A 54,078-nucleotide genomic window follows, 5' to 3' on the forward strand; every position below is an offset into this window, starting at 1 on the left:
AGCGGGGTGGAGCAGTCTGGCAGCTCGTCGGGCTCATAACCCGAAGGTCGCAGGTTCAAATCCTGCCCCCGCTACCAACTTCAGATCGGCGCCAACCGGTTTGATGAATGAGGGAAGGCTTGCAGGTTTTGAAGTTATGCCTCATAATTCCGCTTCTGATGCGGGGTGGAGCAGTCTGGCAGCTCGTCGGGCTCATAACCCGAAGGTCGCAGGTTCAAATCCTGCCCCCGCTACCAAGTAAAGAGATCGCCTTCGAAGTCCTGCTTCGAAGGCGTTTTTCTTTGGGTGGCTGCGTCGTTTCTGCGTGATCGGGGTCAGCTCCCTTTTCCGCGGGAAAGGGAGCTGACCCCAGGTCCGCACCTTGCACCAGCGCGGTGCAGCCGCTATCATCAGCGGCCTAGCAGTACCCCTGAAGGCGGCCTCCCGGCGGGAGTCCGGACCCGGAAGGAGGGCCGCAACCGGCAGGCACTGCAGGTTGCAACCGGAATCCAGTCACCGGAGTCTTTCCGGAAAAGGGGCCCAGCGGGCCCTTTGTCGTTTCCGGGGCGTCATGTTTTCACGCCGGCCAAGGCCGGCACCCAACCAAGAGATCAAGGCAGGCTGTGAGCGACAAGGCAACCGACATCGCGAATCTGCTCGCCCCGACCGTTGTGTCGCTGGGCCTGGAGCTGCTGGGCGTTGAGTATCTGCCGGCCCCCGGCGGTGCGACCCTGCGCCTTTACATCGACGTGCCGCTGGCTGAACAGCCCGAGCGCATCATCAATGTCGACGACTGCGAGCGGGTCAGCCGCGAAGTGTCGGCGCAGCTGGACGTCGAAGACCCGATCAGCGGCAATTACACGCTGGAAGTGTCCTCGCCGGGCGTGGATCGCCCGCTGTTCAACCTGGAGCAGTTCGCTCGCCACCAGGGTGAATCGGCCAAGGTCACGCTGAAGCTGCCGCAGGACAACCGTCGTCGCCTGCAGGGCCGTATCGAAGCGACCGACGAGGCCGCAGGCACCATCACCTTCATCGTCGACAAGACCGAAGTGGTGGTGTCGGCCGACAACATCGACAAGGCACGGATCATGCCCGACTGGGTGGCGCTGGGGCTGGCCCCGAGCAAGCCGACCGGTCCGGCACCGAAGCGTCCGAAGCCGAACACGAATTCTTCTTCCAACGAGCCGGCGGCAAAGAAGCCGCGCGCGGAGTGAGCCAATGAGCAAGGAACTGTTGCTGGTAGTCGACGCGGTCGCCAACGAGAAGGGCGTGCCGCGTGAAGTGATCTTCGATGCCATCGAGGCCGCCCTGGCCTCGGCAGCGAAGAAGCGCTATCCCGACGAGGAAGTGCTGACCCGCGTGGTCATCGACCATAAGGATGGCAGCTACGAAACCTTCCGTCGCTGGGAAGTGGTGGCCGATGACGTGGTCATGGAATCGCCGGACCGCCAGATCCGCCTGATGGACGCCGTCGATGAAGCCGAAGGCGTGGACGTCGGCGACTACATCGAAGAGCAGATCGAGAACCCGGACTTCGGCCGCATTGCCGCCCAGGCCGCCAAGCAGGTCATCGTCCAGCGCGTGCGCGAAGCCGAGCGCCAGCAGGTCGTGGATGCATGGAAGGATCGCGTGGGTGAGCTGATCACCGGTGTGGTCAAGCGCGCCGAGCGCGGCAACATCTATGTCGACCTCGGTGGCAACGCCGAAGGCTTCATCCCGAAGGACAAGGGCATTCCGCGCGACGTGCTGCGCGCCGGTGACCGCGTGCGCGGCTACCTGGCCGAAGTCCGTTCGGAACCGCGTGGCCCGCAGCTGTTCATCAGCCGCGCCGCCCCGGAATTCATGATCGAGCTGTTCAAGCTGGAAGTGCCGGAAGTCGGCCAGGGCCTGGTGGAAATCAAGGCCTGCGCCCGCGATCCGGGCGACCGCGCCAAGATCGCCGTGCTCGCCCACGACCAGCGCACCGATCCGATCGGTGCCTGCATCGGCATGCGCGGTTCGCGCGTGCAGGCCGTGTCCAACGAGCTCAATGGCGAGCGCGTGGACATCGTGCTGTGGAACGACAACCCGGCCAACTTCGTCATCAACGCGATGGCGCCGGCCGAAGTGCAGTCGATCATCGTCGATGAAGACAAGCACTCGATGGACCTGGCCGTTGCCGAAGACCGCCTGGCCCAGGCGATCGGCAAGGGCGGCCAGAACGTGCGCCTGGCCAGCCGCCTGACCGGCTGGCAGCTCAACGTGATGACCCAGGACCAGGTCACCGCCAAGTCGGAGGCCGAGCAGGCTTCGGCCCGCCAGCTGTTCATGGACAAGCTGGAAGTGGACGAGGAAATCGCCGGCATCCTGGTGAGCGAAGGCTTCGGCACCGTCGAGGAAATCGCATATGTCCCGGTCGGCGAACTGCTGGCCGTGGAAGGTTTCGACGAAGACATCGTCGAAGAGCTGCGCGCTCGTGCCCGCGATGCGCTGCTCAATGAGGCCCTGGCAGTCGAGGAAGGCCTTGAAGACGGCCAGCCGGCGCAGGATCTGCTGTCCCTGCAGGGCATGGACGAAGCCACCGCGTATGCGCTGGCCGGCCACGGCGTGCGCACCAGTGAGGACCTGTCCGACCTGGCCGCCGACGAGGTCATGGACTTCGGCATCGAAGGGCTGGATCAGGCGCGCGCCGCTGCGCTGATCCTGGCCGCACGTGCCGAGGAGATCGCCCGACTGGAACGCGGCGAATGAGCCGGCAATGAACAGGGCCCTGAGCCGCTCAGGGCGTAGAATCCGCGCCACCTCCAGATGCGGGGGGGCGCCCACAAGATCATAGGATCCGAATGTCGCAGCAAACCACCATCCGCAAGCTTGCCGAACTGGTCAACACGCCGGTCGAAAAACTGCTGGAACAGCTGGCCGGTGCCGGCATGAAGTTCAGCGGTCCCGACCAGGTCGTGACCAGCACCGAGAAGGTGAAGCTCCTGGGCTTCCTTCGTCGTTCGCACGGCAAGCCCGAGCAGGCCCCGGAAGAAACTGATCAGTCTGCAAAGAAGATCACGCTCAACCGCCGGAAACAGCAGGAAGTGACGGTCAGTTCCGGTCGCAGCAAGACGACCGTGAATGTCGAGGTGCGCCAGAAGCGTACCTACGTCAAGGATGGTGCTCGCGCCATGACCCCGGACGAAGAGCGCGCCGACATCCTGCGCAAGCTGGAAGAGTCGCGTGCGCGCAACCTTGCCGAACAGCAGGCCCTGGCCGAGAAGGATCGTCTGCGCGACGAAGCCATCGTCCGTGCCCGTGAGGAAGAGGTTGCGGCCAAGGAACGCGCAGAGGCCGAGAAGAAGGCCGCCGAGGAAGCTGCGGCCGCCGCCAAGGCTGCCGAGGCGCTGGCTGCCAGCAAGCCCAAGCGCGCTCCGATCGATGAAACCGCGCCGCGCCCGCCGCGTGCTCCGGCCGCCGCTCCGGCTGCGCCGCGCAGCGCTCCGCCGCCGCCGCGCAACGACGACCGCAACAACCGCAGCGCGCCGCGCAACGAGCGTGGCCCGGGCGACCGTTTCGCCGGCCAGATGCACCTGTCGGCTGCCGACCGCGCGCGCCGTGGCAACAGCAACAACAGCAACACCCGTGGTCGTCCGGGCGGGCGTAACCAGGCCGGTGGCCGTCGCGACATGTCGCGCGGTGGCAACAATGCAGGTCCGCACGCCTTCGAGCGTCCGACCGCGCCGGTGGTGCGTGAAGTGGCGATCGGCGACACGATCACCGTGGCCGACCTGGCGCAGAAGCTCGCGCTGAAGGGCGGCGAGGTGGTCAAGGCGCTGTTCAAGATGGGCGTGATGGCCACCATCACCCAGTCCATCGACCATGACACCGCCGCGCTGGTGACCGAAGAACTCGGCCACAAGGCGATCCGTGCCAACGACAACGACGCCGAAGACGCACTGCTGGCCTCGACCGGTGAAAACCAGGGCGAAGCCACCCAGCGTCCGCCGGTGGTCACCATCATGGGCCACGTCGATCACGGCAAGACCTCGCTGCTGGATTACATCCGCCGCACCAAGGTCGCCACCGGCGAAGCCGGCGGCATCACCCAGCACATCGGTGCCTACCACGTGGATACGCCGAAGGGCGTGATCAGCTTCCTGGATACCCCGGGCCACGCGGCATTCACCTCGATGCGTGCGCGCGGCGCCAAGCTGACCGATATCGTGGTGCTGGTCGTGGCCGCCGATGACGGCGTCATGCCGCAGACCAAGGAAGCGATCCAGCACGCCCGTTCGGCGGGTGTGCCGCTGATCGTGGCGATCAACAAGATCGACAAGTCCGACGCCGACCCGATGCGGGTCAAGAACGAACTGCTGTCCGAGCAGGTCGTGGCCGAAGACTTCGGTGGTGATACCCAGATGGTGGAGATCTCGGCCAAGACCGGCCTGGGCATCGACGACCTGCTGGACGCCATCTCGATCCAGGCCGAACTGCTGGAACTGAAGGCCGTCGACGAAGGCCGCGCCTCGGGCGTGGTGATCGAATCGTCGCTGGACAAGGGCCGTGGCCCGGTCGCCACGGTGCTGGTGCAGCAGGGCCGCCTGAAGAAGGGCGACTACCTGGTGTGCGGCATCCAGTACGGCCGCGTGCGTGCGCTGTTCGACGAAACCGGCAAGCAGCCGGAGTTCGCCGGCCCGTCCATCCCGGTGCAGGTCCTGGGCCTGTCCGGCGTGCCGGAAGCGGGTGATGACTTCGTGGTCGTCGAGGACGAGCGCCTGGCCAAGGACGTTGCCCAGCAGCGTGAGACCAAGCGCCGTGAATCGCGCCTGGTCGCCACCGCCGGCAGCCGCATGGAAGACATCATGGCGACCCTGGGCAAGGGCGAGGGCCAGCAGGTCCTCAACCTGGTCATCAAGGCCGACGTGCAGGGTTCGGTGCAGGCGCTGAGCCAGGCACTGGTCGCGCTGTCCAACGAAGACATCCGCATCAACGTGATCCACTCCGGCGTGGGCGGCATCACCGAATCGGACGCCAACTCGGCGGCCGCTTCGAAGGCCACCGTCATCGGCTTCAACGTGCGTGCGGATGCTTCGGCCCGTCGCATCATCGAATCCAACGGCGTCGATCTGCGTTACTTCTCGATCATCTATGACGTGATCGACCAGGTGAAGCAGGTGGCTTCCGGTCTGCTGGGCGTGGAGATCCGCGAAGAGATCATCGGTATCGCCGAGGTCCGCGACGTCTTCCGCAGCTCCAAGCTGGGCGCCGTGGCCGGCTCGATGGTCATCGAGGGCGTGGTCAAGCGCAACAAGCCGATCCGCGTGCTGCGCGACAGCGTGGTGATCTTCGAGGGCGAGCTGGAATCGCTGCGTCGCTTCAAGGAGAACGTCGAGGAAGTCCGCAACGGTACCGAATGCGGTATCGCGGTGAAGGCCTACAACGACGTCAAGCCGGGTGACCAGATCGAGTGCTTCGAGCGTATCGAAGTGCCGCGCACCCTGTAATGCTGCAAGGTGGCCCGACCAACGGTCGGGCCCCACCATGGACCTGTAGCGCCCGACCGTTGGTCGGGCGACCATTGAATCAAGAGTAGTGCCCGACCGTTGGTCGGGCGACAACTGAACCAAGAGCTCCTCGTGCCCAAGACTTTCCATCGAACCGACCGTGTCTCCGCCCAGCTGCGCCGTGAACTCGGCACCCTGGTGCACAACGCCGTGCGCGAGCATGGGTTGCCCTCGGTGAGCGTGTCCGACGTGGAAATCACCCGCGACATGGCCCATGCCAAGGTGTTCGTCACCGCGCTGATGCCGGAACGTTCGGCCGAAGCCGTGGCCGGCCTGAAGGAGCTGGGCTACCGCCTGCGCATGGACCTGGCACGCGCGATGAAGCTGCGCCACGTGCCGGAGCTGCATTTCCACTACGACGACTCGGTCGACCGTGGTGAGCACATCGACAACATCCTGCGCGACCTGCCCGATACGCTGGCCGCGGAGAAGCGTCGCGAGAGCGACGAAGAATAACCGCGTGGCGCCGGGCATGCCCGGCGTTGTTGCATTCCGGCTGCGCGATGTCTGATGCAGACCGCGCTGCGGCAGTCGAGCATGGCTCGACCCTACAAAATTCTGCCATGACCCGAATTCAGTTCCGCCGCCTGGATGGCATCCTGCTGCTCGACAAGTCGACCGGCATGAGTTCCAACGCCGCTCTGCAGGTAGCCCGCCGCCTGTTCCGCGCAGAGAAAGGGGGGCACACCGGCAGCCTTGACCCGCTGGCCACCGGCCTGCTGCCGCTGTGCTTCGGCGAGGCAACCAAGATCGCCGGCCTGCTGCTCGGCTCGGCCAAGGCCTACGACGCCGAGATCGTGCTGGGCCAGACCACCGATACCGACGATGCCGAAGGCCAGGTGCTGCTGCAGCGCCCGGTGCCGGCCATCAGTGCCGAAGCGCTGCAGGCCGCACTGGCGGCGCTGACCGGCAACATCCGCCAGCGTGCCCCGATCTATTCGGCGCTGAAGCAGGGCGGTGAGCCGCTGTATGTGAAGGCCCGCCGCGGCGATGTCATCGAAGCGCCCGAACGCGAGGTGCAGGTACATGCCATCGAGGTGCTGGAGCAGCAGCCGGAACGGTTGCGGCTGCGCGTGACCTGCGGCTCCGGCACCTACATCCGCAGCCTGGCCCGCGACCTGGGCGAGGCGCTGGGCTGTGGTGCCCACATCAGCGCACTGCGTCGGCTCTGGGTCGAGCCGTTCCGTGAGCCGGTGATGGTCACCCTGGACCAGCTGCGGGCGATGGTCGAGGCGGGTGACGAGGCGGGCATGGACGCGCTGCTGCTGCCGCTGGCGGCCGGCCTGGCCGAGTACCCGCGGGTCGACCTGGATGCCGACCAGGCCCACCGCTTCTGCGTCGGCCAGCGCCAGCGCGATCTGTCCTGGCCGCGTGGCCTGGTGGCGGTGTTTGGTCCGGACGACGCTGTCCAGGGCCTGGGCCAGGTCGACGAGAGCGGCCTGCTGGCCCCGCAGCGTCGTTTCAACCTCTGACCGGGCCCGGGCGGTTCAGCCCCGGTCCTTGTCCCGGAAGCCCCCGACCGTTACAATTTCGCGGCCGTTTTCCGGCAGCCTGCCTGGCGCAGGTTTCATCCTCGTAGTCCACGGCGAGCCTGGCGGTGCGCGAAGCGCGTTCCTGCCGGCCACGCATCACAGAGAAAAAGAAATGTCGATCGACACCCAGAAGGTCATTGAAGACAACAAGCGCAGCTCGGCTGATACCGGCTCCCCGGAAGTCCAGGTTGCGCTGCTGACCGCCCGCATCGAACTGCTGACCGGCCACTTCAAGACCCACAAGAAGGACCACCACAGCCGCCGCGGCCTGCTGCAGATGGTCAACCGCCGTCGCAGCCTGCTCGACTACCTGAAGAAGAAGGACGTCGAGCGCTACAAGGCCCTGATCGAGAAGCTTGGCCTGCGTCGCTAAGCAACGAATCCCCCGCGGCGCAGCGATGCGCCGCGGTTTTGTTTTGTAGTACCGCAATCCCCGATTCAGGCCGGAACGATCCGGCCACCCGCTGGCGGCAAGGGTCGCCGACGGTCCAAATTCGCAGACAGCATCCCCAAGGACACCCTCCGTGGCAAAAATCACCAAAACCTTCCAGTACGGCAAGCACACCGTCACGCTTGAGACCGGCGAAGTCGCCCGTCAGGCCAGCGGCGCCGTCATCGTCAAGATGGACGACACCGTACTGCTGGTCACCGCCGTCGCCGCCAAGAGCGCGCGCGAAGGCCAGGACTTCTTCCCGCTGACCGTCGATTATCAGGAAAAGTTCTACGCCGGCGGCCGTATCCCGGGTGGTTTCTTCAAGCGTGAAGGCCGTGCGACCGAGAAGGAAACCCTGATCTCGCGTCTGATCGACCGTCCGATCCGTCCGCTGTTCCCGGAAGACTACAAGAACGAAGTGCAGATCATCGCCACGGTCATGTCGTTGAACCCGGACGTGGACGGCGACATCCCGGCCCTGATCGGTGCCTCCGCTGCCCTGGCCCTGGCCGGCACCCCGTTCATGGGTCCGATCGGCGCTGCCAAGGTCGGTTACAAGAACGGCGAGTACATCCTGAACCCGACCGTCAGCGAACTGGCTGACTCGCAGCTGGAACTGGTTGTCGCCGGTACCTCCAACGCCGTGCTGATGGTCGAATCCGAAGCCGCGCTGCTGTCCGAAGAAGTGATGCTGGGCGCCGTGACCTTCGGTCACCGCGAAATGCAGAAGGTCATCAACGCGATCAACGAGCTGACCGTCGAAGCCGGCACCAAGCCGTCGACCTGGGAAGCCCCGGCCAAGAACGACGCGCTGATCTCCGCCCTGAAGGAAGCCATCGGCCCGCGCCTGGGCGAAGCCTTCCAGGTGCGTGACAAGCTGCAGCGCCGTGACGCCATCTCGGCGATCAAGAAGGACGTGGTCGAAACCCTGGCTGGCCGCGTGGCCGCTGAAGGCTGGAACCCGGCTGAGCTGTCGAAGGAATTCGGCGAGCTGGAATACCGCACCATGCGTGACTCGGTGCTGGACACCAAGGTCCGTATCGACGGCCGTGCGCTGGACACCGTCCGCCCGATCGCCGTGAAGACCGGCGTGCTGCCGCGTACCCACGGTTCCTCGCTGTTCACCCGCGGCGAAACCCAGGCCATCGTGACCATCACCCTGGGCACCGCCCGTGACGGCCAGGTCATCGATGCCGTTGCCGGTGAGTACAAGGAAAACTTCCTGTTCCACTACAACTTCCCTCCGTTCTCGGTGGGTGAGTGCGGCCGCATGATGGGCCCGAAGCGCCGCGAAATCGGCCACGGTCGCCTGGCCAAGCGCGGCGTGCTGGCTGTCATGCCGTCGCTGGAAGCCTTCCCGTACACCATCCGCGTCGTCTCGGAAATCACCGAGTCGAACGGTTCCTCGTCGATGGCCTCGGTCTGCGGTTCGTCGCTGGCCCTGATGGACGCCGGCGTGCCGGTGAAGGCGCCGGTTGCCGGTATCGCCATGGGTCTGGTCAAGGAAGGCGAGCGCTTCGTCGTCCTGTCCGACATCCTGGGTGACGAAGATCATCTGGGCGACATGGACTTCAAGGTGGCCGGTACCGCTGAGGGCATCTCCGCCCTGCAGATGGACATCAAGATCGAAGGCATCACCGAAGAGATCATGAAGCAGGCCCTGCAGCAGGCCAAGGCTGGCCGTCTGCACATCCTGGGCGAAATGGCCCACGGCCTGACCGCTCCGCGTGAAGAGCTGTCGGACTACGCGCCGCGCCTGCTGACCATCAAGATCCACCCGGACAAGATCCGCGAAGTGATCGGCAAGGGTGGTTCGACCATCCAGGCCATCACCAAGGAAACCGGCACCCAGATCGACATCCAGGACGACGGCACCATCGTCATCGCTTCGGTCAATGCCATCGCTGCCCAGGCCGCCAAGGCCCGCATCGAGCAGATCACCTCGGACGTCGAGCCGGGCCGCATCTACGAAGGCAAGGTCGCCAAGATCATGGACTTCGGTGCGTTCGTCACCATCCTGCCGGGCAAGGACGGTCTGGTCCACGTGTCGCAGATCTCCAGCGATCGCGTCGAGAAGGTCGGCGACGTGCTGAAGGAAGGCGATGTGGTCAAGGTCAAGGTGCTGGAAGTCGACAAGCAGGGCCGTATCCGCCTGTCGATGAAGGCCGTGGAAGAAGGCGACGCCGTCAGCGCCGAGTAATCGACCTCCGGTCGATTACGGTAGGTGTCAACCTTGGTTGACACGCTTCTGGAATCGCTGAATTGAAAAAGCGGGCTTCGGCCCGCTTTTTCTTTGCCTGGAATCCTGTGGATGAGGACCGTTGGTCCTTGCACTTACGCGTCTTCTTCGTCCTCACCCAGCCACCAGACCTGGCCTGGCTCCGGGTCGCTCATCGGGTGCTCGCGCTGTTCGATGGCCTCCAGCACCCGGCCGGGGGCTGCAGCGACCCACACCGCCATGAGCTTTTCCACCGCAGCCCGGCCCTGTGCGGCCACGCCGAGGTCACGTTCGCGTCTCCATTGGTCTTCATCTGGCGCCTCATCACCATGCTGGTGCGGCGTGCCGTAGCTGCAGCGGCGGCACAGCCGGCGCACGGTAGCCGTCCAGTCCTCGACCATGCCGATGCCGGGCAGGGTGATTGCCTCCAGCGCAGCGATGTCATCGGCCGAATCGCACTGCACGAACACGGTGAAGGTCGCCATGTCCGATGCCTGCAGGCGCTGCATTGCATTGAACACCGGCACCTCGTGTTCGCTGTACTTACGGCGGCCGGTCGAGGCGCCGTCGTGCAGCACGATGTCGCCGAAGCGAAAGCCGCTTTCGGGCAGCGGTACGTTGTGGATGCGTGCACGCACCGGATCAATGCGGCTCATATACACCACTTCGGCATCCGACCACGGTGCCAAGCGCACGCAGGCCACGCCGAAGTGGCCCTCGATCGGGCCCTCGCCTTCGGGCAGGGTGATGCCACAGCGGGCCCACTGGCGCCGTGCTTCGGCCCAGTTGCCCATGCCGGTGGCCGCGATGCCGGCATTCCAGGCGGTGGCGACATCGAATTCCCCGCGCAGCTGCTCCGATTGCAGGTTGTCCTGCAGTGAGGCAGCCCAGTCGCGCAGGTACTTGTGCGCCAATCCGCGCATGTAATGCAGGTACGGCACTTCGGGGGCGAGTGCGATCAGCTCACCGAACAGCGCCACCGCCTGCTGCAGGTCGCCCTCTCGGAAGGCGGCGTAGGCGCGTGCCTCCAGGGCCTGGCATTCGTCGAGGGTTTCGTCGTCCAGCAGGTCGCCGTCGTCGAGGTTGTCGTGGTCGGTGCTCATGTCCATGCGCGGTTGAAGGTCCGCGGCTACCTTAGCCGATGCGCGAGCCCGCGAAGGCGGCGTCGGCGTGTGTCCTGCTGCAGTGCATGAGGGTCGTTGCATGACTGGCGCGTTGTCGTCATCCGGCGGGATGCACTTGTCCACTGGACGACATGCCACGACAACCGTCCCACAACCCCTTCCGTTTGCTAACGTGGCTGCGCCTTCGAACCGGGAGATCCCATGTTCCGCCAGACCGTGGCTGCCCTTGCCGTGCTGATTGCCGGTGCCTTGCCCATTGCCGTGCATGCGGCATCCGCGCAGCCGCCGATCTTCGGTGCCTACTACCCCGGTGGTTCGGCCGAGCGCTACCCGGTGTCGAGCATTCCGGCCGAGCGCCTCACCCATCTGTTCTACGCGTTCTCCACCATCCAGGACGGGCGCTGCACGATCGGCGCGGAAGCGCCGAAGAACTTCGCGGCGCTGGCCGAGCTGAAGAAGGCGCACCCGCATCTGCGCACGTTGATTTCGATCGGTGGCTGGGGCGCAGGTGGATTCTCCGATGCAGCGCTGACCGAGGCCAGCCGCAAGCGCCTGGTCGACTCATGCATGGCGCTGTTCTTCGATCGTCATGCTGGCAGTTTCGATGGCGTGGACATCGATTGGGAGTTCCCGGTCAGTGGCGGACCGAAGGAGCTGGCACACCGCCCGCAGGACCGCGCCAATCTGACCCGGCTCGCGCAGGCGTTCCGCGTGGCCCTTGATGCGCATGGCCGCAAGGCGGGGCAGCCGATGCTGTTGACCGCCGCACTGGCCGCCGGTCGCCTGCAGACCGATGGCCCCTATGATCCAGCCGCAAGCTATGACCTGCCGGCGCTGGCCAAGGTGTTCGATTTCATCAACCTGATGAGCTACGACATGGGCACCGGCTTCTCGGCGGTGTCGACGTTCAATGCGCCCCTGCATGAAGTGCCGACCGATCCGCTGGCGCCGGAACTGCGGCGCTGGAACAACGTTGCCGGCGCGGTGCAGTACTACCGCGAGCGCGGGGTGCCAGCCCACAAGCTGGTGCTGGGTGTGCCGTTCTACGGGCGCGGCTTCAAGGTCACCGGCGATGCGCCGGATGGGCTGTACCAGTCCTACAGTGCACCGGCCGATGCCGGCGACTGGCGCGTGATCAAGGCGCGCTATCTCGACCAGCCGGGCTGGACGAAGCACTGGCAACCACAGGCGCAGAGCCCGTGGCTGTACAACGCCGAGCAGAAGGTTTTCATCAGCTATGAAGACCCGCGCTCGATCGGCCTGCGTGCGCAGTTCGCCCGCGAGCAGGGCCTGGCCGGCGTCTTCATGTGGGAGCTGACCGGCGACGACGAACAGGCCAGCCTGCTCAACGCCATGCTGGGCCCCTGGCAGAAGGCACGCATCGGCGATTGAGCTGCATCAGGCGATGTCCGGCGCAACGCCGCAACGCCATCGGCCCGATCCCGCACAGCATGTCCATGTCCGCAGCGTTACGCTGCGGGCATGATCCATCTCGAACGCCTGGACCATCTGGTCCTCACCGTCGCCGACATCGACCGCAGCTGTGATTTCTACCAGCGCGTGCTCGGCATGCAGGTCGTGCACTTCGGCGCGGGCCGTACCGCACTGCAGTTCGGCCAGCAGAAGATCAACCTGCATCCGGCCAGCGCCCCGCTGCAACCGCATGCGCTGCGGCCCATGCCGGGCAGCGCCGATCTGTGCCTGGTCACGCGCACGGCGACGACCGATGTGCTGGCCCACCTGCAGGCGCAGTCCGTTGCAGTGGAGGAGGGGCCGGTGGCACGTACTGGCGCGCTGGGGCCGATCGAATCGGTGTACTTCCGCGACCCGGATGGCAACCTGATCGAAGTGAGTCGTTACCCCGGCGAGGCATGATCCTGCTTGGGTAGCGTCGAGCTTGCTCGACGGTGCTTGGCGCGAAATCAACAGCTGTCGAGCAAGCTCGACGCTACAGGGGGCGTTGCGCGTAACGGTCGGTAGCGCCGGGCCATGCCCGGCGAAGGCTCAGTTTGCCCAGACGCTGTTGGGATCGCCGTTGCGGGCGCGGCGTTGGCTGGCCACTGCCAGGCGGGCGAAGCCGAAGGCCATGGCCAGCGCAATGGCATCGACCCAGAACAGCGGCCAGTGGCCACGCGCGGCAGCACGCCACAGCCAGTCACCATTGAGCGCGCCATGCAGGATCGGCACCAGTGCGGTACTGATCGCCGCCGCCCACAGCAGTTCGCGTGCCGCCTGCGCCGGGCGTCGCAGCGCGGCCCACAGCGCACAGGCCGCCCAGCTGCCGAAGCAGGCCCAGCGGATGCCGTGATCGACCGCGGACGGTGCCAGCCGCTCCAGCACCAGTGCGGTGACGAACGCCACCGAAATCGCAACGCACAGCCCGATGCAGACGCCGACCGTGGCCCGTGCCATGTTCACCCCGGCACGCGGTTGCTGTGGCTGGCGACGCTTGCGCCGCGATTCGATCCACAACAGGTTGCCGGAGTAGAACAGGAAGGCACCGCCAAGGCCGAGCAGGAAGTACAGCCAGACCACCACACCGTTGCCGAACTCGCCGAAGTGCAGGGCATAGGCCGCGCTGAGCGTGGCGTGGTTGGCGTCGCGCTGGCCGGGCAGCTGCGAGGCCAGGACGTTGCCGGTGGCCACGTCCAGTGCCACCGCGCCGAGCGGGCCGAGCGTGCCGGTGGATTCGCCGGTGATCTCGATGGTGGCGTTGGCATCGCCGGCGTTGGCCAGCTTCAGGTAGGCCGGTTCGAAATTGGCCACGCCCTGTGCGCGGGCCACTTCAAGCGCGCGTGCATGCAGCAGGCGCAGGCTGCCAGGCGGTGCCGGGATGCCGCTGGCGTCGCGCACGGGCGCGGTGTCCATTGCGGTCGGCACCGCCTGCAGGGCCTTGCCGTCGTAGATCAACGGGTTGAGCAGGGCCATCTGCACGAACACCAGGCAGAGCAGGGCGCCGGTCACCGCGAACATCAGATGGAAGGGCAGGCTGAGCACGCCGATCACGTTGTGCGCGTCCTGCCACAGCTGCTTCAGGTTGCGGCCCGGACGCAGCGCGAACAGATCACCGAACAGCTTCGGCAGGTGGATCACCAGGCCGCTGAGCAGGGCCATGCCATACAGCAGGCTGACGATGCCCATCACGTAGATGCCGGCCACCGGCAGTCCGAGGCTGTAATGCAGCTCGTTGACCAGTTCGGCCAGCCCGGTCTGTGGCGGCGTCGGGCTGCCGGCGATCTGGCCCGGCCAGGCGTAGCGCCAGCTGCCGTCATCGGCCTGCCAGTAGGCCAGTGGCTGCGGGTGTTCGGTGCCGGGGAAGGTCATGCCGATGTGGCGGCGCGCTTCCGGATGCGCGGCAAGCACGTCTTCCAGCAGGTACTGCGCGTCGTCCAGGCCGGCGGGGAGTGCGGTGGCTGCACCGGGCGTCTGCCACAGCGGCAGGTCGTGGTGGAACAGGGTCAGCGCACCCGCGTAGAAGGCCACGAACAGGCCGAAGCCGGCAACCAGGCCGACCCAGGTGTGCAGGGTGGTGAACGTGCGCAGCGTCTGCGAACTGAACTTCATGGGAAAGGTCTCATTGCACCGCGCCGGTCAGGCGCAGCAGCCCGAGCACGGCAAAGCCGGCGGCGGCGCTGCCGGCCAGCACCAGCCAGGCGCGCAGCGCGCTGCGGAAACTGAACGCCCACAGGGCGGCCAGCATCCACAGCGGGATGAAGGCGATGAGGGTCGGCACCAGCGCCCGTTGCCACGGGCCGGGCGGCAGCCACGCCAGCAGGCCGGTGACGGCGGCGGCCAGGAGGAAGCCGGCCACGATGCCGGCGAAGGCGCGCGGCCACATCACGGCGACTCCGTACCGGGGCGGTGCCAGGCCGCCAGCGCCGGCAGCAGCATGGCGGCCAGCATCCAGGTGCACAGCATCGCCACCAGGCCGGCGGCAAAACCAAGCTCGGCCATCCACAGCCACAGCGCGGCGGCAGCGGCGACCAGGCCGATCTGGCGGCCAAGGCGGCCGGCACGGCGCAGGCGCGGCCAGCGGCAGTGCGGCGAGGCGGCATAGAACGCCAGCGCCGAGAACATCGCCGCCAGCATGCCCAGGCTGCAGAAGCCGAGCGTGGAAAGGCCGACGGTGATCATCGCGGGCGGCCAGCGTGGCAGCGGGCCGGCGAACGCGGGGCACGGGCGGGGCCGGCGGGAGCCGGTCGGAGCGGGTGGCGCATCACGGGGTCCTGGGGGAAAGCGGGCAGGCTGGCACAGGGCGGCCTGCGCCGACATGGTAATCATTGCAATTTCACGCCGCCAGCGAGGCACATTCAGCCGACCGTACGGTAGCCCTTGGGCTTTCCCCTGCGCTGGTTTAAGATCATCGCAGAACCCTGACTGGAACAAGGTGGCCCGCGCCCAGCGCCGGCCGAGCGTGCGACATGAGCACTACCACCGCCCACTGTTGACCTGCCCCCGAAGGCCCTGTGTTCCAGGCGCCCTCGCGGCGCTTTTTTATTGCCCGGGCGCCGCCCCGGGAACGCTTTCCAGCCCGCCCCGCGGGCCCCGCACGAAGCCACTGCGATGATCAACATTACTCTTCCCGACGGCAGCCGCCGCGAATTCGAAAACCCCGTCAGCGTCATGGAGGTCGCCCAGTCGATCGGCGCCGGCCTGGCCAAGGCCACCATCGCCGGTGCCGTGGATGGCGTGCTGGTCGATGCCAGCGACGTCATCGACCACGATGCCAGCCTGCGCATCATCACCGCCAAGGACGAGGAGGGCGTGGAGATCATCCGCCACTCCTGCGCCCACCTGGTCGGCCACGCCGTCAAGCAGCTGTACCCGGACGTGAAGATGGTGATCGGCCCAGTGATCGCCGAGGGCTTCTATTACGACATCTACTCCGAGCGCCCGTTCACCCCGGACGACATGGCCGCGATCGAGAAGCGCATGGGTGAACTGATCGCCCAGGACTACGACGTCATCAAGAAGGTGACGCCGCGCGCCGAAGTGATCGAGATCTTCAAGGCCCGTGGCGAGGACTACAAGCTGCGCCTGATCGAGGACATGTCCGACGACATCCAGGCGATGGGCATGTATTACCACCAGGAATACGTGGACATGTGCCGCGGCCCGCACGTGCCGAACACGCGCTTCCTGAAGGCCTTCAGGCTGACCCGCATCTCCGGTGCCTACTGGCGCGGTGACGCGCAGAACGAGCAGCTGCAGCGCATCTACGGCACCGCCTGGGCCGACAAGAAGCAGCTCGAGGCGTACATCAAGCGCATCGAAGAAGCCGAGATGCGCGACCACCGCCGCATCGGCAAGCAGCAGGACCTGTTCCACCTGCAGGAAGAAGCGCCGGGCCTGGTGTTCTGGCACCCGAAGGGCTGGGCACTGTGGCAGGTGGTCGAGCAGTACATGCGCAAGGTGTACCGCAAGACCGGCTACGGCGAAGTGCGCTGCCCGCAGATCCTGGACGTGAGCCTGTGGCAGAAATCCGGCCACTGGGACAACTACCAGGACGCGATGTTCTTCACCGAATCGGAGAAGCGCACCTACGCGCTCAAGCCGATGAACTGCCCGGGCCACGTGCAGGTGTTCAACCAGGGCCTGCACAGCTACCGCGACCTGCCGATCCGCTATGGTGAGTTCGGTGCCTGCCACCGCAACGAGCCGTCCGGCGCGCTGCACGGCATCCTGCGCGTGCGTGGTTTCACCCAGGACGACGGCCACGTGTTCTGCACCGAAAACCAGGTCGAGGCGGAAGTGACCGCGTTCCACCAGCAGGCGCTGGCGGTCTACCAGCACTTCGGCTTCGATGAGATCCAGGTCAAGATCGCGCTGCGTCCGGAATCGCGCCTGGGCGATGACGCCACCTGGGACAAGGCCGAGGGCGCGCTGCGCTCGGCACTGTCCAGCAATGGGGTGGAGTGGCAGGAGCTGCCGGGCGAGGGCGCCTTCTACGGCCCGAAGATCGAGTACCACCTGAAGGACGCGATCGGCCGTACCTGGCAGCTGGGCACGATGCAGGTCGACTTCATGATGCCGGGCCGTCTGGGCGCCGAGTACGTGGACGAGAACAGCCAGAAGAAGCACCCGGTCATGCTGCATCGCGCCATCGTGGGCTCGATGGAGCGCTTCCTGGGCATCCTGATCGAGCACCATGCCGGCCAGTTCCCGACCTGGCTGGCGCCGACCCAGGTGGTGGTGGCCAACATCACCGACGCCCAGGCCGAGTACGTCTCGGGCGTGACCAAAACCCTTGCGGAGCAAGGCTTCCGCGTCAGCTCGGATTTGCGTAACGAGAAGATCGGCTATAAAATCCGCGAGCATACGTTGCAGCGCGTGCCCTACCTGCTGGTCATTGGTGACCGCGAGAAGGAAAATGGGGCTGTGGCGGTGCGTACGCGTTCTGGCGAAGACCTGGGCAGCATGAGCCTGCAGGCCTTCATCGAGCGGCTCCAGGCCGAGGGCGCGTAAGCAAAGGTCCGGTCCGGGGGCACAGGCACCCGGACCGGTTCGATACCCTTGGGAGAACGTAATATCAGCACCCCTGACAACAAACAGAACCGCAAGAATCAGGAAATCCGTGTGCCGCGCGTCCGCGTGATCGGCAGTGACGGAGAAATGATCGGCGTGTTGTCGCGCGACGAAGCGCTGTCCATGGCCGAAGATGAAGGCCTGGACCTGGTCGAAATCCAGCCGCAGGCCGATCCGCCGGTCTGCAAGATCATGGACTTCGGCAAGTTCAAGTTCGAAGCGCAGAAGAAGGCCAGCGAGGCCAAGAAGAAGACCAAGCAGGTCGAGATCAAGGAAGTGAAGTTCCGTCCGGTCACGGACGAGGGCGACTACCAGATCAAGCTGCGCAAGATGCGCGGGTTCCTCGAAGATGGTGACAAGATCAAGGTCAACATCCGTTTCCGTGGCCGTGAAATGAGCCACCAGGAACTGGGCCGCGAAATGGCCAACCGGATCGAGACCGATCTGGGCGAGGACATCGTCATTGAATCCCGTCCGCGCCTGGAAGGGCGTCAGATGGTCATGATGATCGCGCCGAAGAAGAAGACCTGAGGCCTGACGGGCCGCCTTCCGGGGCGCCTGGCTGAATGGTTCAGGGTAGAGGGACGCCATGGGCGTCCCTTTGCTTTTGCAGGAAGCCGGTGAATTGCCGGCGAAAGGGTTGCAGGGGCTGGTGGCAGGGCGGTTTTGCCTGTATCATGCCCGGCTCGACCCACCCAGGACGGGTCGTACGCCGATCATGGCAGGACGGAAAGAGCGGCCCAGGCCGCCGCCAGATCAGTCAGAAACCAGGGTCATATCCCATCAAGGACATTGCAATGCCCAAGATCAAGACCAACCGGGCAGCGGCCAAGCGTTTCCGCAAGACCGCCTCGGGCAAGTACAAGTGCGGCCACGCCAACCGTAGCCACATCCTCACGAAGAAAGCGACCAAGCGTAAGCGTAATCTGCGTCAGACGGGCCATGTCCGTGCAGAAGACGCAGGCCGTCTGGACCGCATGCTCCCTTACCTCTGAGGAACTGAAAAATGGCACGAGTTAAGCGTGGCGTACAGGCGCGTCGCCGCCACAAGAAGATTCTGGATCTCGCCAAGGGCTATTACAACGCCCGTCGCAAGGTCTTCCGCGTCGCCAAGCAGGCGGTCATCAAGGCACAGCAGTACGCCTACATCGGCCGTAAGCAGAAGAAGCGCAACTTCCGTTCGCTGTGGATCACCCGTATCAATGCGGCTGCCCGCATCAACGGCCTGAGCTACAGCCGCTTCATGAACGGTCTGCTGAAGGCCGGCATCACCCTGGATCGCAAGGTCCTGGCTGACATCGCCGTGCACGACGCAGCCGGCTTTACCGCGCTGGCCGAAAAGGCCAAGGGCGCGCTGGCGGCATAAGTCCTTCCCGATGCCGTAACCGTTCACTCGGAACGGTGTCAGGTCAAGGCAATGCATGGGGAAGGGCGCAAGTCCTTCCCCATTCTTTTTTGGGTCCCGGCGAGGCCATGACGGCAGCGCGGGGACGGCGGTGGCGACAGGGGTCGGCCCTTCGCGCATCGCGATGGCAGATCGACTGGAGTTCCGGCCCCCCATGAGCGACATCCAATCCCTCACCACCCAGGCGCTGGCCGATGTGGCCGCCGCACAGAGCCCCGACGTGCTGGAACAGCTGCGCGTGGCCCTGCTTGGCAAGAGTGGCAGCATCACCTCGCAGCTCAAGCAGCTCGGCGCCTTGCCGGCCGACGAGCGCAAGGCCGCCGGTGAAGCGATCAACCAGGCCCGCGACGCGCTGACCCGCGCGCTGGGCGAGCGCAAGGCGCTGCTGGAAGACGCGGCACTGGATGCGCGCCTGGCCGCCGAAGCCATCGACATCACCCTGCCGGGCCGCAATGGCGACCGCGCCGGCCTGCATCCGATCACCCGCACCCTGGAGCGCATCACCGGCATCTTCGGCCGGCTGGGCTACGAGCTGTCGGAAGGGCCGGAGATCGAGGATGACTGGCACAACTTCGAGGCGCTGAACTTCCCGCCGCACCACCCGGCGCGCGCCATGCACGACACCTTCTACTTCGGTGACGGCCGCCTGCTGCGCACGCATACCTCCGGTGTGCAGGTGCGCTACATGGGCGACCACGCGCCGCCGCTGCGCATGATCGCCGCCGGCAAGGTGTACCGCAGCGACAGCGACCAGACCCATTCGCCGATGTTCCACCAGGTGGAAGGCCTGCTGGTGGACGAGCATTCGACCTTCGCCGACCTGAAGGGCACGCTGGCCGAGTTCGTGCGCGCCTTCTTCGAGCGCGACTTCGAGATGCGCTTCCGCCCCAGCTACTTCCCGTTCGTTGAACCGGGCGCGGAAGTGGACATCGCCTGGCAGCAGCCCGATGGCAGCACCCGCTGGCTGGAAGTGCTCGGCTGCGGCATGGTCCATCCGAACGTGCTGCGAAACGTCGGCATCGATCCGGAGCGCTACACCGGCTTCGCCTTCGGCATGGGCGTGGAGCGCTTCGCGATGCTGCGTTACGGCGTCAACGATCTGCGCGCGTTCTTCGAGAACGATGTGCGCTTCCTCAAGCAGTTCGCGTAAGCGCCGGTCCGTAGAGTCGAGCTTGCTCGACTGCTTCTAAATTCGCAGGCCCAGGCGCATGCGCCGGGCCCACCAGGGTGACACCATGAAATTCTCCGAAAACTGGCTGCGCAGCCACGTCCCGACCCGCGCTTCGCGCGATGAACTGAGTGCGGTGCTGACCGCCATCGGCCTGGAAGTGGAAGACGTGACCGCGCTGGGCGAAGGCCTCGAGCACGTGGTCGTGGCGCGCATCGTCGACGCCGTACGCCATCCGGAAGCCGACCGCCTGCAGGTGTGCAAGGTTGATGCCGGGCAGGGCGAGCTGCTGCAGATCGTGTGCGGCGCACCGAACGCACGTCCGGGCCTGGTTGCGCCGCTGGCGATGGTCGGCGCGCAGATTGGCGAGCTGAAGATCAAGCCGGCCAAGCTGCGCGGTGTCGAGTCCAATGGCATGCTGTGCTCGGCCAAGGAGCTGGGCCTGGACAACGATGCCTCCGGCCTGCTGGAACTGCCGGATGACGCACCGGTCGGCCAGGCTCTGGTCGAGTACTTGGGCCTGCCGGACGCCAGCATCGAGATCAAGCTGACCCCGAACCGCGCCGACTGCTTCAGCCTGCGCGGTATCGCCTACGACGTCGCCGCGGCCACCCGCAGCGACGTGCTGGATTTCACCGCCGAGGCGATTCCCGCCATCGGCAGCCGTGAGCTGGCCATCCAGCTCGACGCCGGCGCCGAAGCACCGCGTTACCTGGGCCGCGTGATCGAAGGTGTCAACGCCGCCGCCAGGACCCCGCTGTGGATGGCCGAGCGCCTGCGCCGCAGTGGCGTGCGCCCGGTCTCGCTGCTGGTCGACATCACCCAGTACGTGATGCTCGAGCTCGGCCAGCCGATGCATGCCTACGACCTCGACACCCTGCAGGGCAGCATCGCCGTGCGTCGTTCGCGTGCCGGCGAGAGCCTGAAGCTGTTGGATGGCCGCGATGCCGCGCTGGACGACAGCTTCCTGGTGGTCGCCGACGCTGATCGTGCGGTCGGCCTGGCCGGCCTGATGGGCGGCTTCGACACCCGTGTCACCGACGCCACCACTGCCGTGTTCCTGGAAGCTGCGCACTTCGCGCCGGCCGCGATCATGGGCCGTGGCCGCAAGCTGGGCCTGCACACCGATGCCGGCCACCGCTTCGAGCGCGGTGTCGACCCGGCACTGCCGCGTACCGCCATCGAGTACGCCACCCGCCTGGTGCTGGACCTGGCCGGCGGTACCCCGGCGCCGGTCACCGAGGCCGTGCGTGAGGCCGATCTGCCGCAGCCGGCAACCATCGTGCTGCGCCGCGCCCGCATCACCCGCGTGCTCGGCATCACCATCGACGATGCGGAAGTGGAGCGCATCCTGCGCGCGCTGGGCATGGACGTGGTTGCCACCGCCGACGGCTGGCAGGTCACGGCGCCGAGCCGCCGCTTCGACATCGCCATCGAAGAAGACCTGATCGAAGAGCTGGCGCGCATCCACGGTTACGAGCAGATCCCGACCACGCTGCCGGGCGGCGCCTCGCGCGTGGCGATGCCGAGCGAGACCCAGCTGGACGCGCTGAGCGTGCGCCGCCAGCTGATCGCCCGTGACCAGCAGGAAACCGTCAATTTCGCCTTCGTTGACGATGCGCTGCTGAGCCAGTGGCAGCTGCGCGACAACCTGGTGCCGCTGGCCAACCCGCTGTCGGCCGAACTGGCGGTGATGCGCCCGTCGCTGCTGCCGGGCCTGGTCGCCACGTTGGGCCGCAACGCCGCCCGCCAGATCGGCCGCGTGCGCCTGTTCGAGTTGGGCCGCGTGTTCGCCCAGCAGGCCGGCGACGGCCGGCCGGCGCCGCTGGAAACCCCGCGCGTGGCCGCTGCGGTCTGTGGTGATGCACAGGCACTGCAGTGGGGCCTGCCGGCCCGCAAGGTCGATTTCCATGACCTGAAGGGCGATCTGGAATCGCTGGCCGCTGCCAGTGGTGCGGTACTGGAGTTCCGCCCGTCGGCCCGCCCCTACGGCCACCCGGCCCGTTCGGCCGAGGTGTTCCGCGATGGCGTGGCGATCGGCTGGATCGGCCAGATCCACCCGCGTCTGGCCAAGGCAATGGACATCGAAGCCGACGTCTATGCCTTCGAACTGGACCTGGAGCCGCTGACCGCCCGCCGCCTGCCGCGTGCCGGCGAACTGTCGCGCTTCCCGGCAGTGCGTCGCGACCTGGCATTCCTGGTGCCTGAACAGGTGGCCTGGGCCGATCTCGCGGCCACCGTCCGCCAGGCTGCTGGCCCGCTGCTGCGCGACCTGAACCTGTTCGACCGCTACGTCGGCCAGGGCGTCGAGCCGGGATTCAAGAGTCTCGCTATGGGCTTGATTTTGCAGGACAAGTCGCGCACTCTGACGGACCGCGACGTGGATGCGGTGGTGGCCGAGGCGGTCACTGCCATCGAGCGTGAACATCACGCCCGGATCCGCGGCTGAGCGGGCAGCACTCGGGGGTAGCAGGCAATGGCATTGACCAAGGCGGAGATGGCGGAAAAGCTGTTCGACGAAGTCGGTCTGAACAAGCGGGAAGCCAAGGAATTCGTCGACGCGTTTTTCGATGTGCTGCGTGAAGCATTGGAACAGGGACGTCAGGTGAAGCTGTCGGGCTTCGGTAATTTCGATCTGCGGCGCAAGAACCAGCGCCCGGGTCGCAACCCCAAGACCGGCGAGGAAATTCCGATTTCCGCCCGTACGGTGGTCACCTTCCGTCCGGGCCAGAAGCTCAAGGAGAGGGTGGAAGCTTATGCTGGATCCGGGCAGTAACCGCGAACTACCGCCGATCCCGGCCAAGCGCTACTTCACCATCGGTGAGGTCAGCGAGCTGTGCGACGTCAAGCCGCACGTGCTGCGCTACTGGGAGACCGAGTTTCCCAGCCTTGAGCCGGCCAAGCGCCGAGGCAACCGCCGCTACTACCAGCGCCACGACGTGCTGATGGTGCGGCAGATCCGCAGCCTGCTGTACGAACAGGGCTACACCATCGGTGGTGCACGCCTGCGTCTGGACGGTCCCGATGCCCGCGAGGAATCGGCGCTGAGCAACCAGATCATCAAGCAGGTGCGCATGGAGCTGGAAGAAGTGCTGCAGTTGTTGCGCCGCTGATCCCATTTCCATCGTAATCCGCTATACTTCACGGCCCGCCGCACTGGCGGGCACATCGCAGCATCAGTCGGGGCGTAGCGCAGCCTGGTAGCGCATCTGCCTGGGGGGCAGAGGGTCGTCGGTTCGAATCCGGCCGTCCCGACCACTGTGATGAATCAAGAAGCCTGCGCAGCAATGCGTGGGCTTTTTTGTGCGCGCGGTGTATGCTGCGCGCCACTCGTACTACCGCGGCTGCTGAACCCGGTACTCACGAGAACACAGCATGGAATCTGCAAGAAACCGTGCCTGGCGTCGCAGCCAGGCGCGCAACCGTGGTGGCGACCGCGCCACGACCGCCTACAGCTACAAGCCCGGGAAGAACTGGAAGCTGTTGTACACGCGCGATGCCAAGCTTGCGCGCGCACGCCAGCTGGGCTTCACCTATCCAGTGCTCAGCGCCCGCCAACTGCAGGAACAGGAATGATCAACCTGCTGTTCGTCTGCAGCCGCAACCAGCTGCGCAGCCCAACCGCCGAAGCCATGTGGCGACGGCGGCCCGGCTTCACTGCGCTGTCGGCCGGCACCAGCCCGCATGCACGACGCCCCATCGGCCCGGCGGACATCCGCTGGGCCGATGTCATCTTCGTGATGGAGGCCAAGCATCAGCATCGACTGCAGGCCGCATACGCGCGCCTGCTGGAACACAAGCGCCTGCATTGCCTGGATATCCCGGACGACTATCGCTGCATGGATCCCGTGCTGATGGATCTGCTGGACACCAAGGTGACCGCGTATCTCGATCAGCAGCCGGCAAAGCGGTAGATCAGCTCCGGGTCGCCGTCATCCAGTCCATGCACGATGCCGCTGTCGATGAAGCCCGATGCAACGAGCAGGCGCTGCATGGCGATGTTGGAGGCATTGGTCGAGGTGAACAGCTTGCGTTGTCCACGCTGTGCAATCGCGTGCCGCAGCAGTGCGGCGCCGACGCCCTGGCTGCGCCGCTCGCGCGCGACCATCAGCATTTCGACGAAGCCTTCGCCGAAGAAGTGCTCATGGAGGGTCATGTAGCCAACGATCTCGCGCTCCTGCTCGGCAACATGCACGTTGCCCCGCGCCAACCACTCGCCAATCTGTTCCGCCCGTTGAGGGTCGCTTGCCGCCACGCTGTCGAGTGCGATCAGCGCGGAGGCATCGGCGGGCGTCGCGTCGCGGAGGCGCAGCGCAGTCGCAGCGGGCATGGTCGGGCTCCTGACAGGAGGGCTCAGTCTATCGGCTCTGCCGCAGGCGCAGCCGCACCCGCCGCAGCCAGCGCGTGCTCGGCAGTCAATACACGCGGAACTCGGCCCGGCAGCCGTCGCTGACCCACACGCCGCGGCGGTCCCAGCCCCAGTTCTGGTCCTCGATGCAGGCCGTCACCGACTTCTGCTTGATCAGGAGCACCTCGTGGCGCACACGGATGCGGCATTCCTTGTCCTTCTTTTCGTAGGACTCGCAGACCAGGCGCTCGCCATCATCGTCACGGTCCCTGCCGCGGCCCGGCCAGCGTCCTCGCCCATAGCCGTCGGCGACGAACTCGGCGCGGCAGCCGTCGGTCACCCACAACGTGCGGCGGCTCTGGCCCCAGTTCTGGTTCTCCACGCACCGGGTCACCGACAGTTGCCTGGCCAGGCGCATGGGGCCCTCGATCGGGCATTGCGCGGTCTTGTTGAACTGCGATTCGCAGCGCAGCGCCGGAATGTGATCGGTGTCGTAGTCCTGTGCGGCTACGGTGGTGGCGGCCAGCAGCAGGGCAAGGGAGGTGCCGGTGATCGTCAGCAGCAGGCGATGGGACATGTGCAGGCTCGGTGGGGATGGGGCGGCAAGAATGGCCCAGTCCGGGGCTGCCGGAACGCTTCGTTCCGAAGATGGCTCAGTGGCGGTTTAGTAGTACGCGCGGGCCCATGCAGAGGCTTACATCCCGTATCATCGCTGCACATCCGATCGCATCGGTTTACACCCTCTTACATGTCTCCCACGCCGGTCGGCACAGCCTGTGGCTGTTGTCACTGGCATGCGGCCGGCGCGTGGAGGAGGATGCGCGGACCACGACGACCACAGGGGGTTGCGTTGATCAGCAGTACCGTCATTCATCGCTCGGCCGACGCAGGCGGCGCCGAGGTGCGGGTCCTGGACACTACGTTCAAGGGCAAGCATGTGTTCATTGCCTGGGGCCTGCGCGGGCCGGAACTGACCCGTAGCGCGGACCCGGCTGCCACCGTGGCCGCACGCAAGGCGCTGCACGCGGTTGCCGGCCACAGCGAGGGGCCGCGCAGCCCGGAAGTGTTCATCGCCAACCAGTCGGCGGTGGCGATCACGGTCTATCGCCTGCTTACCGAGGCGCGCTCCGGCGATGCCATCTTTTTCCTGTGCGATTCACAGGCGGTGGTCGAGTGGCTCATCACCGCGCTGGAAGTGCAGGGCGCGGACTGATTCCGCGCTCCGGCGCGCATCGATTCACGCCAGCGCCGCGTCCACCGCAGCCCGTGCGTGCAGTGCAGTGGTATCGAACAGCGGCACTGCGCTGTCTTCCGGTCGTACCAGCAGCATGATCTCGGTACAGCCCAGGATGATGGCTTCGGCACCGCGCGCCACCAGTCTCGCGATCACGCCGGCGTAGACCTGTCGTGAGTGCTCGCTGACCACACCGGCGATCAGTTCCTGGTAGATGATGTCGTGCACGCTGCGACGATCATCGGCTTCGGGAACCAGCACCTCCAATCCGAAGCGATCCTGCAGCCGGCCGCGGTAGAAGTCCTGTTCCATGGTGAAGGCGGTACCGAGCAGGCCCACCTTGCGTGCGCCTGCCTGCACGATGGCCTGGGCGGTGGGGTCGGCGATATGCAGCAGCGGCAGTGGGCAGACCGCCTCGATGCGGTCGGCCAGCTTGTGCATGGTGTTGGTGCAGATCAACAGCAGATCGGCGCCACCGGCCTGCAGGCGCCGTGCAGCGTCGGCCATATGGTCGCCCAGCGCATTCCAGTCGCCGTCATGCTGCAGCTGCTTGATGCCGGCGAAATCCACCGACCACAGCAGCAGCTGCGCCGAGTGTGCGCCACCGAGGCGCTGCCGCACCGCCTCGTTGATGAGACGGTAGTACTGGGCCGAGCTTTCCCAGCTCATGCCGCCGATCAGGCCAAGGGTCTTCATGCACAGCTCCATGCCGGGGGAGCCGTCATTGCAGCACAGCCGATGCGGGAGTTGCACTACACATTAGTGATTGCTAATGTGTTGGTCATGATCGAGAACGCCCTCTTCAAAGCGCTGGCCGACCCCACCCGCCGCCACATCTTCGAAAAGCTGGCCGAGGGCGGGCAGCATGCCAGCGCGCTGCGCGAGGGCATGGCGATCAGCCAGTCTGCGATGTCCCAGCACCTGGCGGTGCTGCGCGATGCCGGGCTGGTGAGCGAACAGCGCCAAGGCCGTTTCGTCCACTACGAGGTCGATCCGCGCGGGCTGGCGCACATCGGCAACTGGCTGCAGCGCTACCGGGCCTACTGGCCCGCGCGGATGGATGCCTTGCAGGATCTGCTGAAGGAGATGGACTGATGGACGATGTTCTGAACGAAGCGGCTCCCGCGTTGGTGATGGAGCAGTGGCTGCCAGCGCCACCGGAACGGGTCTGGCGCGCACTGTTCGATCCGGCGCTGCGTGAGCGCTGGTTGCCTGCGGCCGATCTTGCCGATCCGCAGCCTTGCCTGTGCGAGGAGGGGCGGGAACTGGGGTTCCACCTGCGCGATGCGCAGCCTCCGCATCTGCACAGCCTGGTGTGTTTCCAGCTGCGCGCGGATGACGGTGGGGGGACGGTGCTGACCATCGTGCATCGGCTCACCGACCTGCGCGCGTTGCTGCCGTTGGCCGCCAACGACGATCATCGCACCATGATGCGCGCGGCCTGAGGCGGCGCCTGGATCAAACGCTACAGGGAGCAGGCACATGCGGGACAGAATGCAGCTGATACCGATGGTGGTGGAACGCAGCGAGCGCGGTGAGCGCTCCCATGACATCTACTCGCGGCTCCTGCGCGAGCGCATCATCTTTCTCAACGGCGAAGTCGATGACACTGTGTCGGCGCTGGTCTGCGCGCAGCTGCTGTTCCTGGAATCGGAAAACCCGGAGAAGCCGATCCATCTGTACATCAACTCGCCGGGTGGGGTGATCTCCAGCGGCCTGGCGATGTACGACACCATGCAATACATCTCGGCCCCGGTGCATACGCTGTGCATGGGCACCGCGCGGTCGATGGGTTCGTTCCTGCTGATGGCCGGCGAGCCCGGTCACCGTGCGGCGTTGGCCAATGCCAGCCTGCATGTGCATCAGCCGCTGGGCGGGGTGCAGGGCCAGGCGTCGGACATCTTCATCCATGCCGAGGAAATGCAGCGCACCAAGCAGCGCATCACCCGGCTGTATGCGCAGCATTGCGGACGCAGTGTCGAGGAGGTCGAGCAGACCCTGGACCGCGATCGTTTCATGAGTGCCGAGCAGGCATGCGAATGGGGCTTGATCGATCAGGTACTGGTACGGCGCGACGCGCTCGCGGCCTGAGCCTGCCTCTGTAACCACCGCATCCATGCTGCGCTGTGTGTGCCGCGCCAGGCCGGCGCACTCTATGCTGGTGGGATCTTCTGAAGTGGATGTCCGATATGGCCCTGCATACCTGGTGGTGGTTTCTCGCCACGGTGTTCGTTCTGTGTGGTACGCCGGGGCCGAACATGCTGCATATCCTCGGTCGCAGCGTCGGGCTCGGCTTTCGCGGTAGCGTGCCGGCGATGGCTGGCTGCCTGCTGGCGATGCTGCTGGTGCTGGCGGCCTCCGCAGCAGGCCTGAGTGCGCTGCTGCATTCCTCGCCGATGCTGTTTGAGGTGCTGCGTTATCTGGGCGTGGCCTATCTGGCCTGGCTGGGCCTGAAGGCATGGCGTGACAGTTGCCGGCCGGCATCGCCGGTGACGGTCGATGCTACGCCGCCGGTTGCGGCCTCGCTGGGCGCGTGGAAGGTGTTCCGTGGTGGTCTTCTGGTGGGCCTGAGCAATCCCAAGCTGCTGCTGTTCGCGGCGGCGTTCCTGCCGCAGTTCGTCGACCCATCACGCGGCCAGGCGCTGCAGTACAGCGTGCTGGTTGCCACCTTCGCCGGCTGCGAACTGTTCTGGTACGTGATGTATGCCGCCGGTGGCCATGGCCTGCGCCGATGGTTGGCCAAACCCTTCGCGCGGCGCTGGTTCGAGCGGCTGGTGGGTAGCGTGTTCCTGGCCTTTGCGGTGGCCCTGATGCGTTTCCGCCCGCGCTGATTCACGCCGCGCACGCGGCCTGTTCACGACTGCCGCATCGGCTACGGCCTAGCCTGATCATCCTGTACGCAGTCCCCACGGGGAAAGGTTTGACATGATCAAGTGGGCCATCATCTTCGCCATCATCGGCGTCATTGCGGGCGTGCTCGGCTTCGGCGGCATTGCCGGTGCCGCGGTCGGCATCGCCAAGTTCCTGTTCTGGGCCGGCATCATCATCGCCGTGGTGCTGTTCCTGCTCGGCATGACCGTAGCGAAGAAGGTCAGCTAGCGTTGATCGCGCAGCAGCGTACTCAGTGTGCGCTGCTGCGCGAGAACAGATTGATCACCAGTACGCCAGCACAGATCAGGCCGATGCCGATCAACGCCGGTGCATCCAGGCGCTGCTTGAACACCACCAGCCCGATCAGCGAGATCAGCACGATGCCGACGCCGGACCAGATCGCGTAGGCGATGCCGGTCGGGATCGACTTCATGGTCATCGACAGCAGGTAGAAGCACAGTCCATAGCCGACCAGTGCGCCCAGTGTCGGCGCCAGCCGGCTCATGCCGTCGGATGCCTTCAGCAGCGACGTGGCAATTACTTCCAGCACGATGGCAGCGGCAAGGTAGAGGTAGGGATTCATTGAGCGCTCCTGCTTACTGCGGGTCGCATAGTTTCAGGGCCTGTTCGGCCATCGCCAATGCGTTGGCGCGTTCTTCCTCGTCCAGTGGTCGCCCATAGGCCGTGGCCCAGTAGCCATCGGCAGCGCAGCGCGCCGCATACAGTCGGGGATCGTTGGCTTCGCCGGCGAACTCGGCCAGCATCGCACGCTTCCAGGTACGCCAATGCGCGAGCAGGGCCGGTTCCATCAGGTTGCCCAGGGTCAGGCCGATGTCGTTGTCCTGTTCCTGCTGCAGCAGATGCTCGAAATTGGCCTGCACATAGGCGCGGCTGAAACGGCCATGCCCTTCGGGGTTTTCCTGCAGCAGGGCACGTACCCGCGCTTCGAATTCGCCGATGAGCGCTCCGATGGCTTCATCCACCAGTGCCTGCTTGCTGCTGAAATGATGGAACAGCGCACCCTTGCTGACACCGGCGGCCTGTGCGACGTCCTGCACGGTCAACGCGGCGAGGCCATCTCGGCCGATCACTTCAATGGTGGCCTGCAGCAGTGACTGGCGCACGCTGTCGGGCGCCTTGCGGCGGGAACGGGAGGGGGATGCGGACATGGCGGGAAGAAACCGACTGGACGGTACGATTGTAACGCAGGCCCGTGGTGTCACCGCGCTGCCGGCCAGGGCCGGCAGCGGAACCGTCATGCGTCGATGCGGGCGAAACGCGGCTGCGGTCCGTGTTCGCCCGGTACCTGTTCGACGAACATGGCATACGGGCGCACCCACAGGCCGCCTTCGCCATAGAGCGCGCGATACAGCACCAGTGGCTCCAGCGTCTCGCTGCTGCGGACGATATCGAGCACGTCGTACTCGCCGCCCTTGAAGTGGCGGTAGCGACCCGGGGCCAGGGTGGGTAGCGGGCTCAGCTCAGCCATGGGGTGCGCGCCTCACTTGCGTGCCGGGCTGGCCGGCTTCGCGCAGTAGGCATCGATGGCCTCGGCGGTATTGGCCAGGCCCTGTGCCTGTGCCAGTTCCCACGGGCGTTCGCAACGCTGGCTGTGCTCGCACCACTGGTAGCCGGCCGAACCAATGCATCCGTGGGCATCGCGATCGCCGCCCACCTTCGGTATCGCAGACGAGGTGGTCGCCGCATCGGCACGTGCGGCGGCGTCGTGCTGGTTGGCGCACGCGGTCAGCACCAGCAGGGCTGGAATCAGAAGAAGCGCTTTCATCGGGCGGGCTCCGTGCCTAAAGCGACAGTGTCTGTCGCAAATAGCCCTCCAGCAAGCGCTCAGTGCATGGCGGCGCGGATCAGCTCTTCAATCAGCACCAGATAGCTGGCCACGAAATAGAACTTCAGCAGCGTCCAGCGCTGCTGCGAGAAGAAGGTGCGCATGTGGAAGGGGCCCCTGTTGGTGACGGTAGTGTGAAGCTCCGTCAACTCCGTGACAAGGGTCACGGAACGCCTTCACTAAACAGCCTCAGGGATGTGAGGGTTGGGAAGCGCCCGACCGAATCCTGAGGCATTTTCGTACAAATCTGATGGGCCATCTCCGACGCGATCGATAGCCTGAGGGTGTACTGGCACGTGGCCCTGCCGCCTGTCACCGCCTCTTTCTTTCCGCAGGAGCTTCTCATGGTCTTTACTGTCCAATGCACTGCCCGGCACTGGTCCGTGTTGCATCCGAAGGCGGGTGACGCCACCCGTTACGCCCGCGGTGCCGATGCCTTCGACGCGGCCGCTGCGCTGGCCCTCGAGCACCATCGTCGCACCGGCCAGCGCAGCACGGTCCGGGTCGAGGCGCTCGGCAGCACCGTGGATGCGCTCCATATCGGGGAGTGACGCCACCGGCCGAGGCGCAGTCAGCCACGGTTGAGTTGTTTGAATGGGGAAAAAACCGCCGTGGGGCGCCCCCTGTGCGCCGCGCCACGAATCCCGGATGCTTGCGCCATCGTATTCATCCGGAGATTCCGATGGGCAAGGCACTCACCTGGCGAACCCTGGCCTGCACGCTGCTGCCGATGCTGGCGGCCGCGGGCGGCGCGCAGGCGCAGAGCTATGGCTACGGTTATGACGACGATCGCTATGGCGGTCGTGATGGCGGCGGCATCGTCCGCTGCGAATCGATCAAGAACCGCAGCAATGAATGCCGCCTGGAAGGCCGTGCCCGGATGATCCGCCAGTTGTCCGGTTCGCCGTGCGTGGAAGGCGAGACCTGGGGGCAATCGCGCTACGGTGTGTGGGTCACCCAGGGCTGCCGTGCCGAGTTCGTTGGCGAGTACCGCCGTGGCGGTGGCTGGGGTGGTGGCCATGGCAACGGCTGGGGCAACGGTGGCAATGGCTGGGGCGGGGGTGAGGTGATCACCTGCCATTCCAACGGCCACCGCCAGGAGTACTGTGATGCCCGCATCCGTCGTGGTGTGCGCCTGGTGCGTCAGGATTCACGCAGCGCCTGCATCGAGGGCCAGACCTGGGGCTGGAACCGTCGTGGCATCTGGGTCAGCGACGGCTGCCGGGCGCAGTTCCAGGTGAATTGAGCTCGCCCATCGAAAATCAGAATAATCTGATACAGCTCACATTTTGAACGTCGTATCTTCTGTGATCAGGGCACCCCTGCGTGCCCCTGATCCGTCGCGATGAAGTCTGCCGTAACCGGCACGCCCGTCCCGCCACCGTCGATACGCTGCCTCAAGGAGTGAGCTGCATGTTGATCCGCCTGCAATGCGAGCAACGCCAATGGCGCGTGCTGCACCCGGACCGGCCGGAACCGATCGAGTTCCGCGATGGTGCCCGGGCCTACGATTTCGCTGAAACCCTTGCACGCCTCCACTTCGTCGACACCGGGCAGCGCGCTGCGGTGCGGGTGGAGGCCAGCGGTGCGTTCGTGGAAGCGGTCAGCTACGGCTGAGGGTTGGGGTTTCCGGCCAGATCATCGTTCCGGAGCCCGCCATCCACGCACGGCGTGGATCTACTTTGCATCTGTCTCCACGCATGGCGTGGATCGACCCCTGTTCCGCAGTAGATCCACGCCATGCGTGGATCTACTGGTGGTGACCGGCCTCAGCCTGCCGCGCTGAGCGGCGGGGTCCCGGCAGCCAGCTGCGGCCAGCGCTTGAGTACCGCCGCGCGGATGCCCGCCGCATCGATACCGGCTTCGGCCAGCAGGTCCTCACGGCTTGCGTGGTGCTGGTAACTGTCTGGCAGGCCCAGGTGCAGGATCGGGCGCAGTACGCCTTCGGCGTTGAGCAGTTCGCCGACGCCGGAGCCGGCGCCGCCGGCCACCACGTTGTCTTCGATCGTGACCAGGCCCTCGTGCTGGGCGGCCACGGCCAGCACCAGCTCGCGGTCCAGCGGCTTGATGAAGCGCATGTTGACCACGCTCAGCCCCAGTTCGCGGCCGACCTGCTCAGCGGCGGCCACGGTGCTGCCGAAGGCGAGCAGCGCGACGCGGCTGCCCTGCAGGCGAAGCTCGCCCTTGCCGATCGGCAGGGTCGACAGGTCGGTACCGGCGGCGACGCCGGTGCCGGTGCCGCGCGGATAGCGCACGGCGGCCGGGCCCGGGTGCTGCAGGCCAGTGCTGAGCATCTGCCGGCACTCGGCTTCATTGGACGGAGCCATCACCACCAGGTTCGGCACGCAGCGCAGGAAGCTCAGGTCGAGGTTGCCGGCATGGGTGGCGCCGTCCGGACCGACCACGCCGGCGCGGTCGATCGCGAACAGCACGTCCAGGTCCTGGATGGCCACGTCATGCACCAGCTGGTCGTACGCGCGCTGCAGGAAGGTGGAATAGATCGCCACCACCGGCTTGCCGCCCTGGGTGGCCATGCCGGCGGCGAGGGTGACCGCGTGCTGCTCGGCAATTGCCACGTCGAAATAGCGTTGCGGGTATTCCTTGCTGAAACGCACCAGGCCGGAGCCTTCGCGCATCGCCGGGGTGATGCCGTACAGGCGTGGCTCGGCAGCGGCGGCATCGCACAGCCAGTCGCTGAACACATCGGTGTAGGTCGGCTTCTTGGCACCGGCCTTGGCCACCAGTCCCTTGTCCGGATCGAACGGGCCGACGGCGTGGTAACCGATCTGGTCGCCTTCGGCCGGCTCGTAGCCCTTGCCCTTGGTGGTCATCACGTGCAGCAGCTTCGGGCCCTTGGAGGCGCGCAACGTCTTCAGCGTGGACAGCAGGGCCGGCATGTCGTGGCCGTCGATCGGACCGGTGTAGTGGAAGCCCATTTCCTCGAACATCGTGGACGGCACGAACATGCCCTTCCAGTGTTCTTCCCAGCGCTTCACGAAGCGCGCCGGGTTGTTCTTCTTGTCGCCGAGGATCTTCTTGCCGCCTTCGCGCAGCGCATTGAGCGTGCGGCTGCCGGTGGCACGGCCGAGCATCTTGGTCAGGCCGCCGACCGCCTCGGAGATCGACATGTTGTTGTCGTTGAGGATCACCAGCAGGTTCGGTTCCGGATCCATGCCGCCGGCGTGCATCAGCGCTTCGAAGGCCATGCCGGCGGTCATCGCACCGTCACCGATCACCGCCACGATCTTGCGGTCGTCGCCTTCGGACTGGCGGGCAATGGCCATGCCGAGTGCCGCCGAGATCGAGGTCGAGGAGTGGCCGACGCCGAAGGTGTCGTACTCGCTCTCTTCGCGCTTCGGGAACGGCGCGACGCCGTCCTTCTGCTTGACGGTGTGGATCTCGTCGCGGCGACCGGTCAGGATCTTGTGCGGGTAGGTCTGGTGACCGACGTCCCAGACCAGCTGGTCCTGCGGAGTCTGGTACAGGTAGTGCAGGGCCACGGTGAGTTCGATCACGCCCAGGCCGGCGGCGAAGTGCCCGCCGCTCTTGCCCACCGACTCGATGAGGTAGGCGCGCAGTTCGTCGGCGACCGCCCTCAATTCGGATTCGTCGAACGTGCGCAGGTCATCCGGTGTCTGGATGCGCGCGAGGCGGGGATAGCGGGCAGAGTCGATCATCATGTTCGCACTTGTTCTGAACGCCCATTTTCGCCCTCAAACGGGGGTGGGGCAAGCGAACGCCGCCGCCCGTGACAGGACGGTGAGGGTTGCATTTTCAGCGATTCAGGTGCTCAGTTTTGACCGCTTGGGCAATTGCGCCTTCAGGAAGGCCATCTGGTCGGCCAGGATGTTGCGGTTGGACAGGATCAGGTGCTCGATCCAGCTGGGCCGGTAAGGCACCGCCAGCAACGGCATTCCGGCCTGCTGCGGGGTGCGGTCGCTCTTGCGCGAGTTGCAGTGGAAGCAGGCGGTGACCACGTTTTCCCAGCAGTCCAGGCCACCCTTGGACAGCGGCATGACGTGGTCGCGGGTGAGCGTGGGGCGGTTGAACTGCTGGCCGCAGTACATGCACAGGTGCGCGTCGCGGGCGAACAGGGCCGGGTTGGTCAGGTTTGGCGTGGGGTCGATCGCGCGGGAGCGGGCGTGGCCGCGGGCGGCGATGATCGGGTGCAGGTCCATGCCGCTCTGCAGGCCGCTGAAGCGGTTGGTGCCGCCGTGGATGTGCAGGCAGGGATCGCCGAGTGTCCAGGCGACGGCTTCGCGGGCGTAGAGGCACGCCGCATCCTGCCAGGTGATCCAGTCCAGTACGCGTCCGTGGGCATCAAGCGAGAGCAGCCGGACCGAACCGGGGCGATGCAGCGTCGTGGCGTTGGGCGATGCTTCGGCGCCCGGAGCAGAAAACGGAGCTCCGGCTTCGATCAGACCCAAGCGTGTAGTGTCTGTCTCCATCGGGAGAACAGCTTATACCTGAATGTTGACGATTTGTGTATCGCCTGTCGGCGATACGCAAATCGTCAACATTCAGGTCCACGCATTCCTCCTATCCCCCCGCACCTGTCGGCGCGCCCCCTTTAGCAACCCAGCCCGCCGTTGGCGCGCTGGGTTGCCCGCGCATTCTTCCTAATCCGCGCGCCTGTCGGCGCGCCCCCTTTAACAAAAGGGGGCTTTTCTCCAGGTGGATTGTGGGGCGGGCTGTCAAGCTGGGGTCGGATCCCTTTCCGCAGGAAAGGGCTCTGACCCCTCATCCACGCATGGCGTGGATCTACCGTGTCGACCAAGGGCGACACCTACCAGCAGCAGAAATCTGTCGAGGGCGGGGTGGGTCCGGTTGCGGGGGCGTGAGCCGCATGGATGCGGCGACCGAGCTTACATGGACGTACTTGCAGCGTCCCCCGCAATTGGACCCACCTCGCCACCCCGCAGGAAGCCAGCTCTTGCCGTTGATGTTGCTGTTGCGGTGGCCGGCCAGCGGCCGGCACTACCGCGGGTGCCGGGCGCAGCCCGGCTCAGGCGCCGAAGCGCTCGTCGTCCATCGCCATCAGCGGGGCGGCGCCGGCCTGGATCGCGGCGGCGTGGGCGAGGGTGCGCGGCAGCACGCGGGCGAAGTAGAACCGTGCGGTCTCGCGCTTGCCCTGAGCGAAAGCGGCGCCGTGCGCGCTGGCATCGGCGGCGGCCACGCTGCGGGCCCACCAGTAAGCCAGCACCACGTAACCCGAATAGAACAGGTAGTCGTAGCTGGCTGCGCCGAGTTCGTCCGGGTTGGCGGCCGCGCGCTGCAGCACGTCCAGGGTCAGCTTGCCCCATTCGGCGGCCTTGGCCCGCAGCGGGCCGATGAACTCGGCCAGCGCTTCGTTGCCTTCGTTGGCCTTGGCGAAGGCTTCGATCTCGGCCAGCATCAGCTTCAGGCCAGCGCCCTGGCTGGACGCGGTCTTGCGGCCGATCAGGTCCAGCGCCTGGATGCCGGTGGTGCCTTCATACAGCGTGGTGATGCGCGCATCGCGGGCCAGCTGCTCCATGCCGTGTTCGCGGATGTAGCCGTGGCCACCGAAGCACTGCAGGGCATTGTAGGTGTTCTCGATGCCCCATTCGGTCTGGCAGGCCTTGGAGATCGGGGTCAGGAAGCTCACCAGGGTGTCGGCGCGCTCACGCTCGGCGGCATCGTCGGCGTGGTGGGCGACGTCGATCAGGGTGGCGGCGTGCAGGGCCAGCAGGCGGCTGCCCTCGACCAGTGACTTCACCGTCAGCAGCATGCGGCGCACATCCGGATGGACCAGGATCGGGTCGGCCGGCTTGTCCGGGAACTTGGCGCCGCTCAGGGCGCGCGACTGCAGGCGCTCACGGCTGTACTTCAGTGCGTTCTGGTAGGCGCGCTCGGACAGGCCGATGCCCTGCAGGCCGACGCCCAAGCGCGCGGTGTTCATCATGGTGAACATGGCCTGCAGGCCCTTGTGCGGCTGGCCGACCAGGTAGCCCTGCGCACCATCGAAGTTCATCACGCAGGTGACCGACCCCTTGATGCCCATCTTGTGCTCGATCGAGCCGCAGCGCAGTGCGTTGCGCTCGCCGACGTTGCCTTCGCGGTCGACCTTGAACTTCGGGGTGACGAACAGCGAGATGCCCTTGGCACCCGGAGGGGCGTCGGGCAGCTTGGCCAGCACCAAGTGCACGATGTTGCCGGTCAGGTCGTGCTCGCCGGCAGTGATGAAGATCTTGGTGCCGGTGATCGAGTAGCTGCCATCGGCATTCGGCTCGGCCTTGGTCTTGAGCAGGCCCAGGTCGGTGCCGCAGTGCGGTTCGGTCAGGCACATGGTGCCGGTCCAGCGGCCCTCGATCAGCGGCTTCAGGAAGGCCTCGTGCTGCCAGGCTTCGCCGTGCTGCTTCAGCGCTTCGATGGCGCCGTGCGAGAGCAGCGGGAAGTTGCCCCACGCCAGGTTGGCGGCATTGATCATTTCGTTGAGCGGCACGCCCAGGGTGTGCGGCAGGCCCTGGCCGCCCAGCTCCGGCGACGCGGTCAGGCCGGTCCAGCCGCCATCGACGAACTGGTCGTAGGCCTGCTTGAAGCCGGGCGGGGTGGTCACTTCACCGGAGGCCTGGTCGAGTACGCAGCCGATCTCGTCGCCGACGCTGTTGAGCGGGGCCAGCACGGTGGCGCTGAAGCGGCCGGCTTCTTCCAGCACGGCATCGACCACGTCGGCGGTGGCGTCGGTGAAGCCCAGGCGGGCGAACAGGGGTTCGACCTTGAGCACATCGTGCAGGGCGAAACGGAGGTCGGAAAGCGGGGCGGTGTAGCTGCTCATCGGTACGTCTCGATTTGATCAGGGACAGGGGGAGCGGCGCCGGGCGCCGCGGCGGAAAGCGGGAGTCAGCGCAGCACGCCCGGCAGGCCCGGGGCCTGGTTGAGGGTGCTGCGGCTGCTGATGTCGAAGCTGCGCTGCTTCTTTTCCTGCGGCGTGGCTGCCACCGTTCCCTTCAGGCCATAGGCCAGGGTGCGGTTGCTGGCCAGCGCATCGGCCACTACCAGGCGTGCGGCCGAGCTGGGCACCAGGTTGACCTGGATGACGTCGGCCGAGGTGCCGCCGATGGAAATGCCCGGCTTGGCCTGCAGGGTGCCGGCGTCGCTGTCGCCGACGGTCAGCGCCAGCGCGACGTCATCGAAGGTCATGGGCATGGAGCTGTAGTTCTGCAGGCGCAGGGCCACGGTCCAGTTGCCGTCGGCGCGCACGGTCAGCTGCTGCAGGCTGGCCGCCGGTTCCGAAACACGCTTGACGATGCCGTTGTTGCAGGCAACAAGGGCGAGGGTGCACAGGACGATCAAGGCGATACGGAAGCGGTGGAGCATGGGCGCAGGTCCTCTGGAGGGGTGCGTTGGATAAGCATACTACGGCGTATGGTCGTTTGGATCGCCTGTGGCGACCCGTCGCAGAGGGTAGCGCGTGAAGATGGCGGCCGGGCGTGCGCGGCGCCGGATGGCGCGCGCGTGGTGCGCCGGATGCGGCGCGGTTCAGTCGGCGGGCGTATCGCGAATCGGAGCCATCAGGCGCAGTGGGCCGAGGTCGTAGCCCATCGTCTCGGCTTTCTCTTTCAACTGTTCGAACCGGGCGCGATCCATTTCCGGCAGGCGCGAGAGGATCCACAGGTACTTACGGTCCGGCTCACCGACCAACGCCCACTGATAGTCCGGGTCCAGTGCCAGGACCCAGTAGTCCGCCCAGACCAGTGGCACCCAGCTCAGCCAGTCCGGCACGAAGCGCACCTGCAACTGGCCGGGATGGCCGGCAACCGGGCGTGCAACGCCTTCAGCAACCACGCGTTCTCCGTCGCCGTTGCGGCAGGCATTGGTGACACTGATGCGGCCATCGCGGCGCAGCCCGTAGTTGGCGGTGATTTCGCCAACGCACTGCTTCTGGAACGACACCGGAAGATGCGCGATCTCGTGCCACTGGCCTGCGTAGCGGTCGATGTCCAGCGTGTCGACTGCGCGCACCGGTTCGGCGGCGATCACCGGGGAGGCGGCCAGCAGCAGGCAGGCAAGCAGGGTGGGGCGCAGAGGCATCGGCAGGCTCCAGGCAGGAGTCCTGAGCTTAGGCGAGCGGCCACGGGCGCGTGTAAAGGTTCCATGCGCCGGCACCATTGCCGTCGTCAGTTGCGGCTACTGCTCGAACGGGCGTTGACTGCGCTCGTCGCCGTCAAAGGTAAGTGTCCGCGTATGCAACGTGCCGCTGCCCATATCCCATTTGAAGGTGTCCAGCCCTCCGCCGCCAGTTCCCTTGGAATGCAGGCGTACTGCGCCGCGGGTCAGATTGTCGGTCAGCAGCAGTTGCGCGGAGCCGTCGGCGTCCACACGGAGTCCGGCCCGGTCCCGCCACCGGTCCTCGCCCTGTCCCTTCGGGGCGTCCAGAGCAAGAGCGACGCTGTTGTCCTCGAATGTGCTCAGGCCGCCTCGCTCGGCGCCGGAAGCGTCGAAAATCAGGATGCCGGCAGCGCGGCTTCGTCGCCCTTCTTCTACGCTGTCCTGGCCAATCTCCACCCGTACCACGCCGTGCTCGTCGAGTACCTGCAGCTGCCGCGTGCTCAAATGATCGACGTGTAATGGGGCATCGCGCTGCGAAAGCAGCCAGGCCGTGACTGCGGCCAAGCCAAGCAACAATACGGACAGCCCGGCAACCAGCCATTGCAGGCGACGCAGCGATTGCCGTAGTTGGGACAGGGAAGGGGTGTCATCCATGTCATCAGTGCTCCATGCAGTGAACCAAGGACGGTACTACAGAGACGGCAGGCACGGTCGCGCAAAAAAAAAGACCTGCATTTCTGCAGGTCTCTGAAGATGGTGGCCGAAGACGGAATCGAACCGCCGACACGGGGATTTTCAATCCCCTGCTCTACCAACTGAGCTACTCGGCCAAATTGTGTGGCAACCGTGATCAAACCCGGTTTCCGGAAAAAAAAGACCCGCATTTCTGCAGGCCTTCGAAAGTGGTGGCCGAAGACGGAATCGAACCGCCGACACGGGGATTTTCAATCCCCTGCTCTACCAACTGAGCTACTCGGCCACATGTTTCGTTGCAGCGAGGTCGCTGCCAAGGACGCGTATATTACGGAGGTCGGCTGCCTTCGGCAAGCGTTTTGCCAAGATTTCTTCACATTGCCGTCTGCGCGCTCGCAAGTGCTTGATCCTCCGTCCTGGGGCGGGGCGTGGCCAGTCGATCATCGTCTGCGGTGGAAATCAGCAGATCGCGGCGATCGCCAAAGCTGCAAGGGCGAGGGCTGCGCCGGACCTGCGCCGGTCCGGGCGATGGAACGCTGTTTTCGTGGCCGCCATCGGGGATGGCTGCGGCGTAGTGTCGGCACTCCTTTCCTGATGCTGGCAACAGCAGAGACCTGGCCATGTCCGATCCCTCGACCACCTCCCGCATCGTGCTTGCGTCGCGTCCGCAGGGGGCGCCAAGTGCAGCCAACTTCCGCCTGGAACAGGTTGCGTTGCCGTCATTGGCCGATGGCGAGGTGCTGCTGCGCAACCGCTACCTGTCGCTGGACCCGTACATGCGTGGACGCATGGACGAGGGCCCCTCGTATGCCGCGCCGGTGGCGGTGGGCGCGGTGATGGAAGGGCAGACCGTGGCCGAGGTGCTGCAGTCCAACGCCGAGGGCGTAGCCGCAGGTGAGCTGGTGCTGGCGCCGGGTGGCTGGCAGACCCACGCGGTGCTGCCGGCCAGGGCACTGGGGCGCCGCCTGGACCCGGCCGGACTGCCGCTGAGTACCGCGCTGGGCGTGTATGGCATGCCCGGCTTCACCGCCTATTCCAGCCTGCATGAAATCGCCCGTTTGAAGCCGGGCGAGACGCTGGTGGTGGCTGCCGCGACCGGGCCGGTGGGCGCGACCGTGGCCCAGCTGGCCAAGCTGCAGGGCGCGCGCGTGGTCGCCATCGCCGGCGGCGAAGCCAAGCGTGCCTATCTGCAGACGCTGGGCGTGGACGTGGCGCTGGATCATCGCGCCGCTGATTTCGCCGCGCAGCTGCGTGCGGCGGTGCCCAGGGGTATCGACGTGTATTTTGAGAACGTGGGCGGACACGTGCTGGATGCAGTGCTGCCGCTGCTCAACGACTTCGCCCGCATTCCGGTGTGCGGCACCATCGCCACCTACAACGAGCGGGGCGTCGAGCAGCCCGGCCCGGACCGGTTGCCCGCGCTGTTCAGCCAGATCCTGCGCCAGCGCCTGACCGTGCGTGGTTTCATCGTGCACGACTTCAACCACCTGTGGCCGGAGTTCGAACGCGAGATGCCGCAGTGGCTGCGCGACGGCCGCCTCCAGTACCGCGAGGATGTGGTGGAAGGGTTGGAGAATGCGCCGGAGGCGTTCTTCGGGCTGTTGCAGGGGCGCAACTTCGGCAAGCTGGTGGTGAAGCTGGATTGAGGCCTTGGCGGTGTGCCGACCAAGGTCGGCACCTACGGGAAGCTGGGTGTGCCGACCAAGGTCGGCAGCTACGGGAGGCTGAGTGTGCCGACCAAGGTCGACACCTACGGGAAGCTGGGTGTTCCGACCAAGATCGGCACCCACTTCAGGCAGTCGAGGCCTTTTCCCGGCGCAGCAGTTCGCGCTTGCGCGCTACGCCCCAGGCATAGCCGGACAGGTCGCCATCGCGGCGCACCACGCGGTGGCAGGGCACGGCCACCGCCAACGGATTGCTTGCGCATGCGCGTGCGACGGCACGGCTTGAGCGCGGCGCGCCGATACGCGCGGCGATATCCGCATACGAGGCAGTCTGCCCGCGCGGAATCTGCTGCAGTGCCTGCCACACCCGTTGCTGGAACGCGGTGCCACGGATGTCCAGCGGCAGCGTGGCGCCCCGCGAAGGATCCTCGACCATGCCTACGACCTGTGCCACCAGTTGCTCGTAGCCCTGGTCGGCGCCGACTAGTTCGGCTTGGCGGAAGCGTTGCTGCAACGACTGCAGCAGTGTCTCCGGATCGTCGCCGAGCAGGATCGCGACCACGCCGGTCCCGCTGCTGGCCACCAGCACGCTGCCCAGTGAGCTTTCGGCAAGCGCGAAGTGGATGACTTCGCCGCGCCCCCCTGCGCGCCATTGCTTGGGCGTCATGCCCAGCAACTTCGGTGCGTTCTCGTAGAAGCGTCCACTGGAACCGAAGCCAGCATCGTGGAAGGCGTCGGTGATGCGTTCCTGTTGTTCCAGCCCGGTGCGCAGGCGGTCGGCGCGCAGCGCGGCGGCGTACTGCTTGGGGGTCAGCCCGGTGGACTGCTTGAACAGGCGATGCAGGCGCGTCGGGCTGCAGCCAGCGATATCGGCCAGTTCCTGCAGCGAGGGTTCGTCGAGGCTGGTCTGCAGGTGGCGGCAGACCCGTTCGATGCGGTCATCGAGGGCGGTGGTGGCGGTACTGTCCATGGCCGGATTCTGGCACGTGCCGGTGCTGCGGAAACTCCGTTTCCTGCACTCACCTGTGAGGCCCGGAAACGGAGTGTTGGCGGGCCGAAGGCACGGCATCGTGGCGGCCACTTCACAACCGGTACCACGACCATGCGCCTGAACAACAAGATCGCTCTCATCACCGGTGCCAGCGCCGGTATCGGCCGCGCCAGCGCGCTGCGCTTCGCCGCCGAAGGAGCAAAGCTGGTGCTCAACGCACGGCGGCCGGAGCCGCTGCAGGCGCTGGCCGAGCAGATTCGCGCTGCCGGTGGCGAAGCCGTGGTGCATGCCGCCGACGTGGCCAACCCGGGCACGGCGCAGGCGCTGGTCGATCTGGCCCAGCAGTCATTCGGCGGCCTGGACATCGCGCTCAACAATGCCGGCATGCTCGGCCCGGGCGTGCCGGCGGCGGAGTTTCCGGTGGATGCCTGGCGCGAGGTGATGGCCACCAATCTCGACGCCGCCTTCCATGCGGCACGCGCGCAGCTGCCGGCACTGCTGGCGCGCGGCGGCGGCTCGCTGGTGTTCGTCGGTACCTTCGTCGGCCACACCGTGGGATTCCCGGGCATGGCGGCCTATGCGTCAAGCAAGGCCGGGCTGATCGGCCTGAGCCAGGTGATCGCTGCCGAATACGGTGCGCGCGGCGTGCGCAGCAACGTACTGCTGCCCGGTGGCACCGATACGGAGATGGGCCGGCAGGCCGCACCGACCGGCGATGCCCGCGACTTCGTGCGCTCGCTGCACGCACTCAAGCGCCTCGCCGAGCCGGAGGAGATCGCCAATGCGGCGCTGTTCCTGGCCAGCGATGAGAGCAGTTTCGTTACGGGCACCGCGATGCGCGTGGAGGGTGGGGTGTCGATCACCCGTACCTGAGCGCGGTCACGTGCGTGGTGAGTAGCGAATGCCGCTGCTGGCCATGAAGCCTTTCGGATCGAAACGGGCCCAGGCTTCGCCCCAGTTGAACCGGGCGCAGCCGCCGGCCAGTTTTCGCCCCAATGCCGTGGCCAAGGTGCGGCGCATGAACGCGACTTCGGCATCGATCGCTGCCTGGGTTGGCCAGCCGTCTTCCAGTGTTGCACCGGGTAGATCGACGCCCATCGTCACCATGTCGAGCTGTTGCCCGTGGAAGCACAGGCTGATGCCAGCGGGCGCACCACCCAGGCTGAGCCGGTGCAGGCTGAGCCAGTGATAGCCGGTGCCGACGTCGTGCTCCCCTCGCACCAGCGTGGCGAACGCGATACGCGCCTCATCCCGTGACAGGGTGGGGCCGATCAGTGTCGGCAGATTGCCGAGCTGGATGCTGCCGTCGGTCGCATCGAGGCGCATCGGCACGGCGTGTGCTGCGTGCTGGACAGAAGAGGGCATGGCATACAGGTGGGCGTGGTGCCTCGGATTCTGGCTGCACGGGGGCCGCAGCGGCAAGCCAGTGCCTGCACATGACGTTGGCACAGGACTGACCTGTGGCTTACCCGGCAACCTCTAGCGTGATGGGCAACGTTGGCGTTCCGCCGGCGAGGGAGATTTCAATGAACGAGCGAGGCAAGGATCAGGACCCGAAGCAGGGCATCCAGGAAAGCCGCCAGGACAGGAAGCAGGACGACGTGGCCAAGCAGCGGCCGGGGCAGCGCGATCAACAGGTGCGCGATACGCACTCGCGCAGCCCGCAGCGCAAGGACGGCGGCGAGGAGCCGGCCTGAGCCGCGGGCGCTGAAAAGAAAAAACCCGCAGATCACGGAGATCTACGGGTTCTTCTGAATAGTGGTGGAGCCAAGGAGGATCGAACTCCTGACCTCGTCATTGCGAACGACGCGCTCTCCCAGCTGAGCTATGGCCCCACGGCAGGGCTTCAGTCTAGCCAAGCGCCTGCCGCTTGCCAAGCCGATCAAAGGAATTCCATGTCGAGACGCGAGGCACATCAGCGGGTGACTGTGCCGAAACCGCTTGTTTCGCCGGGTTTGGGTGCTGCGCAACGAAATCGTAACAATTTGGGGGATAATGGCGGCTTGCGCAGTTATCCTCCTTTTTGCCGCCCGGCTCGCGCAGGCCGCACGGACGCCTCCTCAGAGCATTTCATGCCCTCCCATTCCGATTCCCGCCGCCTGTCGGGTATGTCGTCTTCCTTCGTTTCCTTCCGCCGCCATCCGCTGGCCCTGGCCTGTGCCGGCCTGGCCCTGGTCGGCAGCTTCGGCGCCGCCGCACAGGACAGCGCGCCGACCCCGACCGGCCTGGACACGATTACCGTGACCGCCGAACACCGTGAGCAGAACCTGCAGGAAGTGCCGGTCTCGGTGGGCGTGGTGCAGGGCGAGCGCATGCGCGACTTCACCGCCGGCGGCGACGACACCCTGCTGGCGCTGTCCGGCCGCGTGCCGAGCCTGTATGCGGAAACCACCACCGGTCGCATCTTCCCGCGCTTCTACATCCGTGGCCTGGGCAACATCGACTTCTACCTGGGTGCCTCGCAGCCGGTGTCGATCATCCAGGACGACGTAGTGCTGGAACACGTGGTGCTGAAGTCCAACCCGGTCTATGACGTGGACCAGGTGGAAGTGCTGCGCGGCCCGCAGGGCTCGCTGTTCGGCCGCAACACCACCGCCGGCATCATCAAGTTCGACACCCTGAAGCCGACCCAGGACTACACCGGCCGCGTCAGCGCCAGCTACGCGTCCTACAACAGCGTGTCGATCGACGGCGGCTTCGGTGGCCCGATCAACGACATCGCCTCGTTCCGTGTGTCGGCCCTGTACCAGCACCGCGACGATTACGTCGACAACACCTACAAGGGCCCGAGCGCCGACGGCACGGTCAGCCCGAAGAAGAACGCCATGGGCGGCTTCGATGACCGCAACGTGCGCGCCCAGCTGCTGCTGACCCCGAGCGACCAGTTCTCGATCCTGGCCTCGGCCCACGCCCGTGATTACGAAGGCACCTCAACCCTGTTCCTGCGCGGTGCGCTGACCAAGGGCTCGAACAAGACCGACGTGCCGCGCGACAAGGTCGCCTACGACGAAGCCGGCAACAACCCGCAGGCGTACAAGACCTATGGCGGTTCGGTGAAGGCGCGTTATGACTTCGGCGCGATCGACTTCACTTCGATCACCGCCTACGAAACCACCTCCGGCTACAGCCGTGGCGACACCGACGGCGGCGCCGCGGTGAACTTCCCGGTCAACGGCGTGCCGAACGGCTACGGCCAGTCGATGGGCCGCATCCGTGATCTGGACCAGTGGACCCAGGAATTCCGCCTGGCCAGCCATGACGACAGCGCCCTGCAGTGGCAGGCCGGTGCGTTCTACTTCAACGGCAGCGACACCACCGACTTCTACCAGCGCGCGTGGTTCCTGCAGGGCGCCGCCCGCAACCCGAACAACTGGGTGCGCCTGCGCAACAAGAACACCTCGTGGGCCGGGTTCGGCCAGATCAGCTACGCCTTCACCGACAAGTTCACCGTCACTGCCGGCCTGCGCCAGACCAAGGACGAGAAGCACACCCGCCTGCTGAAGACGGCTGACACTGCCGCTGGCGTGGTCACCTACAAGGGCCGCACCGACGTCAAGATGTCCGACACCACGCCGAGCTGGGATCTGAGCGCGATGTATCAGATCACGCCGGACGTGAGCGTCTACGCCAAGGTTGCGCGTGGCTTCCGCGGCCCGACCATCCAGGGCCGTTCGGCGGTGTTCAATGCCGATTTCACCACCGCCGATTCCGAGACCATCCTGTCCTGGGAAGCGGGCGTGAAGAGCAGCCTGTGGGACAACCGCCTGCGCCTGAACGCCACCGCGTTCACCTACACCGTCAACGACATCCAGCTCAACGGCAACGATTCGGACGGCAATGGCGTGCTGTTCAACGCCGACAAGGCCAAGGCCTACGGTTTCGAAGCGGACATGGAACTGCGCCCGATCCCGAACCTGACCCTGAGCGCCGGCCTGAGCCTGCTGCACAGCGAGATCAAGGACAAGCGCGTGTATGCGCAGGTCTGCGGCCTCAACGGCCAGGTGGTGTGCACGGTGAATGACCCGACCATCAAGGTCGGTGCCAACACCTTCGCCCAGATCGACGGCAACCCGCTGCCGAACGCGCCGAAGTACAACGTCAACCTGGCCGCCCGCTATGACTTCCCGGTCAGCGATGCCGGCACCATGTTCGTCTCCACCGACTGGAACAAGCAGGGCTACACCAGCTTCGTGCTGTACGACAGCAAGGAGTTCAACTCCAAGGGTGACTTCGAGGGTGGCCTGAAGATCGGCTACTCGGGCAACTACGGTGCCTACGAAGTGGCGCTGTTCGCGCGCAACATCACCAACGAGAAGAACCTCAAGGGTGTGATCGAGAACTACATGGCCGCGGTCTACAACGAGCCGCGTACCGTCGGTGTCTCGCTGAACATGAACTGGTAAGCCCACCCCGTCGTGTAACGGAAACGGCGCTCATCGAGCGCCGTTTTTGTTGCTGGCCAGGCATCATCCGTGCTCAAGGCGTGGCGCTGACGCCCTTGCCCAGCGCTGCATCGGACGGCGCACTGGGGCCCAGCACCTGCAGCTGCATCGCCTCCATCCGCTCCAGTACCTTGCGCTGCTTGCCGTTGAGGCCGCGCGAGGTGATTGCGATGTGCTTGCGTGCAGCGTCCAACGGCGCGGGTTGGTAGTGCACCCTGAAGCGGCGCAGGGCGCAGCCCGTCAGCTTGTCGACCGGTGCGCAGTCGTTCGCGTTGAAATCGATATCGCCGTCGGCGGCAACAATGAAGGGGCTGAGCAGGATCTGCCCTTCGTGGGCAGTGAACGCCAGTGGCGCGTGGGCCTTGGCGATGACCGCCTGGATGCGTACGGCAGGGATGTCTTCAGGGACGATCCTGTCATCCCAGTAGCCTTCGGTCGGGCGCGAGGTTTCATAGTTCTGGGTGCCCCATGCCACGCAGTTGCCGGAAGCCACGTGCACCGAGATGCAGACCTGCTGGGAGTGCTGATCGGTCAGGACGCCCGGTGGTACCCAGACCTTCTTCCAGGAATAGAAACGGTAGTCGACGTCGGCAAGGCGGGTGGCGCCGATGTCCTTCGATACTTCGTCCATGGTCCCCAGCGGCTTCAGCTTGGCCACGCGGGTGTTCAGGCGGTAGTTCTCCGCACCGTTCAGCAGATAGGTGCCCGGCGGAATCAGATGCACCTCGAACACGTCCATCAACACCGTCCGCTGCGGGCCGGTTTCCAGTTCGTTGGTGTTGAACAGCTGCACATAGCCCTGGGAGGGAATGTCCTTGTGCTGGAAGGACACCCGCGTCGAGAACCCGGGCAGGTCGGTCGAGCGGTTGCCCAGATGAAAGCCGGGGACCGGAGAGCCGACGCCTGGCCCGCCGTTGTGCACGACATACGGGGCCGGCACCAGCACGGCAACCAGACCATCGCGGGTGGCACCGTCAATGATGTCCACCAGCTTGGCTGTGTTCTCCTTTTCCTGTGCATAGGAAAGCGGTGCGGCCTGCCCAGCGCATGCCAGGACCAACGGGGTTAGCAGCAGTGCGCAGGCGGTCGCGATCTTGAGGGTCTGCATCGACGTCTCCTTGTCAGTACCGGCAAACCCTAGCACGGCCCCAGCAGGCCTGAGGTGCACGGCGCCGGCGTGGTCCGGCGCCTTGTGCCATCAACGTGTCGGCAGCAGCGCCTGCAACCGCGATTCCAGTTCCTGCTGGCGCCAGCCGGCCAGTGCTGCCGGCCATTGGCGGCGTTCCAGATAGCTTTCCAGATGCTTGCGGGAGGCCAGCACGCCATCCGGCAGGCCCAGCTCGCGGCTGCGCTCGGCCACCGCGTCTTGAAGCTTCTTCACCGCCTGCTTGTTGCTGTCGTTGGCGGGTAGCGCCAGCGGTGCCCCGGCCTCATCGGCCAGCGGTGTGGACAGCGCCTGCCAGACCGCGCCGGCAAGCTTGCGCGGTGCCTTCGGGAACTGCTCGAACAGCTTGCCCAGCGCAGCCTCGTCGGCCGGTGGCGTGCGCGCCAGGGTGGCGGCCAGTTCGTTGTCCAGGATCCAGCTTCGCGGGCGGTCGCTGTTGCGTGCCTGTACATCACGCCAGCGCAGCAGGCGCAGCAGGCGGTGCTGTGCGGCCGCGTCGAGGAACTGCGCCGAGCGCATCGCCAGATGCGGCCAGCGGTCTTCGTCATTGGCGACGCTGGCCAGCAGGCGCTCGCCATCGTCGTGCAGCCACTGCTGGCGGCCGAGTGCCTGCAGCTTGGCATCAATGGCGTCATGCAGCGCGAACAGGTGCTCGACGTCGTCGGCGGCATACTGCAGCTGCGACTCCGAAAGCGGGCGGCGCATCCAGTCCGAACGGGTTTCGCCCTTGGCCAGGGCGACGCCGGTGATTTCCGCCACCAGCTTCTGGTAGCCCATGCCGCCGCCGATGCCGGCCAGCGCAGCACCGATCTGGGTGTCGAACAGTGGTCGCGGCAGCACGCCGCACGCCCACTTGAAGGCGACCAGGTCTTCGCTGGCGCTGTGCATCACCTTGGTGATGGATTCATCGCCCAGCCACGGCGCCAGCGCCTCGGTCATGCCGGGAATCAGCGGGTCGATCAGCAGGATGTCCTGCCCGATCGCCATCTGCACCAGGGCCAGCTGCGGCCAGAAGGTGCGTTCACGGATGAATTCGGTGTCCAGGCCGATGCGGGTCGGGCGCTGCTGGAAGTACGCATCCAGCTCGGCGGGGGTGGTGATCCAGGTTGCCACGGGTCAGGGCCTACTACTCGGGTTTGCTCAGGCAGGGGAGAATAGCCTAACGTCGGTGCGCGTCCGTGCCGAAGGAGGCTCTGCTTGCGTTTTTCGTTGTCGCCCGTGCTGTGCACCGTCCTGGCCTTGGCCCTGGCCGGCTGCACGCCGTCGCCCCCCACGGCAACGGACCGGAGTGCCGGGGAACAGGCGCGCCCGTCCGCGGACGCAGACAGCGACGAGCGCCCGCAGGCCGGGCAGGGCAGCGTGACCATCGCCGGTGAGGATGCCGCCGAGGATGTACAGCAGTGGACGCCGCCGCTGGTGGACCGCCAGGGCCGCAGCCTGGCCCAGTTGCGCCGCGCCGCCGAGCAGGCGTTCGCCGAAGGACGGCTCTATGAGGATGCCGATGCCGCCATCCCGCTGTGGCTGGCGGTACAGGAAGAGGATCCGGATGACCGCCAGGCTCGCCAAGGCCTGCAGCGCGCCCGCCAGCGCCTGCAGCAGCAGGCGGATGCGTTGCTGGTGCGGCCGCTGAAGCAGCGCGAGGCGCTGGCCGAGGCCAGCCGCCAGGCGCTGGTGTTGCTGACGCTGGCGCCAAAGGACGAAAAGGTGCGTGCGCTGCAGGGACGGGTGGAGCTTGCCCAGCGTGTGGTGGCCTATAACCGCGCCGGCGAAGAGGACCTGCGCTCGGACCGGATCGGTGAAGACGGGGACGGGGCCATCGGCAACTTCCGTGAGGCACTGGCACTGGATGAGGACAACAGCCGCGCACGGCAGGGACTGGCCGCGGCCGAAAGTGGACTGATCCGCCGCGCCGAAGGCGCGGCACGCACGCGTGATTTCGCCAGCGCCGGCACCTGGCTGGCCGAAGCGAGCAAGGTGCGCGACTCGTCGCCCACCATCGCCGACGCGTTCGAGCGCATCGAGCAGATCCGTGCGGCGGCATTGCTGCAGCTGCGCGATGACGGCCTGCGCGACCTGTCCACGCCGCAGGGCCTGAAGCCGGCGCGCGAGAAACTGGCCGAGGCCCTGCGCATCGCCCTGCCGGGAGACGCGGTGGTGGCCCAGCTGCGTGAGCGTATCGACCTGGCCACCCACTACGGCAGCTTCCGCCCTGGACAGGTGTTCAGCGACGCCATGCGCGATGGCGGACGCGGGCCGCAGATGGTGGTGGTGCCGCATGGCGGTTTCCAGATGGGCGCCGGCGATGCCGAGCCGGGCTCGAGCGATGCCGAGCGACCATCGCACTATGTGCGCTTTGATCGAGGCTTTGCGATGGCGATCACCGAGGTCACGGTCAGCGATTTCCAGCGCTACGTGAAGGCGACCAATGCGCGCCCACGGGCGACGCGGCGCGGCCATTCGGTGGTCTATGACGAACGCAGCGGCAACTTCATCCGGCGCAGCGGCGTGGACTGGCGCTCGGATTACGACGGTGGCCGCGCGATGGCCAATTCGCCGGTGATGCACGTCAGCATCCGCGATGCCGAAAACTATGCGGCGTGGTTGTCCGAGCAGACCGGGCGCAGCTACCGGTTGCCCAGTGAAGCAGAGTTCGAGTACGCGCTGCGCGGTGGCAGCAGTGGTCGCTACCCCTGGGGCGATGCCGGCACGCCGCCGCCGGGCAGCGGCAATTTCACCGGCAGCAAGGACGTGTCGCCGTCCGGGCGGCATTGGCACAACGCCTTCATCGGCTATGGCGATGGCTGGTGGGGGCCGGCACCGGTAGGGAGTTTCCAGGCCAATGCCTTCGGCCTGCACGACATGGGCGGCAATCTCAGCGAATGGGTGGCCGATTGCTGGCATGCCAGCTACCGGCGCGCGCCCTCCGATGGCGCCGCCTGGTTCAACCCGGGCTGCCGCGCACGGGTGATCCGGGGCGGCAACTGGGCCAATGCGCCGGAGCAGACCCGTGCCGCCTGGCGGCAATCCCAGGACTCGGATACCACCAACGCGCGCATCGGCTTCCGCCTGGTACGCGGCATCTGATCGGCGGCCGGCTTCACCCGTTGCTGGCATGGGCGCACTAAGATTGCGCCGTGCCCGCCGGCCGGCGGGGCCTGCTGGAAGCCGACCCGATGCGCAATGATCCCTTCTCCCGCTCGCCGCAAGGCCCGCAACGGCGCGGCCTGTTCGGCAACATCCGCTGGTGGGTGCTGTTGCTGGCCGCCGGCTATGCGGTCTTCTACTGGTTTTCCAACCGCACGGTGGATCCGTATACCGGCGAGAAGGTGATGATCGACAGCAGCCTGGATGCGCGGCAGGAGACCGCTTTGGGGCTGCAGGCCTACCAGCAGATCCTGTCGCAGGAACGGCCGATGGATCCCAATGCGCCGATCGCGCGCGATGTGCGCGACATCGCCCAGCGGCTGATTGCCAAGGTCGATGTGGTGGAGACCGCGCTGGCCCAGGAGCACGGCGTGCAGCCGGCGCATTTCGCGCGGGATTTCCAGTGGGAAGTGAATGTGATCCCGTCCGAGCAGGCCAACGCGTTCTGCCTCCCGGGCGGCAAGATGGCGGTCTACACCGGGCTGGTGCCGGTGGCGCGCACCCGCGATGCGATGGCGGTGGTGATGGGCCATGAGATTGCCCATGCGCTGCTGCGCCACGGTGCACAGCGGATGGCCCAGCAGAAGCTGACCCAGATCGGGCAGGTGGCCGGCGCCGCCAGCGGCATGGATGCACAGCAGCAACAGATGATGATGTCGGCGATGGGTTATGGGTATCTGCTGCCGTATGCGCGCAGCCACGAGACGCAGGCCGATGAAGTGGGGCTGATGCTGGCCGCAGCGGCGTGCTTCGATCCACGCGAGGCGGTGCCGCTGTGGCAGCGCATGGGCCAGGCCAGCGGTGGCCAGGCGCCGCCGGAATTCTCCTCGACCCATCCCAACCCGGGTACCCGCATCCAGAACCTGCAGGCGTTGATGCCGAAGGCGCTCGAGTACCGGCAGAAGTTCTGCGAGCAGGCAAAGTAGAGGGTTGTTCGGCAGGGCTGCGCCCTGCACCTGCCGAAGCAACAGCAACAGCGTGCATTCCGTGGGATGGCGGGGTGGGTCCGGTTGCGGGGGCCGCTGCAAGTCCCCCTCCGGGGCCCGGCCCAGCCGCTGGCGGCTGGGCGTTCGGGCGCTTGCGAAGCAGTGCTTCGCAAGCAGAGCGCCCTCACCCATGTAAGCTCGGTCGCCGCTTGCTCGTGTGCGCAGTCCTGCGCACACGGCAAGACCGGGGTTGGGCGTCGTGCCCAACCCGCCCGAGGCATGCCTCGGGCCCATGCGGCTCACGCCCCCGCAACCGGACCCACCCCGCCTTCGACAGATTCTCGCAATCTGTTCGCTCTTCTGTAGAGCCGAGCCATGCTCGGCTCAAATCGTTCCGATATCGAAATATTCGATTCCGATGGAGATTCATCCACGCATGCGTGGATCTACCGTGTCGACCAAGGTCGACAACTACCAACAGCCTCCGGAATCTGTCAGAGGCGGGGCGGTGTCGGAGTGCGGGGTGTCAGCCGCATGGATGCGGCTGCCAAGCTTACAGGGACGTACTTGCAGCGTCCCCGCACTCCGACACCGCCCCGCCATCCCACGGAATACTCGCTTTTGACGTTGACGTTGACGTTGACGTTGCCTTGGCTTGAAGCCTCTGCAGGTGCAGGGCGCAGCCCTGCCGAACAACCCTTTACTTGACCTGCACGTCGATCACGCCGTCGCCAACACGGGCCTGCAGGGCGTCACCCGGCTGCACCTGGTCGACGTGCCGCACCAGGGCACCGTCGTCGCTGCGGGTCAGGATGCTGTAGCCACGTGCCACAGTCGCCAGCGGGCTGACCGCTTCCAGCGAACGCGCCAGCCCGCGCAGGCGCAGTGCATCGCGTTCCAGCAGACGCTGCATCGCAATCTGCGGGCGCCCGCGCAGGGCTGCCAGGCGGCGCTGCATCGCGTCGAGCTGGCGCTGCGGATGATGCCCGCGCAGCACTGCCGCCGCATGGCGCAGGCGCGCGGCACGGCGTTCCTGTTGCTGGTTGAACGCGGCATGCAGGCGCCGGCCCAGATCGAGCTGGCGGCGGCGCAGCAGGTCCAGCCGCGCCTGCGGGCTCTGTGCGTTCAGGCGCAGCAGGGCACGATCGGCGCGCTGCATCGCCTGCTGCATCGCATGCCGTTGCAACTGCACCATGCGCGCTGCAGTCCGGCGCAGGCGCAGGGCCAGTTCGCGCTGGTCGGGTACCAGCAGTTCGGCCGCCACCGACGGCGTCGGTGCGCGCAGGTCGGCGGCAAAATCGCTGAGGCTGAAGTCGGTTTCGTGTCCCACCGCCGACACCACCGGGGTGCGGCTGGCGGCGATCGCTCGGGCCAGCGCTTCATCGTTGAAGGCCCACAGGTCTTCCAGCGAGCCGCCACCGCGGGTCAGCAGGATCACGTCGTAGCGGCCACTGGCGTCGGCGGCCTGCAGCAGGCGGGTGATCTGCGCGGCGGCGCTGCTGCCCTGGACCAGGGTCGGCAGCAGGTCCACTTCCAGCAGCGGGAAGCGGCGGCCGAGCACGCTCAGCACGTCGCGTACGGCGGCACCGGTGGGCGAGGTGATCACTGCCAGGCGCTGCACGTGCGCCGGCAGCGGCCGTTTGCGCGCCGGGTCGAACAGGCCCTCGGCCTCCAGCCGTGCCTTCAGCTCCTCGAAGGCGCGGCGCAGCGCGCCTTCGCCGGCTTCTTCCATGTGGTCCAGGACCATCTGGTACTCGCCACGGGCGTCGTACAGGGTCACCTTGCCGCGCACCAGCACGCGCATGCCTTCGCGCGGCACGAACTTCAGGTACTGCGCCTTCATCCGGAACATTGCCGCGCGCAGCTGCGCACGTGCGTCCTTCAGGGTGAAATACAGGTGCCCGGAGGCAGGGCGCGCCACGCTGCCCAGTTCGGCCTCGACCCAGACCGCCGGGAAGCTGCCTTCCAGCAGGTCGCGGGCCAGGGTGTTGAGCTGGCTGGGGGTGAGGATGTCGTCGTTGCGTGGCTGCATGGGAACGGCGTGCTGCGGGCGGAACGGGGGCTCAGGATCGCACGTCAGCGCACCGTGTGCTGGCCCAGCGCCCACTGCACGTGTTCACGCACCAGCGGCGAGGGATCGTCGACGCGGGTGTGCAGGGCGGCAAGCGCGTCGGCCGAGGGCGGTGCATTACCCAGCGCCACGGCGATGTTGCGCAGCCAGCGCTCGTGGCCACTGCGCCGGATCGGGCTGCCTTCGGTGCGGCGCAGGAACTCGGCTTCATCCCAGGCGAACAGCTGGTCCAGCCGCGCGGTATCGAGGTTGTTGCGCGCGCGGAAATCGGCTTCGTCGGTACGCTTGGCGAACTTGTTCCAGGGGCAGACCAGCTGGCAGTCATCACAGCCGTAGATGCGGTTGCCGATCAACGGCCGCATCTCTTCGGGAATGGCGCCGTCGTGCTCGATGGTCAGGTAGGAGATACAGCGCCGCGCGTCCAGCCGCTGCGGGCCGGTGATGGCCTGGGTCGGGCAGACATCGATGCAGCGCGTGCAGGTACCGCAGTGTGCTGTGGCCGCTGCATCGATCGGCAGCGGGATATCGATGTAGATCTCGCCGATGAAGAACCAGGAGCCGCCATGGCGGTCGATCAGGCAGGTGTGCTTGCCGATCCAGCCCAGGCCGGCATTGCGCGCCAGTGCGCGTTCCAGCACGGGGGCGGAATCGACGAATACGCGGTAGCCCAGCGGTGCCACTTCATCGTTGATCTGCGTGGC

Annotated in this window: 57 protein-coding genes and 6 tRNA genes (1 of these 63 cut by a window edge); 37 read left to right on the plus strand and 26 right to left on the minus strand. The window is 66.3% G+C overall.

Annotation, left to right across the window (positions count from 1 at the left end; genetic code table 11):
- The 9 genes from ACX9OT_RS05645 (at position 1) to pnp (ending at position 9,672) form a co-directional block, all read left to right on the plus strand.
- Positions 1–77: transfer RNA gene (locus tag ACX9OT_RS05645), tRNA-Met, on the plus strand.
- Positions 78–159: 82 nt separating this feature from the next.
- Positions 160–236, plus strand: a tRNA-Met gene (locus ACX9OT_RS05650).
- A gap of 366 nt (positions 237–602) precedes the next feature.
- Positions 603–1,193 (plus strand): ribosome maturation factor RimP, encoded by a 591-nt coding sequence (gene rimP, locus ACX9OT_RS05655; protein WP_005410450.1) that lies wholly within the window; start codon positions 603–605, stop codon positions 1,191–1,193.
- A 4-nt stretch (positions 1,194–1,197) separates the two neighbouring features.
- Positions 1,198–2,709, plus strand: coding sequence for a transcription termination factor NusA (nusA, locus tag ACX9OT_RS05660; RefSeq protein WP_071229142.1), 1,512 nt, complete (start codon positions 1,198–1,200; stop codon positions 2,707–2,709).
- A 92-nt stretch (positions 2,710–2,801) separates the two neighbouring features.
- Entirely contained in the window at positions 2,802–5,447 is a 2,646-nt protein-coding gene (gene infB, locus ACX9OT_RS05665; protein ID WP_032128650.1) for a translation initiation factor IF-2, read from the plus strand.
- A 132-nt stretch (positions 5,448–5,579) separates the two neighbouring features.
- A complete protein-coding gene (gene rbfA / locus ACX9OT_RS05670; protein ID WP_005410447.1) occupies positions 5,580–5,963 on the plus strand; it encodes a 30S ribosome-binding factor RbfA in 384 nt (127 codons plus the stop codon).
- A gap of 107 nt (positions 5,964–6,070) precedes the next feature.
- The gene (gene truB / locus ACX9OT_RS05675; protein WP_005410446.1) at positions 6,071–6,979 is read left to right on the plus strand and encodes a tRNA pseudouridine(55) synthase TruB; all 909 of its coding nucleotides are present in this window, start codon (positions 6,071–6,073) and stop codon (positions 6,977–6,979) included.
- Positions 6,980–7,151: 172 nt separating this feature from the next.
- Positions 7,152–7,412, plus strand: coding sequence for a 30S ribosomal protein S15 (gene rpsO / locus ACX9OT_RS05680; protein ID WP_005410445.1), 261 nt, complete (start codon positions 7,152–7,154; stop codon positions 7,410–7,412).
- A 151-nt stretch (positions 7,413–7,563) separates the two neighbouring features.
- The gene (pnp, locus tag ACX9OT_RS05685; RefSeq protein ID WP_032128652.1) at positions 7,564–9,672 is read left to right on the plus strand and encodes a polyribonucleotide nucleotidyltransferase; all 2,109 of its coding nucleotides are present in this window, start codon (positions 7,564–7,566) and stop codon (positions 9,670–9,672) included.
- Between the two features lie 134 nt (positions 9,673–9,806).
- On the opposite strand, the gene ACX9OT_RS05690 is transcribed toward pnp, so the two are convergent.
- The gene (locus ACX9OT_RS05690) at positions 9,807–10,793 is read right to left on the minus strand and encodes a tetratricopeptide repeat protein (RefSeq protein WP_459001344.1); all 987 of its coding nucleotides are present in this window, start codon (positions 10,791–10,793) and stop codon (positions 9,807–9,809) included.
- Between the two features lie 222 nt (positions 10,794–11,015).
- Between ACX9OT_RS05690 and ACX9OT_RS05695 the strand changes: the two genes are divergently transcribed.
- Both ACX9OT_RS05695 and ACX9OT_RS05700 read left to right on the plus strand, forming a co-directional pair.
- The gene (locus ACX9OT_RS05695) at positions 11,016–12,206 is read left to right on the plus strand and encodes a glycoside hydrolase family 18 protein (protein WP_459001346.1); all 1,191 of its coding nucleotides are present in this window, start codon (positions 11,016–11,018) and stop codon (positions 12,204–12,206) included.
- 90 nt (positions 12,207–12,296) lie between these two features.
- Complete coding sequence (locus ACX9OT_RS05700; protein ID WP_049423851.1) at positions 12,297–12,689, plus strand: VOC family protein; 393 nt, start codon at positions 12,297–12,299, stop codon at positions 12,687–12,689.
- Between the two features lie 129 nt (positions 12,690–12,818).
- Here the strand turns inward: ACX9OT_RS05700 and ACX9OT_RS05705 are convergent, their stop codons facing one another.
- Genes ACX9OT_RS05705 through ACX9OT_RS05715 form a run of 3 tightly spaced genes read right to left on the minus strand, consistent with a single transcriptional unit; the run spans position 12,819 to position 14,948 of the window.
- Entirely contained in the window at positions 12,819–14,378 is a 1,560-nt protein-coding gene (locus tag ACX9OT_RS05705; RefSeq protein WP_459001348.1) for a PepSY-associated TM helix domain-containing protein, read from the minus strand.
- Positions 14,379–14,388: 10 nt separating this feature from the next.
- The gene (locus tag ACX9OT_RS05710) at positions 14,389–14,652 is read right to left on the minus strand and encodes a hypothetical protein (RefSeq protein ID WP_049401219.1); all 264 of its coding nucleotides are present in this window, start codon (positions 14,650–14,652) and stop codon (positions 14,389–14,391) included.
- Complete coding sequence (locus tag ACX9OT_RS05715) at positions 14,652–14,948, minus strand: hypothetical protein (protein WP_005410439.1); 297 nt, start codon at positions 14,946–14,948, stop codon at positions 14,652–14,654. The genes ACX9OT_RS05710 and ACX9OT_RS05715 overlap by 1 nt, the downstream gene beginning before the upstream one ends.
- Before the next feature lie 429 nt (positions 14,949–15,377).
- On the opposite strand from ACX9OT_RS05715, the gene thrS reads away from it, so the two are divergent.
- From thrS to ACX9OT_RS05770, 11 genes are all read left to right on the plus strand, one after another.
- The gene (thrS, locus tag ACX9OT_RS05720) at positions 15,378–17,279 is read left to right on the plus strand and encodes a threonine--tRNA ligase (RefSeq protein WP_049423855.1); all 1,902 of its coding nucleotides are present in this window, start codon (positions 15,378–15,380) and stop codon (positions 17,277–17,279) included.
- A 48-nt stretch (positions 17,280–17,327) separates the two neighbouring features.
- Positions 17,328–17,870, plus strand: a complete 543-nt coding sequence (gene infC, locus ACX9OT_RS05725; RefSeq protein WP_005410437.1) for a translation initiation factor IF-3 — start codon at positions 17,328–17,330, stop codon at positions 17,868–17,870.
- 266 nt (positions 17,871–18,136) lie between these two features.
- Positions 18,137–18,334, plus strand: coding sequence for a 50S ribosomal protein L35 (gene rpmI, locus ACX9OT_RS05730; RefSeq protein WP_005410436.1), 198 nt, complete (start codon positions 18,137–18,139; stop codon positions 18,332–18,334).
- Between the two features lie 11 nt (positions 18,335–18,345).
- Entirely contained in the window at positions 18,346–18,705 is a 360-nt protein-coding gene (gene rplT / locus ACX9OT_RS05735) for a 50S ribosomal protein L20 (RefSeq protein ID WP_006380762.1), read from the plus strand.
- Between the two features lie 193 nt (positions 18,706–18,898).
- Complete coding sequence (locus tag ACX9OT_RS05740; protein WP_005417865.1) at positions 18,899–19,894, plus strand: phenylalanine--tRNA ligase subunit alpha; 996 nt, start codon at positions 18,899–18,901, stop codon at positions 19,892–19,894.
- A gap of 85 nt (positions 19,895–19,979) precedes the next feature.
- Positions 19,980–22,361: a phenylalanine--tRNA ligase subunit beta gene (gene pheT / locus ACX9OT_RS05745; protein ID WP_459001353.1), complete on the plus strand. Its 2,382-nt coding sequence runs from the start codon at positions 19,980–19,982 to the stop codon at positions 22,359–22,361.
- A gap of 27 nt (positions 22,362–22,388) precedes the next feature.
- A complete protein-coding gene (locus ACX9OT_RS05750) occupies positions 22,389–22,688 on the plus strand; it encodes an integration host factor subunit alpha (protein WP_005410432.1) in 300 nt (99 codons plus the stop codon).
- On the plus strand, positions 22,669–23,025 hold the full coding sequence (locus tag ACX9OT_RS05755) for a MerR family transcriptional regulator (RefSeq protein WP_005410431.1): 357 nt from the start codon (positions 22,669–22,671) through the stop codon (positions 23,023–23,025). The genes ACX9OT_RS05750 and ACX9OT_RS05755 overlap by 20 nt, the downstream gene beginning before the upstream one ends.
- 68 nt (positions 23,026–23,093) lie before the next feature.
- Positions 23,094–23,170 (plus strand) — tRNA-Pro (locus ACX9OT_RS05760).
- 117 nt (positions 23,171–23,287) lie between these two features.
- On the plus strand, positions 23,288–23,488 hold the full coding sequence (locus ACX9OT_RS05765; protein ID WP_459001354.1) for a hypothetical protein: 201 nt from the start codon (positions 23,288–23,290) through the stop codon (positions 23,486–23,488).
- Complete coding sequence (locus ACX9OT_RS05770) at positions 23,485–23,826, plus strand: low molecular weight protein tyrosine phosphatase family protein (RefSeq protein WP_149909454.1); 342 nt, start codon at positions 23,485–23,487, stop codon at positions 23,824–23,826. The genes ACX9OT_RS05765 and ACX9OT_RS05770 overlap by 4 nt, the downstream gene beginning before the upstream one ends.
- On the opposite strand, the gene ACX9OT_RS05775 is transcribed toward ACX9OT_RS05770, so the two are convergent.
- Positions 23,805–24,242, minus strand: a complete 438-nt coding sequence (locus ACX9OT_RS05775) for a GNAT family N-acetyltransferase (RefSeq protein WP_459001357.1) — start codon at positions 24,240–24,242, stop codon at positions 23,805–23,807. The genes ACX9OT_RS05770 and ACX9OT_RS05775 overlap by 22 nt on opposite strands.
- An 85-nt stretch (positions 24,243–24,327) precedes the next feature.
- A complete protein-coding gene (locus tag ACX9OT_RS05780) occupies positions 24,328–24,837 on the minus strand; it encodes a DUF3011 domain-containing protein (protein ID WP_459001359.1) in 510 nt (169 codons plus the stop codon).
- Between the two features lie 240 nt (positions 24,838–25,077).
- On the opposite strand from ACX9OT_RS05780, the gene ACX9OT_RS05785 reads away from it, so the two are divergent.
- Positions 25,078–25,473 (plus strand): hypothetical protein, encoded by a 396-nt coding sequence (locus tag ACX9OT_RS05785; RefSeq protein ID WP_012511691.1) that lies wholly within the window; start codon positions 25,078–25,080, stop codon positions 25,471–25,473.
- A 24-nt stretch (positions 25,474–25,497) separates the two neighbouring features.
- Here ACX9OT_RS05785 and ACX9OT_RS05790 read toward each other — a convergent pair whose 3' ends face one another.
- Positions 25,498–26,190, minus strand: coding sequence for an aspartate/glutamate racemase family protein (locus ACX9OT_RS05790; protein ID WP_107432596.1), 693 nt, complete (start codon positions 26,188–26,190; stop codon positions 25,498–25,500).
- Positions 26,191–26,277: 87 nt separating this feature from the next.
- Here ACX9OT_RS05790 and ACX9OT_RS05795 point away from each other — a divergent pair, with 87 nt between their 5' ends.
- From ACX9OT_RS05795 to ACX9OT_RS05815, 5 genes are all read left to right on the plus strand, one after another.
- On the plus strand, positions 26,278–26,589 hold the full coding sequence (locus ACX9OT_RS05795; protein WP_042358872.1) for an ArsR/SmtB family transcription factor: 312 nt from the start codon (positions 26,278–26,280) through the stop codon (positions 26,587–26,589).
- Complete coding sequence (locus tag ACX9OT_RS05800; RefSeq protein WP_459001362.1) at positions 26,589–26,939, plus strand: SRPBCC family protein; 351 nt, start codon at positions 26,589–26,591, stop codon at positions 26,937–26,939. The genes ACX9OT_RS05795 and ACX9OT_RS05800 overlap by 1 nt, the downstream gene beginning before the upstream one ends.
- A 37-nt stretch (positions 26,940–26,976) precedes the next feature.
- Positions 26,977–27,585 (plus strand): ATP-dependent Clp protease proteolytic subunit, encoded by a 609-nt coding sequence (locus tag ACX9OT_RS05805; protein ID WP_032128666.1) that lies wholly within the window; start codon positions 26,977–26,979, stop codon positions 27,583–27,585.
- A 98-nt stretch (positions 27,586–27,683) separates the two neighbouring features.
- A complete protein-coding gene (locus ACX9OT_RS05810) occupies positions 27,684–28,325 on the plus strand; it encodes a LysE family translocator (RefSeq protein ID WP_459001364.1) in 642 nt (213 codons plus the stop codon).
- A gap of 94 nt (positions 28,326–28,419) precedes the next feature.
- Positions 28,420–28,593, plus strand: coding sequence for a DUF1328 domain-containing protein (locus ACX9OT_RS05815; RefSeq protein WP_006380555.1), 174 nt, complete (start codon positions 28,420–28,422; stop codon positions 28,591–28,593).
- A gap of 22 nt (positions 28,594–28,615) precedes the next feature.
- Here ACX9OT_RS05815 and ACX9OT_RS05820 read toward each other — a convergent pair whose 3' ends face one another.
- From ACX9OT_RS05820 to ACX9OT_RS05835, 4 genes are all read right to left on the minus strand, one after another.
- Positions 28,616–28,948: an SMR family transporter gene (locus ACX9OT_RS05820; protein ID WP_005410423.1), complete on the minus strand. Its 333-nt coding sequence runs from the start codon at positions 28,946–28,948 to the stop codon at positions 28,616–28,618.
- 13 nt (positions 28,949–28,961) lie between these two features.
- Positions 28,962–29,534 (minus strand): TetR/AcrR family transcriptional regulator, encoded by a 573-nt coding sequence (locus tag ACX9OT_RS05825; RefSeq protein WP_032128668.1) that lies wholly within the window; start codon positions 29,532–29,534, stop codon positions 28,962–28,964.
- Between the two features lie 86 nt (positions 29,535–29,620).
- Positions 29,621–29,854, minus strand: a complete 234-nt coding sequence (locus tag ACX9OT_RS05830; protein ID WP_032128669.1) for a DUF1653 domain-containing protein — start codon at positions 29,852–29,854, stop codon at positions 29,621–29,623.
- Between the two features lie 12 nt (positions 29,855–29,866).
- Positions 29,867–30,151, minus strand: coding sequence for a hypothetical protein (locus tag ACX9OT_RS05835; RefSeq protein ID WP_125894318.1), 285 nt, complete (start codon positions 30,149–30,151; stop codon positions 29,867–29,869).
- 404 nt (positions 30,152–30,555) lie between these two features.
- Here ACX9OT_RS05835 and ACX9OT_RS05840 point away from each other — a divergent pair, with 404 nt between their 5' ends.
- The 3 genes from ACX9OT_RS05840 to ACX9OT_RS05850 all read left to right on the plus strand — a co-directional run bounded on the left by ACX9OT_RS05840 (position 30,556) and on the right by ACX9OT_RS05850 (position 31,828).
- Positions 30,556–30,762, plus strand: coding sequence for a hypothetical protein (locus ACX9OT_RS05840; protein WP_049423877.1), 207 nt, complete (start codon positions 30,556–30,558; stop codon positions 30,760–30,762).
- Positions 30,763–30,893: 131 nt separating this feature from the next.
- On the plus strand, positions 30,894–31,457 hold the full coding sequence (locus ACX9OT_RS05845) for a DUF3011 domain-containing protein (protein ID WP_049401711.1): 564 nt from the start codon (positions 30,894–30,896) through the stop codon (positions 31,455–31,457).
- A gap of 167 nt (positions 31,458–31,624) precedes the next feature.
- Entirely contained in the window at positions 31,625–31,828 is a 204-nt protein-coding gene (locus tag ACX9OT_RS05850; protein WP_005417823.1) for a hypothetical protein, read from the plus strand.
- Between the two features lie 152 nt (positions 31,829–31,980).
- Here ACX9OT_RS05850 and dxs read toward each other — a convergent pair whose 3' ends face one another.
- The 8 genes from dxs to ACX9OT_RS05890 form a co-directional block, all read right to left on the minus strand.
- Complete coding sequence (gene dxs / locus ACX9OT_RS05855) at positions 31,981–33,888, minus strand: 1-deoxy-D-xylulose-5-phosphate synthase (RefSeq protein ID WP_107432597.1); 1,908 nt, start codon at positions 33,886–33,888, stop codon at positions 31,981–31,983.
- Between the two features lie 105 nt (positions 33,889–33,993).
- Positions 33,994–34,659, minus strand: coding sequence for an HNH endonuclease (locus ACX9OT_RS05860; protein WP_019336875.1), 666 nt, complete (start codon positions 34,657–34,659; stop codon positions 33,994–33,996).
- A 557-nt stretch (positions 34,660–35,216) separates the two neighbouring features.
- On the minus strand, positions 35,217–37,007 hold the full coding sequence (locus ACX9OT_RS05865) for an acyl-CoA dehydrogenase C-terminal domain-containing protein (protein WP_459001368.1): 1,791 nt from the start codon (positions 37,005–37,007) through the stop codon (positions 35,217–35,219).
- Between the two features lie 65 nt (positions 37,008–37,072).
- On the minus strand, positions 37,073–37,549 hold the full coding sequence (locus tag ACX9OT_RS05870; RefSeq protein WP_032130304.1) for an LEA/WHy family protein: 477 nt from the start codon (positions 37,547–37,549) through the stop codon (positions 37,073–37,075).
- Between the two features lie 162 nt (positions 37,550–37,711).
- A complete protein-coding gene (locus tag ACX9OT_RS05875; RefSeq protein WP_032130303.1) occupies positions 37,712–38,263 on the minus strand; it encodes a lipocalin family protein in 552 nt (183 codons plus the stop codon).
- Positions 38,264–38,359: 96 nt separating this feature from the next.
- Positions 38,360–38,935: a hypothetical protein gene (locus ACX9OT_RS05880; RefSeq protein WP_107432594.1), complete on the minus strand. Its 576-nt coding sequence runs from the start codon at positions 38,933–38,935 to the stop codon at positions 38,360–38,362.
- A 100-nt stretch (positions 38,936–39,035) separates the two neighbouring features.
- Positions 39,036–39,111 (minus strand) — tRNA-Phe (locus ACX9OT_RS05885).
- Positions 39,112–39,184: 73 nt separating this feature from the next.
- Positions 39,185–39,260 (minus strand) — tRNA-Phe (locus ACX9OT_RS05890).
- 334 nt (positions 39,261–39,594) lie between these two features.
- Between ACX9OT_RS05890 and ACX9OT_RS05895 the strand changes: the two genes are divergently transcribed.
- The gene (locus tag ACX9OT_RS05895) at positions 39,595–40,620 is read left to right on the plus strand and encodes an NADP-dependent oxidoreductase (RefSeq protein WP_049401706.1); all 1,026 of its coding nucleotides are present in this window, start codon (positions 39,595–39,597) and stop codon (positions 40,618–40,620) included.
- A 145-nt stretch (positions 40,621–40,765) separates the two neighbouring features.
- Here ACX9OT_RS05895 and ACX9OT_RS05900 read toward each other — a convergent pair whose 3' ends face one another.
- Positions 40,766–41,608 (minus strand): bifunctional transcriptional activator/DNA repair enzyme AdaA, encoded by an 843-nt coding sequence (locus tag ACX9OT_RS05900; RefSeq protein WP_459001372.1) that lies wholly within the window; start codon positions 41,606–41,608, stop codon positions 40,766–40,768.
- 132 nt (positions 41,609–41,740) lie between these two features.
- Between ACX9OT_RS05900 and ACX9OT_RS05905 the strand changes: the two genes are divergently transcribed.
- Positions 41,741–42,502 (plus strand): SDR family oxidoreductase, encoded by a 762-nt coding sequence (locus tag ACX9OT_RS05905; RefSeq protein ID WP_032130300.1) that lies wholly within the window; start codon positions 41,741–41,743, stop codon positions 42,500–42,502.
- 6 nt (positions 42,503–42,508) lie between these two features.
- On the opposite strand, the gene ACX9OT_RS05910 is transcribed toward ACX9OT_RS05905, so the two are convergent.
- The gene (locus ACX9OT_RS05910; RefSeq protein WP_107431700.1) at positions 42,509–42,994 is read right to left on the minus strand and encodes a hypothetical protein; all 486 of its coding nucleotides are present in this window, start codon (positions 42,992–42,994) and stop codon (positions 42,509–42,511) included.
- A 161-nt stretch (positions 42,995–43,155) separates the two neighbouring features.
- Between ACX9OT_RS05910 and ACX9OT_RS05915 the strand changes: the two genes are divergently transcribed.
- Complete coding sequence (locus ACX9OT_RS05915) at positions 43,156–43,326, plus strand: hypothetical protein (RefSeq protein WP_165929940.1); 171 nt, start codon at positions 43,156–43,158, stop codon at positions 43,324–43,326.
- Between the two features lie 62 nt (positions 43,327–43,388).
- On the opposite strand, the gene ACX9OT_RS05920 is transcribed toward ACX9OT_RS05915, so the two are convergent.
- Positions 43,389–43,464: transfer RNA gene (locus ACX9OT_RS05920), tRNA-Ala, on the minus strand.
- Between the two features lie 237 nt (positions 43,465–43,701).
- Here ACX9OT_RS05920 and ACX9OT_RS05925 point away from each other — a divergent pair.
- On the plus strand, positions 43,702–46,032 hold the full coding sequence (locus ACX9OT_RS05925; protein ID WP_180844524.1) for a TonB-dependent receptor: 2,331 nt from the start codon (positions 43,702–43,704) through the stop codon (positions 46,030–46,032).
- Between the two features lie 73 nt (positions 46,033–46,105).
- On the opposite strand, the gene ACX9OT_RS05930 is transcribed toward ACX9OT_RS05925, so the two are convergent.
- Together ACX9OT_RS05930 and rnd are read right to left on the minus strand one after the other, a co-directional pair.
- Complete coding sequence (locus ACX9OT_RS05930; protein ID WP_032130293.1) at positions 46,106–47,179, minus strand: hypothetical protein; 1,074 nt, start codon at positions 47,177–47,179, stop codon at positions 46,106–46,108.
- Between the two features lie 90 nt (positions 47,180–47,269).
- Positions 47,270–48,349, minus strand: a complete 1,080-nt coding sequence (gene rnd, locus ACX9OT_RS05935; protein ID WP_071229692.1) for a ribonuclease D — start codon at positions 48,347–48,349, stop codon at positions 47,270–47,272.
- Positions 48,350–48,433: 84 nt separating this feature from the next.
- On the opposite strand from rnd, the gene ACX9OT_RS05940 reads away from it, so the two are divergent.
- Both ACX9OT_RS05940 and ACX9OT_RS05945 read left to right on the plus strand, forming a co-directional pair.
- Positions 48,434–50,320 (plus strand): formylglycine-generating enzyme family protein, encoded by a 1,887-nt coding sequence (locus tag ACX9OT_RS05940; protein ID WP_459001376.1) that lies wholly within the window; start codon positions 48,434–48,436, stop codon positions 50,318–50,320.
- Positions 50,321–50,409: 89 nt separating this feature from the next.
- Complete coding sequence (locus ACX9OT_RS05945) at positions 50,410–51,306, plus strand: M48 family metallopeptidase (protein ID WP_032130290.1); 897 nt, start codon at positions 50,410–50,412, stop codon at positions 51,304–51,306.
- A 700-nt stretch (positions 51,307–52,006) separates the two neighbouring features.
- Here ACX9OT_RS05945 and xseA read toward each other — a convergent pair.
- Both xseA and queG read right to left on the minus strand, forming a co-directional pair.
- Positions 52,007–53,338, minus strand: a complete 1,332-nt coding sequence (gene xseA, locus ACX9OT_RS05950) for an exodeoxyribonuclease VII large subunit (RefSeq protein WP_459001379.1) — start codon at positions 53,336–53,338, stop codon at positions 52,007–52,009.
- 44 nt (positions 53,339–53,382) lie between these two features.
- Positions 53,383–54,078, minus strand: partial view of a tRNA epoxyqueuosine(34) reductase QueG gene (queG, locus tag ACX9OT_RS05955; protein ID WP_459001381.1) — the 3' portion only. Its footprint extends 375 nt past the window's final position; only the last 696 of its 1,071 coding nucleotides appear in the window; its start codon lies beyond the right edge, outside the window; the stop codon is at positions 53,383–53,385.

The sequence above is a fragment of the Stenotrophomonas genospecies 3 genome, assembly GCF_054473855.1.

What these genes read in the sequence shown, in the direction of transcription:
- rpsO (WP_005410445.1), top strand. Translation starts at nt 7,152, where the DNA reads ATGTCGATCGACACCCAGAAGGTCATTGAAGACAACAAGCGCAGCTCG.
- ACX9OT_RS05750 (WP_005410432.1), top strand. Translation starts at nt 22,389, where the DNA reads ATGGCATTGACCAAGGCGGAGATGGCGGAAAAGCTGTTCGACGAAGTC.
- ACX9OT_RS05880 (WP_107432594.1), bottom strand. Translation starts at nt 38,935, where the DNA reads ATGGATGACACCCCTTCCCTGTCCCAACTACGGCAATCGCTGCGTCGC.
- ACX9OT_RS05845 (WP_049401711.1), top strand. Translation starts at nt 30,894, where the DNA reads ATGGGCAAGGCACTCACCTGGCGAACCCTGGCCTGCACGCTGCTGCCG.
- ACX9OT_RS05860 (WP_019336875.1), bottom strand. Translation starts at nt 34,659, where the DNA reads ATGGAGACAGACACTACACGCTTGGGTCTGATCGAAGCCGGAGCTCCG.
- rplT (WP_006380762.1), top strand. Translation starts at nt 18,346, where the DNA reads ATGGCACGAGTTAAGCGTGGCGTACAGGCGCGTCGCCGCCACAAGAAG.
- ACX9OT_RS05900 (WP_459001372.1), bottom strand. Translation starts at nt 41,608, where the DNA reads ATGGACAGTACCGCCACCACCGCCCTCGATGACCGCATCGAACGGGTC.
- ACX9OT_RS05905 (WP_032130300.1), top strand. Translation starts at nt 41,741, where the DNA reads ATGCGCCTGAACAACAAGATCGCTCTCATCACCGGTGCCAGCGCCGGT.
- ACX9OT_RS05690 (WP_459001344.1), bottom strand. Translation starts at nt 10,793, where the DNA reads ATGAGCACCGACCACGACAACCTCGACGACGGCGACCTGCTGGACGAC.
- nusA (WP_071229142.1), top strand. Translation starts at nt 1,198, where the DNA reads ATGAGCAAGGAACTGTTGCTGGTAGTCGACGCGGTCGCCAACGAGAAG.
- ACX9OT_RS05740 (WP_005417865.1), top strand. Translation starts at nt 18,899, where the DNA reads ATGAGCGACATCCAATCCCTCACCACCCAGGCGCTGGCCGATGTGGCC.
- ACX9OT_RS05840 (WP_049423877.1), top strand. Translation starts at nt 30,556, where the DNA reads ATGGTCTTTACTGTCCAATGCACTGCCCGGCACTGGTCCGTGTTGCAT.
- ACX9OT_RS05835 (WP_125894318.1), bottom strand. Translation starts at nt 30,151, where the DNA reads ATGAAAGCGCTTCTTCTGATTCCAGCCCTGCTGGTGCTGACCGCGTGC.
- truB (WP_005410446.1), top strand. Translation starts at nt 6,071, where the DNA reads ATGACCCGAATTCAGTTCCGCCGCCTGGATGGCATCCTGCTGCTCGAC.
- ACX9OT_RS05830 (WP_032128669.1), bottom strand. Translation starts at nt 29,854, where the DNA reads ATGGCTGAGCTGAGCCCGCTACCCACCCTGGCCCCGGGTCGCTACCGC.
- ACX9OT_RS05825 (WP_032128668.1), bottom strand. Translation starts at nt 29,534, where the DNA reads ATGTCCGCATCCCCCTCCCGTTCCCGCCGCAAGGCGCCCGACAGCGTG.
- ACX9OT_RS05910 (WP_107431700.1), bottom strand. Translation starts at nt 42,994, where the DNA reads ATGCCCTCTTCTGTCCAGCACGCAGCACACGCCGTGCCGATGCGCCTC.
- ACX9OT_RS05785 (WP_012511691.1), top strand. Translation starts at nt 25,078, where the DNA reads ATGCGCGGACCACGACGACCACAGGGGGTTGCGTTGATCAGCAGTACC.
- ACX9OT_RS05930 (WP_032130293.1), bottom strand. Translation starts at nt 47,179, where the DNA reads ATGCAGACCCTCAAGATCGCGACCGCCTGCGCACTGCTGCTAACCCCG.
- xseA (WP_459001379.1), bottom strand. Translation starts at nt 53,338, where the DNA reads ATGCAGCCACGCAACGACGACATCCTCACCCCCAGCCAGCTCAACACC.
- ACX9OT_RS05705 (WP_459001348.1), bottom strand. Translation starts at nt 14,378, where the DNA reads ATGAAGTTCAGTTCGCAGACGCTGCGCACGTTCACCACCCTGCACACC.
- thrS (WP_049423855.1), top strand. Translation starts at nt 15,378, where the DNA reads ATGATCAACATTACTCTTCCCGACGGCAGCCGCCGCGAATTCGAAAAC.
- ACX9OT_RS05795 (WP_042358872.1), top strand. Translation starts at nt 26,278, where the DNA reads ATGATCGAGAACGCCCTCTTCAAAGCGCTGGCCGACCCCACCCGCCGC.
- ACX9OT_RS05820 (WP_005410423.1), bottom strand. Translation starts at nt 28,948, where the DNA reads ATGAATCCCTACCTCTACCTTGCCGCTGCCATCGTGCTGGAAGTAATT.
- ACX9OT_RS05775 (WP_459001357.1), bottom strand. Translation starts at nt 24,242, where the DNA reads ATGCCCGCTGCGACTGCGCTGCGCCTCCGCGACGCGACGCCCGCCGAT.
- infB (WP_032128650.1), top strand. Translation starts at nt 2,802, where the DNA reads ATGTCGCAGCAAACCACCATCCGCAAGCTTGCCGAACTGGTCAACACG.
- ACX9OT_RS05945 (WP_032130290.1), top strand. Translation starts at nt 50,410, where the DNA reads ATGCGCAATGATCCCTTCTCCCGCTCGCCGCAAGGCCCGCAACGGCGC.
- ACX9OT_RS05700 (WP_049423851.1), top strand. Translation starts at nt 12,297, where the DNA reads ATGATCCATCTCGAACGCCTGGACCATCTGGTCCTCACCGTCGCCGAC.
- ACX9OT_RS05850 (WP_005417823.1), top strand. Translation starts at nt 31,625, where the DNA reads ATGTTGATCCGCCTGCAATGCGAGCAACGCCAATGGCGCGTGCTGCAC.
- ACX9OT_RS05815 (WP_006380555.1), top strand. Translation starts at nt 28,420, where the DNA reads ATGATCAAGTGGGCCATCATCTTCGCCATCATCGGCGTCATTGCGGGC.
- ACX9OT_RS05895 (WP_049401706.1), top strand. Translation starts at nt 39,595, where the DNA reads ATGTCCGATCCCTCGACCACCTCCCGCATCGTGCTTGCGTCGCGTCCG.
- ACX9OT_RS05780 (WP_459001359.1), bottom strand. Translation starts at nt 24,837, where the DNA reads ATGTCCCATCGCCTGCTGCTGACGATCACCGGCACCTCCCTTGCCCTG.
- rpmI (WP_005410436.1), top strand. Translation starts at nt 18,137, where the DNA reads ATGCCCAAGATCAAGACCAACCGGGCAGCGGCCAAGCGTTTCCGCAAG.
- ACX9OT_RS05790 (WP_107432596.1), bottom strand. Translation starts at nt 26,190, where the DNA reads ATGAAGACCCTTGGCCTGATCGGCGGCATGAGCTGGGAAAGCTCGGCC.
- ACX9OT_RS05765 (WP_459001354.1), top strand. Translation starts at nt 23,288, where the DNA reads ATGGAATCTGCAAGAAACCGTGCCTGGCGTCGCAGCCAGGCGCGCAAC.
- ACX9OT_RS05755 (WP_005410431.1), top strand. Translation starts at nt 22,669, where the DNA reads ATGCTGGATCCGGGCAGTAACCGCGAACTACCGCCGATCCCGGCCAAG.
- ACX9OT_RS05805 (WP_032128666.1), top strand. Translation starts at nt 26,977, where the DNA reads ATGCGGGACAGAATGCAGCTGATACCGATGGTGGTGGAACGCAGCGAG.
- pheT (WP_459001353.1), top strand. Translation starts at nt 19,980, where the DNA reads ATGAAATTCTCCGAAAACTGGCTGCGCAGCCACGTCCCGACCCGCGCT.
- ACX9OT_RS05865 (WP_459001368.1), bottom strand. Translation starts at nt 37,007, where the DNA reads ATGAGCAGCTACACCGCCCCGCTTTCCGACCTCCGTTTCGCCCTGCAC.
- ACX9OT_RS05695 (WP_459001346.1), top strand. Translation starts at nt 11,016, where the DNA reads ATGTTCCGCCAGACCGTGGCTGCCCTTGCCGTGCTGATTGCCGGTGCC.
- ACX9OT_RS05800 (WP_459001362.1), top strand. Translation starts at nt 26,589, where the DNA reads ATGGACGATGTTCTGAACGAAGCGGCTCCCGCGTTGGTGATGGAGCAG.
- ACX9OT_RS05915 (WP_165929940.1), top strand. Translation starts at nt 43,156, where the DNA reads ATGAACGAGCGAGGCAAGGATCAGGACCCGAAGCAGGGCATCCAGGAA.
- ACX9OT_RS05770 (WP_149909454.1), top strand. Translation starts at nt 23,485, where the DNA reads ATGATCAACCTGCTGTTCGTCTGCAGCCGCAACCAGCTGCGCAGCCCA.
- ACX9OT_RS05710 (WP_049401219.1), bottom strand. Translation starts at nt 14,652, where the DNA reads ATGTGGCCGCGCGCCTTCGCCGGCATCGTGGCCGGCTTCCTCCTGGCC.
- ACX9OT_RS05715 (WP_005410439.1), bottom strand. Translation starts at nt 14,948, where the DNA reads ATGATCACCGTCGGCCTTTCCACGCTCGGCTTCTGCAGCCTGGGCATG.
- dxs (WP_107432597.1), bottom strand. Translation starts at nt 33,888, where the DNA reads ATGATCGACTCTGCCCGCTATCCCCGCCTCGCGCGCATCCAGACACCG.
- ACX9OT_RS05810 (WP_459001364.1), top strand. Translation starts at nt 27,684, where the DNA reads ATGGCCCTGCATACCTGGTGGTGGTTTCTCGCCACGGTGTTCGTTCTG.
- ACX9OT_RS05875 (WP_032130303.1), bottom strand. Translation starts at nt 38,263, where the DNA reads ATGCCTCTGCGCCCCACCCTGCTTGCCTGCCTGCTGCTGGCCGCCTCC.
- ACX9OT_RS05870 (WP_032130304.1), bottom strand. Translation starts at nt 37,549, where the DNA reads ATGCTCCACCGCTTCCGTATCGCCTTGATCGTCCTGTGCACCCTCGCC.
- ACX9OT_RS05925 (WP_180844524.1), top strand. Translation starts at nt 43,702, where the DNA reads ATGCCCTCCCATTCCGATTCCCGCCGCCTGTCGGGTATGTCGTCTTCC.